The sequence below is a fragment of the Delftia sp. RIT313 genome (assembly GCF_000632165.1).
Lineage (GTDB): Bacteria > Pseudomonadota > Gammaproteobacteria > Burkholderiales > Burkholderiaceae_C > Comamonas > Comamonas acidovorans.
Genome location: NZ_JFYT01000034.1, coordinates 1 through 57,007, shown reverse-complemented (window position 1 = coordinate 57,007; position 57,007 = coordinate 1). Strand labels below are relative to the sequence as shown.

Annotated in this window: 49 protein-coding genes and 2 pseudogenes (1 of these 51 cut by a window edge); 30 read left to right on the top strand and 21 right to left on the bottom strand. The window is 65.1% G+C overall.

What is annotated here, in order from left to right; all coding sequences use genetic code 11:
• The 6 genes from BW39_RS07360 to aspA form a co-directional block, all read left to right on the top strand.
• Positions 1-498: the final stretch of a biotin carboxylase gene (locus BW39_RS07360; protein ID WP_013802977.1), read on the top strand. The gene continues 960 nt to the left of window position 1, outside the view; the window shows 498 of its 1,458 coding nt (coding positions 961-1,458); the start codon falls outside the window, past its left edge; its stop codon occupies positions 496-498.
• 9 nt (positions 499-507) lie between these two features.
• On the top strand, positions 508-1,509 hold the full coding sequence (locus tag BW39_RS07355) for a C45 family autoproteolytic acyltransferase/hydolase (protein WP_043820784.1): 1,002 nt from the start codon (positions 508-510) through the stop codon (positions 1,507-1,509).
• A gap of 113 nt (positions 1,510-1,622) precedes the next feature.
• Positions 1,623-2,939: a dicarboxylate/amino acid:cation symporter gene (locus BW39_RS07350; RefSeq protein ID WP_043820822.1), complete on the top strand. Its 1,317-nt coding sequence runs from the start codon at positions 1,623-1,625 to the stop codon at positions 2,937-2,939.
• A 22-nt stretch (positions 2,940-2,961) separates the two neighbouring features.
• The gene (locus BW39_RS07345; protein ID WP_152547186.1) at positions 2,962-3,993 is read left to right on the top strand and encodes an amino acid ABC transporter substrate-binding protein; all 1,032 of its coding nucleotides are present in this window, start codon (positions 2,962-2,964) and stop codon (positions 3,991-3,993) included.
• Positions 3,994-4,119: 126 nt separating this feature from the next.
• Complete coding sequence (locus BW39_RS07340; protein WP_043820783.1) at positions 4,120-5,550, top strand: amino acid permease; 1,431 nt, start codon at positions 4,120-4,122, stop codon at positions 5,548-5,550.
• Positions 5,551-5,564: 14 nt separating this feature from the next.
• Positions 5,565-6,983, top strand: coding sequence for an aspartate ammonia-lyase (gene aspA, locus BW39_RS07335; protein ID WP_043820781.1), 1,419 nt, complete (start codon positions 5,565-5,567; stop codon positions 6,981-6,983).
• Between the two features lie 10 nt (positions 6,984-6,993).
• On the opposite strand, the gene BW39_RS07330 is transcribed toward aspA, so the two are convergent.
• Positions 6,994-8,166 (bottom strand): MFS transporter, encoded by a 1,173-nt coding sequence (locus tag BW39_RS07330; RefSeq protein ID WP_043820778.1) that lies wholly within the window; start codon positions 8,164-8,166, stop codon positions 6,994-6,996.
• Positions 8,163-9,404, bottom strand: a complete 1,242-nt coding sequence (locus BW39_RS07325) for a serine hydrolase domain-containing protein (protein WP_043820776.1) — start codon at positions 9,402-9,404, stop codon at positions 8,163-8,165. Before BW39_RS07325 ends, BW39_RS07330 begins: the two co-directional genes overlap by 4 nt.
• Before the next feature lie 117 nt (positions 9,405-9,521).
• Between BW39_RS07325 and BW39_RS07320 the strand changes: the two genes are divergently transcribed.
• Both BW39_RS07320 and BW39_RS07315 read left to right on the top strand, forming a co-directional pair.
• Positions 9,522-10,493 carry a LysR family transcriptional regulator gene (locus BW39_RS07320; protein WP_043820820.1) on the top strand — a complete coding sequence of 324 codons (972 nt, stop codon included), beginning with the start codon at positions 9,522-9,524 and terminating at the stop codon, positions 10,491-10,493.
• A gap of 334 nt (positions 10,494-10,827) precedes the next feature.
• Entirely contained in the window at positions 10,828-13,797 is a 2,970-nt protein-coding gene (locus BW39_RS07315) for a diguanylate cyclase (RefSeq protein ID WP_081816145.1), read from the top strand.
• Positions 13,798-13,864: 67 nt separating this feature from the next.
• On the opposite strand, the gene BW39_RS07310 is transcribed toward BW39_RS07315, so the two are convergent.
• The 7 genes from BW39_RS07310 to BW39_RS07280 all read right to left on the bottom strand — a co-directional run bounded on the left by BW39_RS07310 (position 13,865) and on the right by BW39_RS07280 (position 20,123).
• On the bottom strand, positions 13,865-14,542 hold the full coding sequence (locus BW39_RS07310) for a DUF1028 domain-containing protein (protein ID WP_043820772.1): 678 nt from the start codon (positions 14,540-14,542) through the stop codon (positions 13,865-13,867).
• A gap of 53 nt (positions 14,543-14,595) precedes the next feature.
• Positions 14,596-15,030, bottom strand: coding sequence for a RidA family protein (locus tag BW39_RS07305; RefSeq protein ID WP_012204875.1), 435 nt, complete (start codon positions 15,028-15,030; stop codon positions 14,596-14,598).
• A gap of 67 nt (positions 15,031-15,097) precedes the next feature.
• Positions 15,098-16,402, bottom strand: coding sequence for a flavin-containing monooxygenase (locus BW39_RS07300; protein WP_043820770.1), 1,305 nt, complete (start codon positions 16,400-16,402; stop codon positions 15,098-15,100).
• Between the two features lie 114 nt (positions 16,403-16,516).
• The gene (locus BW39_RS07295) at positions 16,517-17,215 is read right to left on the bottom strand and encodes an ABC transporter ATP-binding protein (protein WP_016448200.1); all 699 of its coding nucleotides are present in this window, start codon (positions 17,213-17,215) and stop codon (positions 16,517-16,519) included.
• Complete coding sequence (locus BW39_RS07290; RefSeq protein ID WP_016448201.1) at positions 17,208-18,035, bottom strand: ABC transporter ATP-binding protein; 828 nt, start codon at positions 18,033-18,035, stop codon at positions 17,208-17,210. The genes BW39_RS07295 and BW39_RS07290 overlap by 8 nt, the downstream gene beginning before the upstream one ends.
• Entirely contained in the window at positions 18,025-19,206 is a 1,182-nt protein-coding gene (locus BW39_RS07285; protein ID WP_012204871.1) for a branched-chain amino acid ABC transporter permease, read from the bottom strand. Before BW39_RS07285 ends, BW39_RS07290 begins: the two co-directional genes overlap by 11 nt.
• Positions 19,206-20,123 carry a branched-chain amino acid ABC transporter permease gene (locus BW39_RS07280; RefSeq protein ID WP_013802992.1) on the bottom strand — a complete coding sequence of 306 codons (918 nt, stop codon included), beginning with the start codon at positions 20,121-20,123 and terminating at the stop codon, positions 19,206-19,208. Before BW39_RS07280 ends, BW39_RS07285 begins: the two co-directional genes overlap by 1 nt.
• Positions 20,124-20,412: 289 nt before the next feature.
• Here BW39_RS07280 and BW39_RS07275 point away from each other — a divergent pair, with 289 nt between their 5' ends.
• From BW39_RS07275 to BW39_RS07265, 3 genes are all read left to right on the top strand, one after another.
• Positions 20,413-21,561 carry a branched-chain amino acid ABC transporter substrate-binding protein gene (locus BW39_RS07275; protein ID WP_043820769.1) on the top strand — a complete coding sequence of 383 codons (1,149 nt, stop codon included), beginning with the start codon at positions 20,413-20,415 and terminating at the stop codon, positions 21,559-21,561.
• The gene (locus BW39_RS07270; protein WP_043820819.1) at positions 21,561-23,075 is read left to right on the top strand and encodes a 4-hydroxyphenylacetate 3-hydroxylase family protein; all 1,515 of its coding nucleotides are present in this window, start codon (positions 21,561-21,563) and stop codon (positions 23,073-23,075) included. Before BW39_RS07275 ends, BW39_RS07270 begins: the two co-directional genes overlap by 1 nt.
• 133 nt (positions 23,076-23,208) lie before the next feature.
• Positions 23,209-24,159, top strand: coding sequence for a LysR family transcriptional regulator (locus BW39_RS07265; RefSeq protein ID WP_043820818.1), 951 nt, complete (start codon positions 23,209-23,211; stop codon positions 24,157-24,159).
• Between the two features lie 29 nt (positions 24,160-24,188).
• Here BW39_RS07265 and BW39_RS07260 read toward each other — a convergent pair whose 3' ends face one another.
• Positions 24,189-24,749: a dihydrofolate reductase family protein gene (locus BW39_RS07260; protein ID WP_043820768.1), complete on the bottom strand. Its 561-nt coding sequence runs from the start codon at positions 24,747-24,749 to the stop codon at positions 24,189-24,191.
• A 220-nt stretch (positions 24,750-24,969) separates the two neighbouring features.
• On the opposite strand from BW39_RS07260, the gene BW39_RS07255 reads away from it, so the two are divergent.
• Genes BW39_RS07255 through BW39_RS07245 form a run of 3 tightly spaced genes read left to right on the top strand, consistent with a single transcriptional unit; the run spans position 24,970 to position 27,445 of the window.
• Positions 24,970-26,076, top strand: coding sequence for an alkene reductase (locus BW39_RS07255; protein WP_043820765.1), 1,107 nt, complete (start codon positions 24,970-24,972; stop codon positions 26,074-26,076).
• 46 nt (positions 26,077-26,122) lie between these two features.
• Positions 26,123-27,142 (top strand): zinc-binding alcohol dehydrogenase family protein, encoded by a 1,020-nt coding sequence (locus BW39_RS07250; protein WP_043820763.1) that lies wholly within the window; start codon positions 26,123-26,125, stop codon positions 27,140-27,142.
• A 3-nt stretch (positions 27,143-27,145) separates the two neighbouring features.
• On the top strand, positions 27,146-27,445 hold the full coding sequence (locus BW39_RS07245; RefSeq protein ID WP_043820762.1) for a putative quinol monooxygenase: 300 nt from the start codon (positions 27,146-27,148) through the stop codon (positions 27,443-27,445).
• Between the two features lie 55 nt (positions 27,446-27,500).
• Here BW39_RS07245 and BW39_RS07240 read toward each other — a convergent pair whose 3' ends face one another.
• Positions 27,501-28,451 (bottom strand): LysR family transcriptional regulator, encoded by a 951-nt coding sequence (locus BW39_RS07240; protein WP_043820760.1) that lies wholly within the window; start codon positions 28,449-28,451, stop codon positions 27,501-27,503.
• A 99-nt stretch (positions 28,452-28,550) separates the two neighbouring features.
• Here BW39_RS07240 and BW39_RS07235 point away from each other — a divergent pair, with 99 nt between their 5' ends.
• Entirely contained in the window at positions 28,551-29,531 is a 981-nt protein-coding gene (locus BW39_RS07235) for a Bug family tripartite tricarboxylate transporter substrate binding protein (protein WP_043820759.1), read from the top strand.
• A gap of 12 nt (positions 29,532-29,543) precedes the next feature.
• Complete coding sequence (locus BW39_RS07230) at positions 29,544-29,936, top strand: 5-carboxymethyl-2-hydroxymuconate Delta-isomerase (RefSeq protein ID WP_043820757.1); 393 nt, start codon at positions 29,544-29,546, stop codon at positions 29,934-29,936.
• A gap of 74 nt (positions 29,937-30,010) precedes the next feature.
• Here the strand turns inward: BW39_RS07230 and BW39_RS07225 are convergent, their stop codons facing one another.
• Positions 30,011-31,297: a M16 family metallopeptidase gene (locus BW39_RS07225; RefSeq protein WP_043820816.1), complete on the bottom strand. Its 1,287-nt coding sequence runs from the start codon at positions 31,295-31,297 to the stop codon at positions 30,011-30,013.
• Positions 31,298-31,742: 445 nt separating this feature from the next.
• On the opposite strand from BW39_RS07225, the gene BW39_RS07220 reads away from it, so the two are divergent.
• Positions 31,743-32,633, top strand: coding sequence for a hypothetical protein (locus BW39_RS07220; RefSeq protein WP_200871503.1), 891 nt, complete (start codon positions 31,743-31,745; stop codon positions 32,631-32,633).
• Positions 32,634-32,996: 363 nt separating this feature from the next.
• Here the strand turns inward: BW39_RS07220 and BW39_RS07215 are convergent, their stop codons facing one another.
• Positions 32,997-34,703: a hypothetical protein gene (locus tag BW39_RS07215; RefSeq protein ID WP_043820754.1), complete on the bottom strand. Its 1,707-nt coding sequence runs from the start codon at positions 34,701-34,703 to the stop codon at positions 32,997-32,999.
• A 136-nt stretch (positions 34,704-34,839) separates the two neighbouring features.
• Here BW39_RS07215 and BW39_RS07210 point away from each other — a divergent pair, with 136 nt between their 5' ends.
• Positions 34,840-35,448 carry a type IV toxin-antitoxin system AbiEi family antitoxin domain-containing protein gene (locus BW39_RS07210; protein WP_043820753.1) on the top strand — a complete coding sequence of 203 codons (609 nt, stop codon included), beginning with the start codon at positions 34,840-34,842 and terminating at the stop codon, positions 35,446-35,448.
• A 61-nt stretch (positions 35,449-35,509) separates the two neighbouring features.
• Positions 35,510-37,141: a DNA cytosine methyltransferase gene (locus BW39_RS07205; RefSeq protein WP_052155287.1), complete on the top strand. Its 1,632-nt coding sequence runs from the start codon at positions 35,510-35,512 to the stop codon at positions 37,139-37,141.
• Here the strand turns inward: BW39_RS07205 and BW39_RS07200 are convergent, their stop codons facing one another.
• Positions 37,142-37,576 (bottom strand): very short patch repair endonuclease, encoded by a 435-nt coding sequence (locus tag BW39_RS07200; protein WP_043820751.1) that lies wholly within the window; start codon positions 37,574-37,576, stop codon positions 37,142-37,144.
• Positions 37,577-37,796: 220 nt separating this feature from the next.
• Between BW39_RS07200 and BW39_RS07195 the strand changes: the two genes are divergently transcribed.
• The 6 genes and pseudogenes from BW39_RS07195 to BW39_RS07180 all read left to right on the top strand — a co-directional run.
• On the top strand, positions 37,797-39,341 hold the full coding sequence (locus tag BW39_RS07195) for an ATP-binding protein (protein WP_052155286.1): 1,545 nt from the start codon (positions 37,797-37,799) through the stop codon (positions 39,339-39,341).
• Positions 39,341-42,277 (top strand): Z1 domain-containing protein, encoded by a 2,937-nt coding sequence (locus BW39_RS07190; protein ID WP_081816143.1) that lies wholly within the window; start codon positions 39,341-39,343, stop codon positions 42,275-42,277. The genes BW39_RS07195 and BW39_RS07190 overlap by 1 nt, the downstream gene beginning before the upstream one ends.
• A complete protein-coding gene (locus BW39_RS07185) occupies positions 42,270-43,304 on the top strand; it encodes a PD-(D/E)XK motif protein (protein WP_081816142.1) in 1,035 nt (344 codons plus the stop codon). Before BW39_RS07190 ends, BW39_RS07185 begins: the two co-directional genes overlap by 8 nt.
• Positions 43,301-45,346 (top strand): AIPR family protein, encoded by a 2,046-nt coding sequence (locus BW39_RS30130; protein WP_081816141.1) that lies wholly within the window; start codon positions 43,301-43,303, stop codon positions 45,344-45,346. The genes BW39_RS07185 and BW39_RS30130 overlap by 4 nt, the downstream gene beginning before the upstream one ends.
• A 54-nt stretch (positions 45,347-45,400) precedes the next feature.
• Positions 45,401-45,650, top strand: a pseudogene (locus BW39_RS30125) (transposase); the annotation flags it as partial.
• Positions 45,651-45,961: 311 nt separating this feature from the next.
• A pseudogene (locus BW39_RS07180) lies at positions 45,962-46,771 on the top strand (integrase core domain-containing protein); the annotation flags it as partial.
• Positions 46,772-46,885: 114 nt separating this feature from the next.
• Here the strand turns inward: BW39_RS07180 and guaA are convergent.
• The 4 genes from guaA to BW39_RS07160 form a co-directional block, all read right to left on the bottom strand.
• Entirely contained in the window at positions 46,886-48,502 is a 1,617-nt protein-coding gene (gene guaA, locus BW39_RS07175; protein WP_043820812.1) for a glutamine-hydrolyzing GMP synthase, read from the bottom strand.
• Positions 48,503-48,533: 31 nt separating this feature from the next.
• A complete protein-coding gene (locus tag BW39_RS07170; RefSeq protein WP_012204856.1) occupies positions 48,534-48,968 on the bottom strand; it encodes a type II toxin-antitoxin system VapC family toxin in 435 nt (144 codons plus the stop codon).
• On the bottom strand, positions 48,965-49,243 hold the full coding sequence (locus tag BW39_RS07165; RefSeq protein WP_012204855.1) for a type II toxin-antitoxin system Phd/YefM family antitoxin: 279 nt from the start codon (positions 49,241-49,243) through the stop codon (positions 48,965-48,967). The genes BW39_RS07170 and BW39_RS07165 overlap by 4 nt, the downstream gene beginning before the upstream one ends.
• Before the next feature lie 140 nt (positions 49,244-49,383).
• Positions 49,384-50,313, bottom strand: a complete 930-nt coding sequence (locus BW39_RS07160; RefSeq protein ID WP_043820744.1) for a LysR family transcriptional regulator — start codon at positions 50,311-50,313, stop codon at positions 49,384-49,386.
• Between the two features lie 93 nt (positions 50,314-50,406).
• On the opposite strand from BW39_RS07160, the gene ilvD reads away from it, so the two are divergent.
• Positions 50,407-52,101 carry a dihydroxy-acid dehydratase gene (gene ilvD / locus BW39_RS07155; RefSeq protein WP_043820742.1) on the top strand — a complete coding sequence of 565 codons (1,695 nt, stop codon included), beginning with the start codon at positions 50,407-50,409 and terminating at the stop codon, positions 52,099-52,101.
• A gap of 99 nt (positions 52,102-52,200) precedes the next feature.
• On the opposite strand, the gene guaB is transcribed toward ilvD, so the two are convergent.
• Entirely contained in the window at positions 52,201-53,676 is a 1,476-nt protein-coding gene (guaB, locus tag BW39_RS07150) for an IMP dehydrogenase (protein WP_013803023.1), read from the bottom strand.
• 136 nt (positions 53,677-53,812) lie between these two features.
• Here guaB and BW39_RS07145 point away from each other — a divergent pair, with 136 nt between their 5' ends.
• Positions 53,813-54,379: a DUF4124 domain-containing protein gene (locus BW39_RS07145; protein WP_043820740.1), complete on the top strand. Its 567-nt coding sequence runs from the start codon at positions 53,813-53,815 to the stop codon at positions 54,377-54,379.
• A 13-nt stretch (positions 54,380-54,392) separates the two neighbouring features.
• On the opposite strand, the gene BW39_RS07140 is transcribed toward BW39_RS07145, so the two are convergent.
• Together BW39_RS07140 and BW39_RS07135 are read right to left on the bottom strand one after the other, a co-directional pair.
• The gene (locus tag BW39_RS07140; RefSeq protein ID WP_043820738.1) at positions 54,393-54,737 is read right to left on the bottom strand and encodes an RnfH family protein; all 345 of its coding nucleotides are present in this window, start codon (positions 54,735-54,737) and stop codon (positions 54,393-54,395) included.
• Complete coding sequence (locus BW39_RS07135; protein WP_034398355.1) at positions 54,730-55,182, bottom strand: type II toxin-antitoxin system RatA family toxin; 453 nt, start codon at positions 55,180-55,182, stop codon at positions 54,730-54,732. The genes BW39_RS07140 and BW39_RS07135 overlap by 8 nt, the downstream gene beginning before the upstream one ends.
• Positions 55,183-55,350: 168 nt before the next feature.
• Here BW39_RS07135 and smpB point away from each other — a divergent pair, with 168 nt between their 5' ends.
• The 3 genes from smpB (at position 55,351) to BW39_RS07120 (ending at position 56,956) form a co-directional block, all read left to right on the top strand.
• Positions 55,351-55,824: an SsrA-binding protein SmpB gene (gene smpB, locus BW39_RS07130; protein ID WP_013803027.1), complete on the top strand. Its 474-nt coding sequence runs from the start codon at positions 55,351-55,353 to the stop codon at positions 55,822-55,824.
• 109 nt (positions 55,825-55,933) lie between these two features.
• A complete protein-coding gene (locus BW39_RS07125; protein ID WP_012204847.1) occupies positions 55,934-56,350 on the top strand; it encodes a COG4315 family predicted lipoprotein in 417 nt (138 codons plus the stop codon).
• Positions 56,351-56,380: 30 nt separating this feature from the next.
• Positions 56,381-56,956, top strand: coding sequence for an RNA polymerase sigma factor (locus BW39_RS07120; protein ID WP_043820737.1), 576 nt, complete (start codon positions 56,381-56,383; stop codon positions 56,954-56,956).
• The last annotated feature ends 51 nt before the right edge of the window (positions 56,957-57,007 follow it).

Below are 57,007 nucleotides of genomic sequence, written 5' to 3'. Positions count from 1 at the left end.
CATGCCGCCTTCGCCTACGCCGATGCGCCGCTGTTCCTGTTCCACCTGCTCGAATTCTCGGGCGTGCCGTTCGACCTGAACGTCAAGGAGATCAACGAGCGCTGGGCCCAGCCGCATTTCATCGACTCCTGGTCTCAGGTGGTGCTCAAGTTCAACGAGGACCGCATCGACCAGGTCACGCATGCTCCGGCCACCGGCATCTACCGCATGGGCGAGGACGGCAGCGTGGCCTACCAGCGCTTCGACTACAACCGCAAGGCCATAGACACCGAGCGCGAGGCCTTCTTCCTGCGCATCACCGGCCCCGGCGACTACCGCTACGAGGGCGCCGACCTGGGCATCCTGATCACGCGCGGCCGCTCGATGGACGACAACTTCAAGCTCAACATCCGGGCGCGCGACTGGATACGCGGCATCAAGAACTACTACGCGGGCAAGCCCATCCTGGCCACCCAGCCCGGCGCAGCGCCGGCGCCGGGCTCGTTCAAGATCCTCTGAAGGCCTCCCATGCCCCTGCCTACCCGCATCCGCTTCCAGGCCATCGCCGAAGACCTGCCCGGCCGGAAATGGCAGGCCCTGTGCGAGCAGGCCTGGCCCTACTACCGCGCCTGGTTCCTGCGCCAGGGCGCCGTGGCACGCGCCGGCTTCCTGGAGTGCCGCCGCGCCCTGCGCCAGCACATGCCGGAGCTGGTGCCCACCTGGGAGCGGCTGGTGGAGCTGGCCGGCGGCGGCGACATCGAGGCGCGCTTCCTGTCGCTGTGGTGCCCGCCGCCCTACATCACCGGCTGCTCCCAGGCCGTCTGGCTCGATGCGGCCGGCCAGCAGGAACCCATGCTGCTGCGCAACTACGACTTCGCGCCCGCGCTGCTGGAGGGCCACTGGCTGGCCACGCGCTGGAGCGGGCAGCGCGTGGCAGCCATGGGCGACTGCCTGTGGGGCGCGCTGGACGGCATGAACGAGTCGGGCCTGGCCGCCTCGCTGTCCTTCGGCGGCCGCACGGCCCATGGCGACGGCTTCGGCATTCCGCTGGTGCTGCGCTATGTGCTGGAGATCGCTCGCGACACCGCATCGGCCGTTGCCATCCTGCAGCGCGTGCCCGTGCACATGTGCTACAGCGTCACGCTGCTGGACGCCCAGGGCGAATGGGCCACGGTGTTCCTGAACCCCGACCGCCCCGTGGAAGTGACCCGGCGCCGGGCCGTGACCAACTTCCAGCACACGGTGGAATGGCCCGAGCATGCACGCGCCACCAGCGCCTGCGAGCGGCTGGCCGCCCTGCAGCAGCAGATCGATGCCGGCACGCCGGCCCGTGACGCCCAGGCCGCGCTGCTGCGCGAGCCCCTGTACCAGCCCGCCTGGCGGCGCGGCTACGGCACGCTGTACACGGCGGCCTACGCCCCTCGGTCGGGACGGCTCGAACTGTCCTGGCCCGGCCAGGCCTGGCCGCAGACCCTGGCGGCCTTCGAAGAGGGCCACCGGGAGATCGCCTACCTGAGCCAGGGCCCCTGAGCGCCCCGCCCGGCATCCCGCGCCTGCATTCAGCGCTTGCATCCGACGCCCGGGACAAGGTGCCACGCACCGCCGTCCAGGCATTCCCCACAGGTTCCGAAGGAGACATGGAAATGACAAGAAGACTTCCGCCCGCCATCTGGATTCTGGTTGCCATGGTGCTGGGCATCGTGATCGGCTACATGGTGTTCATCAACTTCCCCGACAAGAAGGCGGCCGCGCAGATCGCGGGCTACATCTCCATCATGTCGGACGTGTTCCTGCGGCTGATCAAGATGCTGATCGGCCCGCTGGTGTTCTCCACGCTGGTGGTGGGCATCGCGCACATGGGCGACGCGGCCTCGGTGGGCCGGGTGTTCCTCAAGGCCATGGGCTGGTTCGTCACCGCCTCGCTGGTGTCGCTGGTCATGGGCCTGGTCCTGGCCAACCTGCTGCAGCCGGGGCACAACCTGGGGCTGCCGCTGCCGGACATCGGCGCTTCGGCCAACCTCGCCACCGCCAAGTTCACGCTCAAGGACTTCGTCAGCCACCTGGTGCCCAAGTCCTTTGCCGAGGCCATGGCCAACAACGAGATCCTGCAGATCGTGGTGTTCTCCATGTTCTTCGGCGTGGCCCTGGCCGCGCTCGGTGAAAAGGGCAGGACGCTGGTGGCCGCCATCGACGAGCTGTCCCACGTCATGCTCAAGATCACCGGCTATGTGATGAAGCTCGCGCCGCTGGCCGTGCTGGCGGCCATGGCGGCCACCGTGTCGGTCAACGGCCTGGAGATCCTGCTGAAGTTCGCCGTCTTCATGGGGGACTTCTACCTGGGCCTGTTTCTGCTGTGGGGCGTGCTGGTGATCGCCGGTTTCCTGTTCCTGGGCCCGCGCATCTTCAGGCTGCTGGTGCTGATCAAGGAGGCCTTCATGCTCTCGTTCGCCACCGCCAGCTCCGAGGCCGCCTACCCCAAGATCCTGGACGCGCTGGACCGCTTCGGCGTCAAGCGCAAGATCTCCAGCTTCGTGATGCCCATGGGCTACTCGTTCAACCTCGACGGCTCCATGATGTACTGCACCTTCGCCGTGCTGTTCATCGCCCAGGCCTACGACATCCACCTGTCGCTGGGCACGCAGATCACCATGCTGCTGATCCTGATGCTGACCTCCAAGGGCATGGCCGGCGTGCCGCGCGCCTCACTGGTGGTGATCGCCGCCACGCTCAACCAGTTCAACATCCCCGAGGCCGGCCTGCTGCTCATCCTGGGCGTGGACACCTTCCTGGACATGGGCCGATCGGCCACCAACGCCGTGGGCAACTCCATCGCCACCGCCGTCGTCGCCAAGTGGGAGGGCGACCTGCTGCCCGAGACCGAAGCCGCCGCCAACGCCGCACGGCTGGATTCGGAGGTCAAGGCCACGCTGGCCCATCCCGCCTCCCCGGTCCATTCCTGACAACCCGCACAAGGAACACGCCATGAAACCCGAACCCAGATCACGGCCCGGGCAGCCATGGGCGCTGCCGGGGCCGGCGCGGGTGGCAGCGGCAGCGGGCGTGGCGGCCCTTGCGCTGCTGGCCGCCACGGCCGGCGCCCAGGAAGCCGACACGCCAGAGCGCACCGCCGCCAGCCGCGCGCCCACCACCCTCAGCGGCACGCTGGCCAAGGTGCGCGCCAGCGGCTCCATTGCGCTGGGCTACCGCCAGGCCTCGGTGCCGTTTTCCTACCTGAACGCGCGCAACGAGCCCATCGGCTACTCCATCGAGCTGTGCAAGGCGCTGGTGACCAGCATCGAGGATGCGGTCAACAGGAGCCTGGCCATCCGCTGGGTGCCCGTCACGGCCGACAACCGCGTGGACGCCGTGGCCAGCGGCCAGGTGGACCTGGAATGCGGCTCCACCACCAGCAATCTGGAGCGCCAAAAGCGCGTGGCCTTCTCGCCCATCATGTTCGTGGCCGGCACCAAGGTCATGGTCCGGCAGGACACGCAGATCCGCTCCTTGCGCGACCTGGCCAGCAAGAAGGTGGCGGTGACGGCCGGCACCACCAATGAAAAAGCCATGCGCGACCTGGACCGCAAGTTCCACCTGGGCATGCAGCTGCAGGTGGTGCCCGACCACTCCCAGGGCTTTGCCCAGGTGGCCGGCGGCCAGTCCGACGCCTTCGCCACCGACGACGTTCTGCTGTACGGCCTGATCGCGGAGAACGCCGGCAAGGCGGAGGGCAACGGCGGCACGGGCGCGAGCACGGGCGCGAGCCCGGGCGCCAGGTTCCAGGTGGTGGGCGACTACCTCTCCTACGACCCCTACGCCATCATGTTCCGCAAGGACGACCCCCAGCTGGCCCAGGTGGTGAGGAGCAGCTTCCAGGCGCTGGCCGAGGACGGCGAGATCGAGCGCCAGTACAGGCGCTGGTTCCTGCGCCGCCTGCCTTCGGGCACCAGCCTGGACCTGCCGATGAGCGCCCAGCTGCAGACCCTCATCGAGACCCTGGCCGCCCAACCCCGTTGAGGCGGTTGCTTCCTGCACCTGCACCCATTGCGCGCCGGATGGCGCCTCGCCCGGCCTTGCTCTGCGCAAGGCACGCAGCACGCGGGTCGCGCCCACTTTGCAACAGCAAATACAAGGAGACAGGAAATGAGTCAGCAACTTGAAGGTGGGCTGAAGCCGCGGCACCTCACCATGCTATCCATTGCGGGGGTGATCGGCGGTGCGCTGTTCGTCGGCTCCGGCAAGGTGATTGCCAGTGCCGGCCCCGCGGCCATCCTGGCGTACATGGGCGGGGGCATCCTGGTGGTGCTGGTCATGCGCATGCTGGGCGAGATGGCCGTGGCGCAGCCTGACAGCGGCTCGTTCTCCACCTACGCAGACCGCGCCATCGGGCGCTGGGCCGGCTTCACGATCGGCTGGCTGTACTGGTGCTTCTGGACACTGCTGATGGGCTGGGAGGCCTATGTGGCCGGGGCCATCCTCAACGCCTGGATGCCGGCCGTTCCCATCTGGGGCTACATGCTGGTGGTGGTCTTCGGCCTGATGGCCGTCAACTTCCTGCCGGTGCACAACTATGGCGAGTTCGAGTTCTGGTTCGCTCTGATCAAGGTCGTGGCCATTGTGCTGTTCATCGCCATCGGAGCGCTGGCCATCGCCAGGCTCTGGCCTGCGGGCGATGTCGCAGGCATGGCGTACCTGACCAGCAAGGGCTTCATGCCCAACGGCCCCGGCGCCGTGGTGGTGGCGCTGCTGGGCGCGATGTTCGCCTTCATCGGTGCCGAGATCGTCACCGTGGCGGCGGCCGAATCCCAGGACCCGGGCAAGGAAATCGTGCGGACCACCCGGTCCGTGGTCTGGCGCATTTCGCTGTTCTACGTGGGCTCCATCTTCATCGTGGTCTGCCTGATTCCGTACGACACCCCGGGCCTGATCCTCTCCACCGAGGGCACCTATGCCGTCGCGCTCAAGCACCTGGGCATTCCCTTCGCCGGCCAGATCGTCAACTTCGTGGTGCTGACTTCCGTGTGCAGTTGCTTCAACTCGGCGCTCTACACCTCCAGCCGCATGCTGTTCTCGCTGGCGCGCCGCGGCGACGCCCCCAAAATGTTCACGACCCTGGGCCGCAGCACCAGCGCGCCCTACATGGCCGTCATCGCCTCCAGCGCCCTGGCCCTGCTGACGGTCGCCCTCACCGCCACCGGCCAGATGGACGTGTTCGATGTGCTCATGGCCGCGACCGGCTCCATCGCGCTGCTGGTGTACCTGTGCATCGCCGTGTCGCAGTTGCACATGCGCCGCAAGCTCGAAGCCAGCGGCACGCCCATCCGCCTGAAGATGTGGTGCTTCCCGGCGCTGACCTACGCCACCATCTTCTTCATCGTCGCCTCCATGGTGGTCATGGTGGCCGAGGGCACCTACCGCAAGGAAGTGCTCTACACCAGCGTGCTGGGCGGTGCATTGGTCGCCCTGGGCATGCTGGCGCAAAAGCTCCACTGGGGCCGCCCGAAACCCGGCCGCGTGGAACAGGAGCAGGCCGTTCAGGAAGGCCTGGGTCCGTTGATCGTCAAGTCCGAATAACTGGAGACACAAGCATGAGCACCGATCCATCCGTCCGCATCGAACACGACCTGCTGGGGGACCGCGAGGTTCCCGCCGACGCCTACTACGGCGTGCACACCCTGCGCGCCCGGGAGAACTTCGGCATCACTGGCACGCCCATCTCCATCTACCCCGAACTGATCCGCGCCCTGGCCAGCATCAAGCAGGCGGCGGCCCTGACCAACCATGAGCTGGGCCTGCTGGACCAGCGGCGCTGCGATGCCATCGTGAGCGCCTGCCAGGAGCTGCAGAGCGGGCGGCTGCACGAGCAGTTCGTGGTGGACGTGATCCAGGGCGGCGCCGGCACCTCGACCAACATGAACGCCAACGAGGTCATCGCCAACCGCGCGCTGGAGCTGCTGGGCCACCACAAGGGCGAGTACCGGTACCTGCATCCCAACGAGCAGGTGAACATCGGCCAGAGCACCAACGACGTCTACCCCACCGCGCTCAAGATCGCCACCTGGTTCGGCATCCACGGGCTGATCGACGCCATGGACACGCTGCGCCTGGCCTTCGCGCAAAAGGCCGAGGAGTTCCGGGATGTGCTGAAAATGGGCCGCACCCAGCTGCAGGATGCCGTGCCCATGACGCTGGGCCAGGAATTCAGCACCTATGCCGTGATGATCGAGGAGGACCAGGCGCGGCTGCGCGAGGCCGTGCTGCTGATCTGCGAGATCAACATGGGCGCCACCGCCATAGGCACGGGCATCACCGCCCATCCCGACTACGCGCCCCTGGTGCTCAAGCACCTGCAGGAGATCACCGGCATTGCGCTGCAGACCGCGCCCAACCTGATCGAGGCCACCCAGGACTGCGGCTCCTTCGTGCAGTTGTCGGGCGTGCTCAAGCGCGTGGCCGTCAAGCTGTCCAAGACCTGCAACGACCTGCGGCTGCTGTCCAGCGGCCCGCGTGCAGGCCTGGGCGAGATCAACCTGCCGGCCATGCAGGCGGGATCGAGCATCATGCCGGGCAAGGTCAACCCCGTGATCCCCGAGGTGGTGAACCAGATCGCCTTCGAGGTCATCGGCAACGACATCACCGTCAGCTTCGCGGCCGAGGCCGGGCAGCTGCAGCTCAATGCCTTCGAGCCCATCATCGCCCACAGCATCTTCAAAAGCGTGAGCCACCTGCGCAACGGCTGCCTGACGCTGGCCGAGCGCTGCGTGCAGGGCATCACCGCCAACCGCGAACACCTGCGCGCGGCGGTGGAGAACTCCATCGGCATCGTGACCGCGCTCAACCCCTACATCGGCTACGCCAATGCCACTTCCGTGGCCCAGCAAGCCCATGCCAGCGGCGGCAGCGTCTACGACATCGTGCTGGCCCGGGGCCTGCTGAGCAAAACGCAGCTGGACACCATCCTGCGGCCCGAGATCCTCACGCGGCCCTCGGCACTGAAACTCGGATGACCGGTCTGCCCTACCTGCACACCGCAGGAAACCCATGCCGCCTGGCCGCCCACACCACGGCCAGCGATGCGCCCAGCAGCGCCAGCAGCACGGGCGTGAAGGCGCCCACGCCCATGCGCGCCAGCAGCAGGCCGCCCACGATGCCGCCCCCGGCAATCGCCATGTTCCAGGCCGTGACCAGCATGGACTGCGCCACGTCGGCGGCCTCGCCCGCCGTGTGGGCAATGGCGGTCTGCAGCAGCGTGGCGGCGCCGCCAAAGGCCAGGCCCCAGACGGCCACCGCCGCATACACCAGGGCCGGCGCATCTGCGGCCACGCCCAGCATCAGCGTGGACAAGGCGAACAGCGCAATGCTGGCCAGCGTGAGCGCACGCAGGTGGCGGTCGATCAGCACGCCGGTGATCCAGATGCCCAGCACGGAGGTGGCGCCGAACACCAGCAGCACCAGGTCCGTGCGCGCGGCCATGCCCGCCACCGCCAGGAAGGGCGCGATGTAGGTGTAGAGAATGTTGTGCGCCAGCACGAAGGCCAGCACCACGAACAGCACGGGGCGCATGCCCGCCAGGGTGAACACGCGCCGCAGCGGCAGGTGGCGGCCTGCCGCCTGCCCCGCGAAGTCGGGCAGGCGGGCGCGCACCCAGACCATGAGCGCCAGCGCCAGCACGCTCATGAGGCCGAAGCACAGCCGCCAGCCCACCAGTTGGCCCAGCACGGTGCCGGCCGGCACGCCCAGCGACAGCGCCAGCGGCGTGCCCACCATGGCAATGGCGATGGCGCGGCCCTTGAGATGGCCGGGCACCATGCGTGCCGCGTAGCCGGCCAGCAGCGCCCAAAGCAGCCCGGCCGAGACCCCCGCCAGAAAGCGCGCCACCAGGGTCAGCGCAAAGTGCGTGGACAAGGCCGTGACCGTGTTGGCGACGACAAAGCCCGCGATCGCCGCCAGCAGCAGGGGGCGGCGGCGCATGCCCTGCGTGGCGGCCGTCAGCGGTATGGCGGCCACCAGGGAACCTATGGCGTAGAGGGTGACGGTCTGGCCCACCCAGGCCTCGGTCACGGCCAGGCCCTGGGCCATCTGCGGCAGCAGGCCCGCCGGCAGCGCCTCGGTCAATATGGTGATGAAGGCCGCCATGGCCAGTGCCAGCAGGGAGGCAACGGGCAGGCGGTCCTGGCGTGTTCCGGTCATTGCGGCTCTCCCGAAGCCCCGTGGACCTCACAAACCCCGTAGACCGCGTCGCGCAAATCGTTGACGAAGCGCCCCGACATGCCCTCGTACAAGGTGTTGGTGAAGGCCACGACGCTGAGTTCCTGCGCCCGGTCCACGAACCAGGAATGCCCATAGGCCCCGCCCCAGCGCCAGGTGCCCACCGACTCCGGCGATGCCGCCTGCGCCGCATCGCGCAGCACGGAAAAGCCCAGGCCAAAGCCGAAGCCCGGCGCATTGGGCAAGGCCAGCCCGTCGGTCTGGTCCCGCGCCATCTCGGCGACCAGGGCGTCGGGCAGCAGGGTGTTGCCGCCCTGGCGCAGGGCTTCCAGCAGCCGCAGAAAATCGCCTGCCGTCCCCGCCATGCCGGCGCCGCCGGAGGCAAAGGCCTGGGCGTCAAAGATGCGCGAAGGGCTGAAGGCAATGCCGATGCTCCCCTCGAAGGGCGACACTGTCTCGCCCTCGGCCAGCGGATGGGGCTGCGGCACATCGCTGACATAGGCCGTGGCCACGCGCTGCGCGGCCAGCGCATCGGTGACGGCAAAGCCGGTATCGGTCATGCCCAGCGGCCCGGTCACCAGCTCGCGCACGGCCTGGTCCAGCGGCCTGCCGTGCACCTGTTCAATGAGGGCGCCCAGCACATCGGTGGCCAGCGAGTAGCCCCAGGCCGTGCCCGGCGCGTACAGAAGCGGCACGCCGGCGATGCGCTCCAGGTTCTCTGCCAGGCCGATGGCCTGCCGGTCCATGCCGTCCGATACGCCAGCGCGCGCATAGGGGCCCTGTGCATCGGCCTCGAAGAAGCGGTAGCCCAGCCCCGCCGTGTGGCTGAGAAGCTGGCGTACGGTGATGCGGGCGGGCCCGCCATCGGCCAGCCGGGGGCGGAACCGGGGCAGCCAGCGCTCCACACCCTCGTCCAGCGCCAGCAGTCCCCGCGCCACCAGCACCAGCGCGGCAGCCGAGACGATGGGCTTGCTGGCCGAGGCCAGGCGAAACACCGCATCCACGGCCATGGGCAGCCCGCGCTCGCGGTCGGCCCAGCCCGCGGCCTGGCGGTGGACCAGCGCGCCGCCACGCGCCACCAGCACCACGGCGCCGACCAGGCGCTGCGCCTCAAGCGCCTGCCGGACCACGGCCTGGATGCGGTCGGACAGGGGCGAGTTCAACGGGGCTGCAGGCAGCGCAGCGGGTTCAGCAGATGCCGCAGAAAGAGCAATCGTCATGGGAATTCCCGGGATCAATGAACAGGGTCCTGACGATAGAAAGCCCGCGATTAAAGAAAAAGTGGGGTAGATTTCCGGTTTGCGCGGAACTGGATGTCCGCAATGAAGGAGCGGCGTTTGGACAGCCTGAACGGTTTCGTGGTGTTCGTGCAGGTCGCCGAGACCCGCAGTTTCGTGGCGGCCGGCCGGCTGCTGGGCGTATCGGCATCGGCCATCGGCAAGAGCGTGGCAAGGCTGGAGGACCGGCTGGGCGTGCGCCTGTTCCACCGCAGCACGCGCAGCATCACGCTGACGGCCGAGGGCGCGCTGTTCCTGGAACGCAGCCGGCGCATCCTGGCCGAGATCGAGGCCGCGCAGCTGGAGCTGTCGCAGGCCAGCACCGCGCCGCGCGGCCGGCTGCGGGTCAGCCTGCCCCTGGTCAGTTCGCTGGTGCTGCCGGTGCTGGGCGAGTTCATGCGCGCCTATCCCGAGATCGAACTGGACCTGGACTTCACCGACCAGCTGGTGGATGTGATCGAGGACGGCTTCGACGCCGTGGTGCGCACGGGCGCACCCGCCGACTCACGCCTGTCCGCGCGCCGGCTGGGCGACTTCCGCTACCTGCTGGTGGCCTCGCCCGACTACCTGGCGCAGCGCGGCACGCCCCGGGTGCCCGAGGATCTGCTGGAGCACAGCTGCCTGCACTACCGCTACCCCCACAGCGGCAAGCTGGAGCCCTGGGTGCTGCGGCGCGCAGCGGGCGCGCCCGAACTGCAGCTGCCCACCTCCATGATCTGCAACAACATCGAAACCCGGCTGTGCTTTGCGCTGCAGGGCCTGGGCATCGCCTACCTGCCGGAGTTCTCCATCCGCGAGCAGCTGGCCGACGGCCGGCTGCAACCCGTGCTGGCGGACTGCATGGAGCACACCAATGTCTTCCACGTGCTGTGGCCCGCCAGCAAGCACCCCTCGCCCAAGCTGCGGGCGCTGGTGGACTTCCTGTGCGCGCGGGTGTTTCCGCAGGCGCAATCCGGGCAGGCCCCGGACGCTGCCAGGACCGCGGCGCCCAAGACACCCAAGACACCCCAGACATCCGGGACGCGCAGATAGGCTGCGCGCCGGCTGCTGCAGCCTGCAGGCCCCTGCCCTGCCTTGCTGGCTATCGCGCGGGCCCCTATCTGAGTTAGCATGCTTATAGAGCGACGTATTCACAGAGTCATATCGGTTGCTCTGGCCCACCGGCAGGCAGGACCTGCGTCTCGAGCGCTGTGGCGTGCGGGGCGCTGTATCGGTGGGCCATTGCGGTTGACAGCTGGCGTTGCAGATCTCTTTTCTTGTCTCGCTGCGTTGCATGTCTTCTCGTTCCACCGCTATCCATCGTCCCGCCCTTTCCTCGCGCTCGCACGCAAGAACATCGTTGGCCGTCATTGCAGGCGTCTGCTTGATGGCGCTCGCAGCGGGGCTGTACTGGGCCGCGTTGCTGGCCAGCCACCAGTACATGCAGCGCTACACACAGGATCAGGCATGGCTGCGCGTCTCGCAGATGTCCCAGGCGGTTTCCGCGCAGGCCGGGACCATGCTGTCGGGCCTGAACTATTCCCTGCGGGACCTGGCCCAGGACTACGAGTCGGGTGACTCCGAGGCGTTCGGGCGGGCCGTCGCCAGCGTCCAGGAGGCCTATCCGCCCGGCACCATCGTCCAGGTGGCCGTGGCCGATGCGAACGGCCAGGTGGTGTATTCGAGCCTGGCAGCCTCGGAGCCGCCTGCGCAGAGCGTGTCCATTTTCGACCGCGAACATTTCCAGGCGCATCTGAAGGGCCTGACGCAGGGAACCTTCATTGGCCGTCCGGTACAGGGACGGGTTTCCGGGCAATGGGGTATCCAGCTGAGCCGCGCCCTGCACCACCGTGGCGCGTTTGCGGGCGTGCTGGTGGTGTCGCTGTCGCCGCAGTACCTGTCGCGGCAGCTGCAGGCCATCTTCGACAGCCCGCGCGACGTGATCTTGCTGCTGCGCGAGGACGGCACCTATCTTGCACGCTCGCAGAACCAGGATCGGGTGCTCGGGCGCCAGCTGCCCGCGAAGCGGGTGGCGCTGTTTGCCCCCGACGCCACGCATGGCACCTACGAGGCGCTGGCGAGCACCGACGGAATACAGCGCATGTATGCCTGGAGCCGCGTGAGCGGCTTTCCGATACTGGTGAGCACGGGGCTGGACCACGAGGCCGTGTTCGGCCCGCTCAACGAGACCATACGGCAGAGCCTGTGGCGCAACGGCATAGGCACGCTGCTGATTTTTCTGGGCGGGATGCTGACGGCCTGGCTGGCGTTCCAGCGCTGGCGGGAGGAGGACCAGCGGGTCCAGTCCGAAGAGCGCTTTCATCTCCTGTCCGAGGAAGTGCCGGGCGGCCTGTTCCAGTACAGCTGGGACCCTGCCGGCCACTACGCTCTGTCGTTTGCCAACCCCGGCTTTTATGCCATGCACTGCATCGATGCGGATACGGCAGACACTGCCTTGCAGGACCTGGCACAGCGGGTTCATCCGGAAGATATCTCCGCGCTCAGGCGGTCCATCGACGAAGCGATGCGCAGCCATGGGGACTGGGCCTGCAAGTACCGCGTACAGTCCGCCGATGGCTCCGTGCGCTGGCTGCAGGGCCATGCACGCCCGCAACGCACCGAAGACGCAACCGTGCTCTGGCATGGCTACATCCTCGATGTCACCCAGGACGAAAGCCTGCGCAAGGCGCTTCACGAGAGCGAGGAGCGTCTGCGGCTGACCATCGGCGCCGTGCGTGACGGACTTTGGCAGTGGGACCGCGAACAGGACCAGGTGCTGTGGGATGCCCGCTGCTACCAGATGCTGGGCATGCCGGATCAGGCACTCGGTTCGTTCACCGTGGCCGGCTTCATGCATCTGCTGCACCCACTGGACCAGCCTCGCGTCCAGGAACGGCTCAGGCGCCACCTCGAACACGGCGACCCATTCCGTGTCGAGATGCGCATAAGGCAGGCCGATGGCTCCTGGCGATGGATCGAATCGCGCGGGGAAGTCACCCTGCGCGATGCCGACAACAAGGCACTGCGCATGCTCGGAATGCACACCGATATCCAGGAACGGGTGGAGCAGACCCACATGGTGGGCGCCCTGCTGGAGCGCGGAAGCGCCCTGGTGCTTGTCGCCAGCCATCGCCGCAGCATCGTCTACGCCAATGCCCGGGCAGCCGAGTGCTTCGGCCTTGCGGCGGGCGCACTGGAGCCGCAGTGCTCATTCCAGCAACTGCATCCGTCCAGCGACAGCTTCCACAGCTTCGCATCGCTGTACGAGCGCCTGAGCCTGAAGGGCACGGTGCGTACCGAGTGGGCACTGAAGGTCAAGGGCGGCCACATGCGCTGGTTCGACATGCAGGGCGCACTGCTGGACCCCGAAGACCCCCAGGGCAACGTGATCTGGACACTGTTCGACGTAGATGCCCGCCATCAGGCGGAGAGCGCATTGCACGAGGTCCAGCAGCGGCTGGAGGCCATCATCGAGAAATTTCCGGCGGGCATCCTGGTGACCGACGATGCGGGGCAGTGCATCAGGGCCAGCAACGCAATGCTGGTGGACCTGTTCGAGCTGCCGCTGTCCGCCGCGGACCTTGTGGGAAAAAGCCTGCAGACATTGCGGTCCTATTTGCCCCCGGCCATGGCAAGGGCCTTGCAACCTGCACCGCAACCGGGGGCAGGCGCCCTGTCGCAACGAACGATCTTTGCCCTGTCCAACGGCCGCCATATAGAAACGGAGCTGCTGCCGCTTCGCAGGCAGGAGCGGCTGCTTGGCTACTGCTGGGTATTCCACGACGTGACGGACTACAAGAGGCGCGAAACGCAGCTCGAAGCCCTGGCATTGACCGATGCGCTCACGGGTGCCAGCAACCGGCGGGCCTTCATCACGCGCATGGAGTCGGAGCTGGAGCACCTGCGCCTGGGACTGAGCCATCCGTCGGCACTGATCATGCTGGATATCGACCATTTCAAGCGCGTCAACGACAGCTTCGGCCATGGCGTGGGCGACGAGGTGCTCAGGCATCTGGTGATCGCCGTGTCCAAGGAGCTGCGCCAGGGCGACATGCTGGGCCGCCTGGGCGGCGAGGAATTCGCCGTCCTGCTGACGGACGTGGACGCCCCGACCGCACTGCGGCGCGCGGAGAACCTGCGTGAGGCCGTGGCGGCGCTGGCCGTGTCCGTACAGGGCCAGGACAGCCCGATCCGCTTCACCGTGAGCCTGGGCGTATGCCTCATGGACGAGGGCGAGGCATCGGTCGAGCGCTGCCTGGAGCGGGCCGACGCCGCCATGTACTTCTCCAAGCGCAATGGCCGCAATCGCACCACGTGCTGGACGCCCGATACCCCCGTGATTTCGGACGCCAAGTGAGCGCCATGCCAGTGCCGCGACACGCCCGTGCGCCCGGGCAAGGCGATGTGTCAGCTACCCGGCCGCCTCACTCATCGCCGGGCACCCCGTAGCTGGGCGCGGCCGTGGGATCGATGGCGCGCGTCTGGTAGTCCTGCATCTGCGGCGCGTAGGCGGCCCAGAGGCCTTGCAGCGCGCCGATGGGATCGTGCTCCGACCAGTCCACGCGCAGGTCCGCCATGGGCCAGCTGTGCTCGCCCGCCACCTTGAGCGCGGCCGAATGCACGGGCCCGGCCTCGCCGCCTGCGGCCATGGCGGCCTGCATGGCGGCCAGCAGGCGCTCGGCCAGCGGCAGGTCGGCGCTGCGCTCGAAGGCCGGCACCATGGCCTCGATGGTGCGTTCGCTGGCCAGCAGGTTGCCGGCCGCCACGCACTGCCGCCCCACGGCGCTGGTGAAGATGCCCAGGGCCTGGCTGCCGCTGAAGACGCCGATGCGGCCCTGTGCGTCCACCACGGTGACCTGGCGGTACTGGGGCCAGCTGCCGTCGTCCAGCGCCTGGCGCAGCGCGGCCTGGGGGTCGGCGCCCTGCTCCAGCAGGTCCAGCACGCGCGGGCCCAGGGCGGGCAGCGTGATGTTCTGCGTGGACACCACGCCCACGCCCGCGCGCACCCAGGGGCAGCGCGCGCCCACCGCAATGCTGGACGAGCTGATGGCCACGCCCAGCTGCCCGGTGCGCTCGCAGCGCCCCACAATCGAAAAAGTCATGGTTTCTTCCTCCTGCCGATACGGCTGTACCAGGTGCTTGCTGGGGTTGACGCTCAGGCGCTGGCCGGCGGCTGCCAGTCATCGGGGATGACCGCGATCACATCGATCTCCATCAGCCACTGCGGCTGCCCCAGGGCCGAGATGCACAGCCCCGTGGAGATGGGAAACACGCCCTTGAGCCACTTGCCCACTTCCCGGTAGACGGGCTCGCGGTAGCGCGGGTCGATGATGTAGGTGGTGGTCTTGACGATGTGCGACAGGTCGCTGCCCGCTTCCTCCAGCAGCTGCTTGACGTTCTTCATGGCCTGCTCGGCCTGCTTTTGCGGATCGCCCAGGCCGACCAGATTGCCCTCGAAATCGGTGCCGATCTGGCCGCGCACATAGACGGTGTTGCCGGCGCGCACGGCCTGGCACAGGTCGTTGTCCAGCGATTGGTTGGGATAGGTGTCCTTGGTGTTGAACATGCGGATGCGGGTATGGGTGGGCATGGTCTGGCTCCTGCAGGGGGTGGATGGGAAGGTGTCTCAGAGCGCGCTACCTGCTACCTGCTACCTGCTACCTGCTACCGGCTGCGGGCAGCGGGCAGCGGGCAGCGGCGTCGTAGTCGCTGTAGCGGCGCTGCTTGGCGATGTGGTCGGCCACGAACTTGGCGTCATGCCACACGCCCCAGATGAAGGACGAGCCACGGCGCGACAGCCAGGGCAGGCCCAGGAAGTAGATGCCGGGCTCGTGGCCCACGCCGCGGTGGTGGCGCGGCTTGCCACCGGGCTCGAAGCTGTCCACCTGCAGCCAGCTGAAGTCCACCCTGTAGCCCGTGGCCCAGATGATGGAGGTGATGCCTGCGGCGGCCAGGTCGAGTTCGCGCAGGGGCTGGCGCACGCACTCCGGATCGGGCAGGCGCCTGCGCGCCTCGGGCTCCTCGGGCAGGTCCAGGCCGTTGCGGCGGATGTAGTCGTCGGCCGCATCGAGCATGGCCAGGTAGTTGGCGTCGCCGTTGGCGATGTTCTCGGCCAGGTCGTCCCTGAAGCGCACCCGGCCATCGGCGAAGGACTCGGTCAGCCCCACCAGGGTGATGCCCTGGTGGCCCAGCGCGCGAAAGTCCACGGTATGGCCGCCGCGCGCGCCGCTGACGGCAATGGTCACATGCTCGCGGCCGGGCTTGGCAATGGCCGCATCCCATTCGCCCAGCACGCCCAGCCACCAGCAGAAATCACGGCCGCGGTAGGCGCGCGGCGGCCGGTCATGGGCGCCTACCGAGAGAAACACCTTGCGGCCCGCGCGCTGCAGTTCATCGGCGATCTGCACGCCCGAGGAGCCTGCGCCCACCACCAGCACGGCGCCTTCGGGCAGCTGCGCGGGGCGGTGGTAGTGCGCGGAATGGATCTGCAGCAGGCCGCCATCGGCGGGCGCAGCCGGCGCAGCCGGCGCTATCGGCGGGATCACCGGCACCTGGAACGGCCCCGTGGCCGCGATCACGTTGCGGGCCTCGATCACGCCCTCGGACGTTTCCACCGTGAAGCCAGGCCGGCCCTGGTTGCGCGTGACCCGCCTGACCTCCACGCCGGTGCGCACGGGCGCCTTGATCTGGCGGACATAGTCCTCGAAGTAGTCGGCCACCTCGTCCTTGCCGGGAAAGCCGTCGCGGTCGCCCTTGAACTCCAGGCCCGGAAAGCGGTCATGCCAGGCCGGCCCGTTGGCCACCAGCGAGTCCCAGCGCCCCGTGCGCCAGGCCTGGGCGATGCGCTGGCGCTCCAGCACCAGGTGCTCTACGCCGAGCTGGCTCAGGTGTTCGCTGGCCGCGATGCCGGCCTGCCCGGCACCGACCACGAGCGTGTTGATGGTTTGGATTTCAGCTGTCATGGTGTGGGTCTCTCAGGAAAAAAGGCGCAGGCCGTCCCGCATCGGCGCGGTGCCGACTGCCTTGGTGTGGTCCGCAACAAAAAAGGGAAGAAGGTGAAGGCCGCCCGTGCGGCGCTACAGGTACAGGTGCTTCACCACATCGTTGGCCAGCAGCTCGCTGGCCGTGCCCGAGGCCACCAGCTGGCCCTTGAGCAGCAGATAGCCGGTGTGGGCAATGGACAGCGCCGCCTCGGCGTTCTGCTCGATGAGCAGCACGGTGATGCCTTGGCTGTGGATGCGCTGCACCGTCTCGAAGTACTCCTCGATGAGCTTGGGCGACAGCCCCAGCGTGGGCTCGTCCATCACCACCAGGCGCGGCTCGCCCATGAGCACGCGGCCCAGCGCCACCATGGCCTGCTCGCCGCCGGACAGGGTTCCCGCTGCCTGCGACAGGCGCTCGCCCACCCGGGGGAACAGGGCCACCACGCGCTCCAGCGCCTGGGCAAAGCCCTGCTGCGGGCGCAGCGCGTCGTGGCCGATCTTCAGGTTCTCCTGCACGGTCAGCTCGGCAAACAGGCGCCGCCCTTCGGGCACGAAGCCCACGCCCAGGCCGGCCAGGTCCTCGGTGCGCATGCGCGCCAGCGGCTGGCCCATGACGCGGATGGCGCCGTGGTGCACGGGCAGCAGGCCTGCAATCGCCTTGAAGGTGGTGGTCTTGCCCGCGCCGTTGGGGCCCAGCAGGCAGACGATGCTGTGCTCGGGCACCTGCAGCGAGACCTGGTTGAGCATGTTCACCACGCCATAGCGCGTGCTGATGGAGTCCAGTTCAAGCATGGCTGGCCTTTCTGCCCAGATAGGCTTCCTGCACGCGCGGCAGCCGGCGCACCGCCTCGAAGCTGTCGTCGCCGATCTTGCGTCCGTAGTCCAGCACCATCACGCGGTGCGGCAAGGTGGCGATGAGCCGCATGTCGTGCTCGATGATGATGAAGCCCAGCGCCGGATTGCCTTCGCGCAGGCGCTGGATGTCGGCGATCAGCGCATCGGTGTCGCGGTCGTCCATGCCGCTGGAGGGCTCGTCCAGCAGCACGATGCGGGGCTCGGCGGCCAGGGCGCGCGCAATCTCCAGGCGGCGGCGGTCGGCCTGCGGCAGGCTGCTGGCCAGCACGTTGCGGCGCTGGTGCAGGTCGCTGGACACGCTTTGCAGCAGCGCGCAGGCGCGCTCGGCGCAGCGCTTCATCTCGGCGCGCGATACGGCCGGGCGCAGCAGCGCGGTGAGCACGCCGCAGCGGGTGCGCGCGTGCATGCCGATGATCACGTTGTCCAGCACGCTCAGCGAGCCGAACAGCCGGCTGGTCTGGAAGGTGCGCGCAATGCCGGCGCCCGCGATGTCGTGCGCGGCCATGCCCTTGAGCGAGCGGCCTTGCAGCAGCACCTCGCCCTCGGTGGGCTGGTAGATGCCGGTCAGCAGGTTCAGCAAGGTGGACTTGCCCGCGCCGTTGGGCCCGATGATGCCCAGCACCTCGCCCGCCGCCAGGTGGATGTCCACGCCCTGCACCGCCGTCAGGCCGCCGAAGCGCATGGTCAGGCCACGCCCCTCAAGGACCAGCGGACCTGCGGGCGCGGCATGGTGGGTGGGATGGGAATCAATGCTCATGGTTGCGCACCCGTTGGGGGAAGATGCCGCGCGGGCGGATGATGAGGAAGGCGATCACCACCAGGCCGTAGAACAGGATGCGGTAGTCGGAAAACGCCCGCAGCTTCTCCGGCAGCATGGTCAGCAGGAAGGCGCCGACGATCACGCCCAGCGTGTTGTCCATGCCGCCTGCGATCACCAGCGTCATGATGGTCACGGACACCAGGAAGGTGAAGTTGTCCGGCGAGATGAAGCTCACATAGAACGCATACACCGTGCCCGCGAAGCCCGCCAGGAAGGCGTCCACCGCAAAGGCCTTGACCTTGAACCAGGTGACGTTGATGCCGCAGGCGCGCGCGGCGATCTCGTCGTCGCGCAGGGCATTCCAGGCCAGGCCCACGCGCGAGCTGTGCAGGCGCTGCGCCGAGACGATGGCCAGCCCCAGCAGGGCGACGGCCACGTAGTAGAAGTTGGCCTGGCCAGGCAGGCTGTGGCCCCACAGCGTGATGGGGTCGTTGAACGAATGCCCGAACAATGTGGGCGAAGGAATGCCCACCAGGCCGTTGGCGCCGCCCGTCCACTCCAGGTTCATCAGCAGCTGGTGCACGACGATGCCGAAGGCGATCGTCACCAGCGCCTGGTAGCTGTCGCGGGTGCGCATGGACGGCAGGCCCAGCAAAAAGCCGAAGACCGTGGCCACGGCGGCGGCCACCAGCAGGCAGATCCAGAAGCTCACGCCGAAGTGGATGGCCAGCAGGGCCGACGCATAGGCGCCGATGCCGTAGGACGCGCCGGTGGCGAAGTTCGGTATGTTGGCGCTGCCCAGCTGGAAGTTCAGCGCCAGCGCCAGCACCGCGTACAGGCAGGCGATGATCATCAGGTGCATGGCGTAGCTGTCACCGCCCAGCACCCACGGAAACACCAGCGCCAGCACCACGCCCGTGCCCACGGCCAGCGGCCTGCACTGGCCGAAGGCGGCCACGATGCGGTCCTCCACCAGCGGGCGCTTCTGCACCGCGACCAGGGCCACGGCAAAGCAGGCCAGCAACGCCAGCACCGTGATCCAGCTTTCGGCCAGCAGGAACTGGCGCAGCAGCACGGCGCCCGCCAGGGCCACGCCCAGCACGATGGCGGCCGAGCCCGCACTCCGTGGAGCCGCCCGCGGCGGCGCCTGTATCGTCGTTGTCTGCATCACACCTTCTCCATTTTCTGAACGCCGAACAGGCCGGCGGGGCGAAAGATCAGCACCAGGATCACCAGGGCGAACACGAACACCAGCCGGTACGAGGTGCCGTTGGGCACATAGCCCTGCACGATGGTCTCGATGGCCGCAATCAGCAGGCTGCCGACAATGGCGCCCCCGAGCCGCCCCAGGCCGCCGACCACCGCGGCGGAAAAGCCGATCAGCCCCGCCTGCACGCCGAAGTCAAAGCGCACCACGCCCGCATAGCTGGCCAGGAAGATGCCGCCCACCGCGCCGGTGGCCGAGGCAATGAAGAAGGTGTTGCGAAACACCGGCCCCGGCGCAATGGAGAACAGCCGCGCGGTTTCGCGGTCCTGCGACACGGCGCGTATGCGCATGCCCATGGGCGTGTGGTGCAGCACATAGAGCAGCACGCCCACCAGCGCCACCGCCACCAGCACCGAGACCACGCTGATCAGGGGCAGCGGCCCGAACGGGGTGGGAACGGCCCCCTGCGCAATCGCCGGGAACGCGTGCGGATTGCTGCCCTGCGGGTACAGGTGGCGGATCAGCTCGCGGATCACGATGCCCAGAGCCACCGTGGCCACCAGCGGCATCATGGCCGGCGCATTGCGAAAGCGGCTGATCACCAGCCGGTCCAGGGCGACGCCCAGCCCTCCCACCGCCGCAATGGCCACCAGGCAGGCCAGGCCCAGCACCAGCCAGGTGGCCGAGCCGCCCAGCGCGGCGGCCAGGGCCTGCACGGCCGCCAGGGCGATGAAGGGGGCGACCATGGCCACGTCGCCATGGGAAAAATGAATCACCTGCAGCACGCCAAACAACAGGCTGAAACCCAGGGCAAGCAGGCTGTAGATGCAGCCCAGGGTCAGCCAGTTGATGAGTTGCTGGAACAGCGCGTCATGCATCGATAGGGTTCCTCTTGTGTCGGGTTCGGCCGGGTTGGCGGGGCTTCGCTTGTCTCCATGTCACGCAGCCATTGAAGCAAGAAACCGCGCAAAACCTGCGTCGCTTTTGCCGAGGCGCTGCTTCGGAAAACGCGATCCAGTCCCGGGCAGGTGCGGCGATACATTGATCCGGCGGCGTTGCCAGACAGCGCCGGCCAGCCCGCCATGCACCGTGGCGCCCCGCCGCCCCGGCCCCCGCCCGGGTCGCCATGGCTGCCCTTCGTCTTCACCTGAACAGGACCGATCGACCATGCAAGCCTTCACGACAACCACCGCCCGCCTGCCATCGCGCCGGCGCCTTGCCGCATCCGCCCTGGCGCTGGCCGCCGCCACGCTGGCCTGCGGCGCGGCCTGGTCCCAGTCCACCGTGAAGCTGGGCTTCATCGGCCCCGTCAGCGGCGGCAACGCACAGCAGGGCCTGGGCGCGAAGAACGGCTTCCTGCTGGCCATCGACCAGTGGAATGCCACGGCCGGCGTGCCGTTCAAGGTGGAGGGCGTGGTGCTGGACGATGCCTCCGACCCGCAGACCGGCGTGTCCGCCGCGCTCAAGCTGGTCAACGACCGCGACGTGGTGGGCGCCATCGGCCACTGGAACAGCCCCGTGGCCCTGGCCACGCTGCCGGTGTTCAACCGCGTGCAGATGCCCTTCATCGTCTGGGGTGCCATCGGCCCCAAGATCACCGACCAGAACTTCGCCAACACCACGCGCGTGACACCCACCCTGGTCAACGAGAACAAGCCACTGGCCGCCTGGGCCGCTACGGGCCTGGGCGCAAGAAAGATCGCCATCATTGCCGACACCAGCGACTACGGGCGCGCCAACCTGGCCTCGTTCGGCAGCTTCTACAAGGCAGAAAAAGGCAGCGTGGTGGCCGAGGAAAGCTACCCCGTGGGCACCACGGATTTCCGCTCCATCCTCACCAAGATCAAGAGCCTGAACCCCGACGCGGTCTACTTCGGCGGCGTGATCACCGAGGCCGGCATCGTGCGCAAGCAGATGGCCGAGCTGGGCATGAAGCAGCCCATGCTGGGCATCAGCGGCATCTTCGATCCGCAGCTGATCCAGATCGCCGGCCCGGCCGCGGACGGCACCATCGTCGGCACGCCCAAATCGCAGACCAACCCCCGGCTGGACGCCATGAGCCGCGCCTATGCCGCCAAGGGCTATGCCGACTCCGAGAGCCCGTACACCAAGTACGCCTACGACGCCACCGGCATCCTTTTGCAATCGCTCAAGACGGCAGGCACCAAGGACCGGCAGGCCGTGGCCAAGGCCATCCGCGCCATACGCTACGACGGCGTGACCGGTACCGTGACCTTCGACGCCAACGGCCAGACGCAGGTGCCCGTGGAGTTGCAGCTGCACGAGGTCAAAGACGGCAAGTGGGCCAGCCGCTGATGATCAGGACAGGCAGCCAGTACCGCGACTCCATCCGCGATGGCCGGCGGGTCTGGATGAACGGCGAGCGCGTCAAGGACGTGACCACCCACCCCATGTTCAAGCCGCTGGTGGACATCCGCGCGCGCATGTACGACCTGCAGCACGAGGCCGCGCTGCGCGACGCGCTCACCTACGACGAAGGCGACGGCGAGCGCCACCCCATCGCCCACAAGCTGCCGCTGACGCGCCAGGACTGGTGGGACAAGCGCCGCGCCACCGACCTGCTGCTGGAGGACATGGGCGGCGTGGTCATGCGCGTGGGCGACGAGAGCGTGGGCGAGATGTGGTCGCTGTTCGATGGCCAGGACGTGCTCAACGAGCTGGACCCGCGCTTTTCCGCCAACATCCGCACCCACATCCGCCGCGTGGTGCAGGGCGACCTGTTCCACGTATCGGCCAACACCGACCCCAAGGGCGACCGCTCGCGCCTGCCGCAGGACCAGGACCCCGACGTGCTGCTGCATGTGGTGAAGGAGACCGATGCAGGCGTCATCGTGCGCGGCGCCAAGTACGAGACCGCTGCCGCCTATGCCAACCAGGCCTTCACCAAGCCGGGGCTGGCGCTCTGGGGCGACGCGGCGCAGTCCGAATACGCCATAGGCTTCATCTGCGACCTGGGCGCGCCCGGCCTGCGCTTCATCTGCCGCCCGGGCCTGGCCGCCCGCGCATCGGCCCAGGACCATCCGTTGAGCCATCGCTTCGACGAAGTGGATGCCATCGTGGTCTTCGACGACGTGCTGGTTCCCTGGGAGAACGTGCTGTTCTACCGCCACACCCGGGCCGCCCATTTCCTGCGCGAGACGCTGCACCGCTATTCGGCCTTCACCTTCCTGCAGCGCAGCCTGAAGCTGGCCGACATGCTGATAGGCACGGCCCTGCACAACGCGCGCCAGACCGGCGTGGAGAAGCTGCAGGCCGTGCAGGACAGACTGGCCGGCCTGGCCTGCTACCGCGAAGGCATCAACGCCCACCTCACGGCCGCCATCGCGCTGGCCGAGCGCAGCCCGGCCGGGCTGATGATGCCCAACCAGTCGCTGCTGTTCACCGGAAGGTCGCTGGCCACCGGCCAGCTGCACCACATGATGAACACCGTGCGCGAGCTGTGCGGCGGCCAGGTCTGCCTGACGCCGGACCACGCCAGCTTCGAGAACGAGGAAACCGGCCCCTGGCTGCGCAAGTTCTACACCCTCGGCCCGCAATGGCAGGCCGACGACCGCCGCAGGCTGCTGGCCTATGCGCGCGACCTGCTCGACTCGGACCACGCCGGCCACCGGCTCAGCTTCCAGCTGTTTGCGCAATGCCCGCCCTACGCCCAGACGGCGGCCGTGTACCGGCATTTCAACTGGGATGCGCCGCTGGACTTCGTGGGCAAGTCCGCCGGCCTGACGGACCGCGTGAAGGCCACGCAGGCGCCGGCCCAGGGCGACGGTGCGGTGGCGCAATGGTTTCGCAGTCACAACGCCAGCGACTGAAGGCTGCCGGGTCCCGACCGCCGCACAATGCAGGCGCCTTGCGGGAAGGGCCTCTTGCAGCGCGGTCCGCCGCTTGGTCAACTACGCGGCGGATCACCCTGGCCGCCCTCCCCCTCTCCACCTCTTGCACACCGTGCTGACACGACTGACCTTCAGACAATTGGAATACTGCGTGGCAGCGGGCGAGTTCGGCAGCATTGCCGAGGCCGCCAACCGCATCCACGTCTCGCCCTCGTCCATCTCATCGGCCATCACCCAGGTGGAGGCCGAGCTGCAGGTGCCGCTGTTCGTGCGCCACCATGCGCAAGGCCTGTCCGTCACGCCCGCAGGCGCCGAGGTCCTGCGGGAGATCCGCGGCCTGCTTGACCAGGCCATGGCCTTGTACGACGTGGCCAGCAGCGCGCAAAGCCAGGTGCGCGGCCCCGTGCGCGTGGGCTGCTTCACCACGCTGGCGGCCATGGTCGCCCCCGAGCTGTGCCAGGGATTCGCGCGCGCCCACCCCAAGGCCACGGTCACCCAGATCGAGGACCACCAGGAAGGCCTGATCCACAAGCTGCGCACCGCGCAGATCGATGTCGCCATCACCTACGACCTGCTGGTGGCCGAATCGGACATCTGCTTCGAGCCGCTGGCCCAGCTGCCGCCCATGGTCATCGTCAGCGAACTCAACCCACTGGCCAACCACCGCTACACCACGCTGGAGGCGCTGGCCCAGCTGCCCATGGTCCTGCTGGACCTGCCCCTGAGCCGTGAATACTTCATGTCGCTGTTCCGCGAAGCCGGCGTCTCGCCCCTGATCGCGGCCCGCAGCGCCAGCCCCGACGTGGTGCGCTCCCTGGTCGCCAACGACGTGGGCTACTCCCTGGTCAACGTGCGCCCGCGCAACTCCCACGCGCTGGACGGCAAGAAGATCGTCAACCTGCACCTGAACGGCAACCACCGCCCCATGAAACTGGGCCTGGCCTGGGCCCGCGAACAAAAGCCCCGCCACGTGGTGGAAGCCTTCATGCACCGCTGCCGCAGCTTCATCTCCAATGAATACATTCCGGGGATGACGGCGCCTGGGCGCGGGGAGGAGAACTGAGCGGCGCGCAGACCGAATCAGGGAGCCTGTCAGCTCGTGCTCTTGCGCACCTCGTAATGCAGCACCGCCATGCCCTCGCCAATCTGCCGCACGGACAACAAACGCAGCACCGGATGCAGCACCCGGCGCGGAAACAGCGGCTTGCCCCGGCCCAGCGTGGCCGAGCCCACGCTCAGGATCATCTCGTCCAGCAGGCCCGCGTCGTAGAACTGGCCTGCCAGGTCCCCTCCTCCCATGATCCAGAGGTTGCGCCCACCGGCCGCAGCCTGCATCTGCGCATGCACGGCACGCACATCACCGCTGACAAACCGGATATCGGCACCCGGGATACCAGGCAGCGTGCGGCTGGAAAACACCCAGGCAGGCTGCGTATAGGGCCACGCCGCCCCGGTCTCCTGCGCCACCGTCTCCGCGTGGCGCAGCATCCATTCGTAGGTGGCCGACCCCATGGCCAGCGCGCCCACGCCGGCAATGAACTCCGGGTAGCCCGTGGCCTGCATGTCGCCCAGCGGGAACAGCCAGTCCAGGGAATCGTCCTCGGTGGCCAGGAATCCGTCGAGTGAGGTGGCGGCGAAGTACTGGGTTTTCATGGGGGAGATGGTAGCCAGGCAGGCGGGGCAAGGCCATCCGCCCGGGTGTTGTGCGGGCCGGGCCCTGACCTCATCGTCAAATTTCTTTTGAAACCGCCTTCAGTCCTGCGGGTCTTTTTCAATTGAAACACCCAGGTCAACATCGCTCCATGCCCAGACGACTTGCGAACCGGATTTCCGCCACCGCCCCAACACCTGTACAGCTCCGCCAAAGAACCGCATGACCACCGCCTCCACGCCCCTGTTTAGCCCCCTGCAGCTCGGACCACTCAGCCTGCCCAACCGCATGGTGATGGCCCCCATGACGCGCAGCCGCACCAGCCAGCCAGGCGACGTGCCCAATGCATTGATGGCCACCTACTACGCACAACGCGCCAGCGCCGGCCTGATCGTCTCGGAAGCCACCCAGATCTCCCGCCAGGGCCAAGGCTACAGCTTCACCCCCGGCATCCATTCAGAGGCGCAGGTGGACGGTTGGCGCCGCGTCACGGACGCGGTGCACGCCGCCGGCGGGCGCATGGTGCTGCAGCTGTGGCACGTTGGCCGCATGTCGCATGCCAGCTTTCACGCCGATGGCCTGCCGGTCGCGCCTTCGGCGCTGTCGCCCCAAGCGCAGGTCTGGGTGGTCGGCGACGACGGTGTCGGCCGCATGGTCGACTGCCCCGTACCGCGCGCACTGAGCGCACAGGACATCCAGGACGTGATCGGCGACTTCCGCAGGGGCGCGGCCAATGCGATGCGTGCCGGTTTCGATGGCGTGGAAATCCACGGCGGCAACGGCTACCTGATCGATCAGTTCCTGCGCACCACCTCCAACCACCGCACCGACGCCTACGGCAGCGGCATCGCCCGGCGCACGCGCTTCGCCGAAGAGGTCGCGGCCGCCGTGGCGGGCGAGGTCGGGGCCGAGCGCACCGGCATCCGCCTGGCGCCCTTCATCACACAGCGCAACATGAACTGCCCGCAGATCATTGAGACCATCCTGCATCTGGCCAGCAGGCTCGACGAGATCGGCCTGGCCTACATCCACCTGTCGGAAGCCGATTGGGACGATGCGCCCGAGATTCCGCACGACTTCCGCCACGCGCTGCGCCGCGCCTACCAGGGCAAGGTGATCGTTGCGGGCAAGTACGACGCGGAGCGCGCCCAAGCCATCCTGCACGAGGGCCTGGCAGACCTCGTCGCCTTCGGCCGCCCCTTCATTGCCAACCCGGACCTGCCGGCGCGCTACGCCGCCCAGGCGCCGCTGGCCGCATTCGATCCGCAGGCCCTGTTTGGCGGCGACGCGCGCGGCTACTCGGACTACGCAGCCCTCGCCACTGCCTGAAACCCTCCTTGCTCTCCCCTCTTCCTCAACCTTTGAAAGCACGACCATGAAAGCCGTTGGATACCAGAAACCCCAGGCCATCAGCCAACCCGAATCGCTGATCGACATCACCCTGCCCGATCCCGTGGCCACCGGCCGCGACCTGCTGGTCGAAGTCAGGGCCGTGTCCGTCAATCCGGTGGACACCAAGGTGCGCGCCAGCGGCGCGCCCGCCGAGGGGCAAACGCACAAGGTGCTGGGCTGGGATGCCAGCGGCATCGTCAAGGCCGTGGGCCCCGAAGTCACGCTGTTCAAGCCGGGCGACCGCGTCTGGTACGCCGGCTCCATTGCGCGCCCTGGCACGAACAGCGAACTGCACCTGGTGGACGAGCGCATCGTGGGCCACGCGCCCAAGTCGCTGGACTTCGCACAGGCTGCGGCCCTGCCCCTGACCGCCATCACCGCGTGGGAGATGCTGTTCGACCGCCTGGGCATCGCGCCGGGCAAGCACCCCAGCCACAAGACACTGCTCATCATCGGCGCCTCCGGCGGCGTGGGCTCCATCCTCACGCAGCTGGCCACGCGGCTGACCAGCCTTACCGTCATCGGCACCGCATCGCGGCCCGAGACGCAGGCCTGGGTCAAGGAGCTCGGCGCCCACCACGTGATCGATCACAGCCAGCCGATTGCCGACGAACTCAAGCGCATCGGCTTTCCCACGGTGGACCACATCGTGAGCCTCACGCAGACCGACCTGCACTTCGCCCAGATCGTCGAGGCGATCGCGCCCCAGGGAAAATTCGGCCTGATCGACGATCCCGCGTCGCTGGACATCACCAAGCTCAAGCGCAAGTCGGTGTCGGTGCACTGGGAATTGATGTTCACCCGCGCCCTGTTCAGCACCGACGACATGATCGGCCAGCACCGCCTGCTCAACGAGGTTGCCGCACTGGTCGATGCCGGCCTGATCCGCACCACGCTGGCCGAGCGCTTCGGCAGCATCAACGCAGACAACCTCAAGCGCGCCCATGCCCTGATCGAGTCGGGCAAGGCGCGCGGCAAGGTGGTGCTGGAGAACTGGGGCTGAGCCATGAAGACAGAGACCATTTTCAACCTGGCCATCCTTGAAGCGAAGGCCGGCCAGCAAGACCAGCTTCGCGACGCCCTGCGCGCGCTGGTGCCATTCACCCGGCAAGAGGCCGGATGCCTGGACTACACGCTGTTCGAGCTGGCGGACAAACCCGGCACCTTCTACATGCGGGAGTCATTCAGGGACCAGGCAGCGCTGGATGCGCACTTCCGCATGCCGTACTTCAAGGCGTTCGAGAAACGCTTCGACGAACTGCTGGCACGCCCCCTGCAACTGGTGGGCCTGAAGGAAGTTCCCTGACGGGCGGTACGGGTCCGGGCGGTACACATCCGGGCGGTACGGACCCGGCCGACGTCTAGCGCGCGGCTGCAACGCGCCGCCCCCACGCTGGCGGCAGCGTGGGGGTTGCCGCCGAAAGCTCGTCCCATACGTACTGGGCGGCAAAGCCGTGGTGACGGCTGCGTGAGCGCACCAGGCAGGCTTGCCGGCCCAGATTTCTCTCGGCCAACGGGACTGCGTCCTGCACGTCCAGGCTCATTGCCGCGGCACCGTTGAGCAGCGCGACCATGCCGTTTTCACGGGCGGCATGCACCAGGTCCTCCAGCGTATCGGACTCCAGATGCACGCCCGGCTTCAGCCCCTGCGCCGCAAAGGCGTTGTCGAGCTGGCGCCGCATTGCGTATTCGCTTGGCAGCAAGGCCAGGGGGTGGTTCGCGACCTCGCTGAGCTCCAGCAGGCGTCGCCGCCGGCGGGGCTTCAATCCGACGGCCACCACCGGCTCGTCGAAGCAGGCCAGGATCTCCAGATCGGCATGCGGCTCCGGGTCGAAGCTGACGGCGAGATCGAAATCGCCACGCAACACGCCCTCCACCAAGGCCTGTGCGGTGCGCCTGCGCAGTGCGATCGCCAGCTGCGGCCACTGCGCCTGGGCCCTGCGCACGACGGGCAGTACCCAGCATCCCGCGTATGACTGCACCAGGCCGATGCGCACCAGGCCCGCCACGGTGCTCGCACGCGCCTGCACATCGCGCAGCGCCGCCTGCAGCTCACTGAGGCAGGCCGACACCCGGCGGTCGAGCTCATGTCCGGAGGCCGTGGCAACGGCGCGCCCGCTCGCACGGTCGAACAGATGCACGTCCAGGGTCGATTCCAGCAAGGCGATCTGCTCCGACAGCGCCGCCTGCGAGATCGAGGCATCGCGCGATGCCGCACTGAAGCTGTGCGCCCGCATCGCCGACACGAAGTAGCGCAACTGGCGCAATGAGACGAGATCGAGGGGGTCGCGGCTGCGTGCGGACATGGCCATCGGATTATCCGATAGGCGCGGCCAGAAAATGCGAATTGCGAAGAAACAAGGGCCTGCCGACACTACGGCCACGAGACAACTCTGGTCACGAGAGCACCGATGAAACGACGCAACTTCCTTCAGTACGCCAGCACGGCGACGGCCATTTCAGCCTTGGGCGCAAGCCCCTCGGCGCGCGCACAGGCATTCCCTTCCAAGCCCATCCGCATCATCTGCCCCTATCCGGCAGGTGCGACCACCGATGCCGTCTCCCGCCTGATGGCGAACGCCTTGCAGACGGACAGCGGCAGCACGGTGATCGTCGACAACCGCAGCGGTGCGGGCGGCAACATCGGCACGGAGGCGGCAGCACGCGCCGAGGCCGACGGCTACACGCTGCTGCTGGGCGCACTCGGCCCCATGGCCGCGAACCCGGCGCTGTACTCCAGGCTCAACTTCGATCCGGCCAAGGACTTCACACCGCTGGCATTGGCCGCCTCGGTGCCCTTGATCTGGGCCGTGCATCCCTCCTTCTCGGCGACCACGGCCAAGGAGGCGCTCGAATGGCTGCGCAAGAACCCGGGCAAGTTCTCCTACGCATCCGCCGGCAACGGCACGCCGCAGCACCTGGCGGGAGAACTCGTCAAGCGCCAGACCGGCACCTCGATCCTGCACATTCCCTACCGGGGCTCCGCGCCTGCACTCAACGACGTGCTGGGCGGCACGGTGCAGATGGTGTTCGAAGCCACGCCGGCCATCCTGCAGCATGTGCAAAGCGGGCGCCTCAAGGCGCTGGCGGTGACCTCCGCCAGGCGCATTCCCGCGCTGCCCGGCGTGCCCACGCTCAAGGAATCGGGCGTGGACGCCGAGATCAGCGGCTGGTACGGCTTCCTCGCGCCCGCTGCGACCCCGGCCGACCGCAAGGCCTGGCTGGTCAAGCACATGGGCGCGGCGCTGGCGACCAAGGCCACGCAGGACAGGCTGGCCGAACTCGGCTCGGTGCCCATCGACAACTCGCCCCAGGCATTCGCACGCCTGCTGGACAGCGAGCGGGCACGCTGGCAGACGCTGATCCGCGAAGTCGGCATCAAGCTCGACTGAAGGCGCCGCCCCATGCCGCACATCGCCATCGAGGTATCGCCATCCTTGCTCCCGTCGATCCAGTGGGAGCCGGTCCTGCACGCCATGCACCTTGCGCTGGCCGAGCGCGGATGGGCGCGGCTCGCGGACCTGAAGTCGCGCGTGGCCCCCATCGCCGTCGGACTGTGCGGCGAGGACCCCCACGCGCAGCAACTCATCGCCACCCTGACGCTGACCAACCCGCGCCCGCCACAGATGTGCTCGGCCATGGCCGAGGTCGTGCTCGGGCATCTCTCGCGCGCCGTCGACGCGCACCCGGAGTCAGCGGCGTGGGTGCAGTGCTGCGTGTTCCTGCAGGAGCACCCGAAGTCGCACTACCTCAAGCGGCAATGGAACGCGCCGCCGCCCGTTTCCCCAACTCCATGACAACGGGAAAAGCGCCATGTGTTGCGGCTGGCGCTTGGCCGCTGGCCGCTGGCCTCTGATCGCGCGCTGCCGGCTCAGGCCGCCAGGCCTGCAGCCAGTTGCCGCACGGTCCGGGCACTGGCGCCCTTGCCGGTGATGGCCACCGCCGGAGGATGGGCCAGCATGCGCTCGAAGACCTTGCGCACTTCCTCGGCACCGATGCCGTCGATCATCGCCAGCGTTTCGGCCACGGATGTCACGCTGCCATGGGCAAAGAGGTCCTCGACAGCCCGCTCCATGGTGGCGTAGGTCCGCTCGCCGGCGCGCACCCGCGAGACCGCCAGCTGGTTCTTGGCCCGTTCCAGATGCACGAGGTCGATGCCGGCCGCCTGGGCGCGCAGCAGGCCGCCTGTCGCTGCCACCAGCGCTTCGAGCTTGTCCGGCGTCGTGACGGCATGCACGATGAAATTGGCCCAGACGTCACCGCCCTCCATCGCCGCATAGGCCGTATAGGCCAGTCCGAGCCGTTCGCGCACGGTATCGACCAGGGGCGACGACATCCCCTCGCCCAGCAGATGGGCCGCCAGCGAGGCCACGAGACGCGCACGCTGCGGGTGCTCGCCCTGCAACTGCTCGAACACCAGGGGATAGGCCAGGTTCACGAACACCTGGGACACCTGCGTGAAGCGTTGCGCCAGGGCCTGCCCCACATACTTTGCGGGCTGAGGGGGCAACGCCACAGCCGGATTGGCGGAAGCAGGCATGCCAGCGAACAGCTGCGCCGCCTGCTCCAGCCAGGCCGGCACATCGAAGTTTCCGGCCGCGACGACGACGGTCTTTTCTCCCACGTAATGGGTTTGCACATGGCGCACCAGATCCTGCCGGGTGAAGCCTTCGATATTGGCCACCGTGCCGATCACCGGCATGCCCATGGGGTCGTCGCCCCAGATGGCGCGGTCCAGCAGGTCCCCGGCGCTGTCTTCCGGGTCCTCTTCGTACTCGATGGCCTCCTGCCGGATCACCTGCAGCTCCCTTTGCAATTCATGCTCGGGAAACACGCTGTTCAGCACGATGTCCGCAATCATTCCCAGCAAGGCCTGCGCATGCCAGCCCAGGCCGGTCATGAAATAGCCGGTGATGTCCTTCCCGGTGAAGGCGTTGACCTCCGCGCCCAGCCGCTCCGCATCCAGGTTGATCTCCTGCACGGAACGCGTGTGCGTGCCCTTGAACGCCATGTGTTCCAGCACATGGCTGATGCCGTTGCTGGTGGAGGTCTCGTCGCGGGAGCCCACGCGCAGGAACACACCCACGCTGACGCTCTGCAGGTGCGGCATGGGCAGCGCCAGCAGCCGGACCCCATTCGCAAGAGTGCGCAGGGCCATGGCAGGCCGCTCCAGTTCGGTTGCCGCCAGGGGCTTTTTTTGAATCATGGGCTATTGTCGTCGCGCTCCAGAGGATGCGCAGGGCTGTATCCGCACAGCAGAACCTGCACAGGCCAGGCCGCTGATGCAAAGGCCTCGGCGGTGTTCTCATACAATGCCTGCGTGGCTATGGGACACCTTCCTTCTCCATTTGATTACCTAGAGGTCCCGCTCTCCACACCGCGCCTGCATCCTGCAGGCGTTTTCACATCAGGCACCGACACGGCGCTACGGCCCGCGCAATGCAAAGGCGGCCCGGGGAGAACACCAGCATGAATCAGGAGCTGTTCCTGCGGCGCTGGGGCAAGGTCCACGTCCCGGCGGGCACGGGGGCGCCACGCGCGCCTAGGTAGCCTCGGCGGTCCAGGAGATCGCCGCCTTGCGGTGCGTGCTGTCACAGCCCCTCATGAAGCACCTGGGCCAGCTGTCGGCCCAGGTGCTCGCGCGCTGGCTGCGCGATGTGCTTGCCGTGCTGCGGCGCCAGATGGGCGCCCATGTGCGGCACCGGCCGCTGTATCCCTATTTTCCGGGCCAAGTGCTGGCGGCCTCCAAGGCGCAGCTGTACCTGACGGCCGTCATACACTACCTCACGCTCAGGCGCCTGCCCCCGCAGCGCAATGCCCGCCCTGCGTTGCTGGAGGGCGAGTTCATACACCGGGTGATCGAGCTGGGCAGCATGCAGGAGTTCGAATCGCTGCTCGAACCCCAGGTCTCGTCGCGCACCTCGCTGTCGGAAGCGGACGCCGCCGATGTCGTCTGGTTCGTCCGGCAATACCGGGGCGATGTATTCCGCCTGCTGCCCGAAGCCATTGCCTTGCGGAAAAACCGGGCGCTAGTGGGTGGTGCGCTGCTGCTGCATGTGGACCGCTGCGCGCAACGGGACACTTTCCTGCAGCGCCACATCGAAACGGCGACGGACGTGCTCCGGCTGGCCGCTGCGCTCAGCGGCGGGGACATATCGCTGGCAACGGCATCGGAGCGCTTCACGGCCATGAAACGCGCCACGCGGCGCCTGCTGCTGGGCCTGCTCGATCGCGCCCCCAACGCCACGGAGGACGTGATGCGGCATGCCGAGCGCTGGAAGCGCCTGGCCGAAGTGCTGTACCCCGGAGACTTCGCCGACAAATACCCGCAGGCCCTGCCCGCCCTCACGGCCGCGCGCCGCAATGATGCGCCCGCCTCGTTCGGCTCGCGCGTCGGGACACTGCTGGCCCGGCGCCAGATCGCCGCGCTCAGGATGTACACGGCAATGCGCGGATGCCGCACAACCTCGGTCTGTAAGGCGACGGTTCGATGAGCGATCAAGCCACCGCATCAGCTTCTCGGAAAACGCAGAGCGAACCGCTGGTGCGCCACCGTCGCCCCCTCCATTGCCGCCAAGCCGTGCGGCCACGCGCTCTGCCTCCCGCTCCTGTGCCTGCACGGCCTTGACATCCTCCGGCCGCAGCAGGCCGCGATGCACCACGACACCGCCCTGGTGGTCCACCGCCACCCCAGCCAGCGCTACTGCCCGCAGTTGCCTTGCCACTGAGGCATCAGCGATGGGAGCCAAAGGGTCGAGACGCCCATGGCGGCTCGACGCGGAGCACGTACAGCGCGGTCCGATCACTTCGGAGATGCACAGTCCATTGCGGGCAACCAAGCTGGCCCCCGTTGTCGCTCATCCCCCGTAGGCGTGACCAGTGGATACATGTATCTGAAGAACGACCTCAAGTCCTGGAAATTCGAACCTGACATCCTCCGTCGTCAGCGATTCGAAGCCCCGCTGACGACGCATCACCTGCCCAGGTATCAGCATCAATGGGTCTGTTGCCACCTCGTCATCGGCCATCGCATGCCGCATCTCGGGCCAGCCGAGCCAGCATGCCCGATCATCCTGGTCATCCCCGCCCGCGAATCGCGCCGCATACCGCGCCAGCACGAAGAGAACCGGAGGTCGCGCAGAAGCTGGCTCGTCGACGCCCAACTGCGCCAGGACATCGCGCGACGATCTACCACCAACCCAACCGGCAACCCTCGCCGTCCACTCGTTGGCCTTGGCCAGATTTCTCCGACGGCTTTCCCTTTCCGCGAGGGAGAAGCCGAAGATGTCATGCCACTTCAGCTGCAGGAGCGCCACCGTGCCACACTGCCGATCCACCACGATGGCGTCGATGTCGGTGAGCAGCGATCCGTTCTCCCGCACGAGCCGGAACCCTCGCGCGGGAACGAGATATCGAGGCTCAGGGAAGAGCTGCGCCAGATCTGCCCTGAACACACCCTCGCGCCGGTCCACGGCATGATCCCAGTCAGCACGGTAGAACTGCCGCAGATGGCGAAACAGCGCGAAGTAGGGATTGGTCAATGCCCCGAACAGCGGCAGCAGCACGAAGTCCCTGCCCAGCTCCACATGAAAGGGCGTTGGTGTCTCGAAAGCACCATCCCAGTCGTCTAGGTGGTCGGCCCCGAGCATGAGAGCTCGCATGGTCGCCGGAATCCTGGCGGCAGGCACTCCAGCCTCTTCCCATACCTGTCCGACGGACTCTTTCCTTGCGAAGAGGGTCAGAACATTCCCAAGATCGATGGATGGATTCTTCCTCTTGAGCAGCCTTGCGAAGTTCACGTGTGCAAGAACTCTGCCCAGCGCCTGATCACATGCGTGCCGCCACTCCCCGAAAGTCCGGTCTCCGATGACCGCGTCATCGGGCAATGCCTCCGCCTCGAGAAAATGGCGTCCGAATCGCCGGGCTTCCTCGCGATAGATCTCCACGAGATTCCAATCGTTGTCGTACCGGATGAACCAACCATTCGAGGTATCGACGTATCGGGCCATCCTCGCATGGATACGTGCCCACTCCGCTTCGGTTCGCCCTTGCTCCATGATCGCATCGTCCTTGTCCCTCAGAGCCTGCATCGCTGCCTGGAGCGCAAGCTCCGGAGCACTCGATGCGGTTTCCAGCCTGAATCGCCCGGGACCCAGCGACTGCGAGGTCGCGAGACCGTAGCGCTCCAGCTCGGCCATCCGCCGCAGGAAGGTCAACTCGCCGCACTCACGAAGATAGGAATGGGCGAACTGCTGCGCGGGGATCCGACTGGGTCCCCATGGCAAACCCCCGGGTATATCCCCGACGGCCGAAAGGAAAGGCCTGAGACCTGCGGCAGCGCCCAGCAGCACCATGGCAGAGGCTATCGTCGATTGCCAGCTGCTCCTGTCCATCGCGGCGTCGAGGCCCAGGAGCGGCGCAACGGCAACGAAGTCCAGCACCCTTACAAGGGACGTCAGTCCTTCCTGCTCATGGCCCTTCCAGGCCTCAATCGCCCTCTCATGCAACGCGCCAAGACTGTTGCTCAGTGCCTGCTGAAGCTCCCTCGATGACGGCTCCGTCATGCTGGCGCCCCTTCGATCTGAAGCCAGGGCTCGGAGCAACACACAAACACGAACGACTGCAGCCCGTTTTGGCTGCGATGTTTATTCGATTGTGAAATAATGACTAAATAATGCAACATCATTGCCCGTGAGTCGAATGTCCAGCCAGACGCAGGAGGAACAGGTGCTGGCCCTGGCCGCCAGTATGTCTCTACTGCGCGCCAGGGATGTCGCTGCCCTGTCTCTTCCGACCATCATTCTGAGCCGCTTGGTGAGGGATGGCCGGCTGAAGCGTGTGGGCCGCGGCGTTTATTCCCTTCCCGATCGACCATTGAGCGAACACACCTCGCTTGCGGAGGCCGCCCTCAGGGTTCCCAGAGGTGTCATCTGCCTGCTTTCGGCACTGCGCGTTCACGGCCTGGGAACCCAGGCACCACATCAGGTTTGGCTGGCAATTCCCCAGAACTCGCCGACACCTCGCGTCGAACACCCTTCCCTGCGCCCGGTCCGCATGTCGGGCCCTGCGCTGAGCGAGGGTGTGCAGTCCATGCGAATCGATGGGCTGGATGTGCCAGTCTTCAATGTGGCCAAGACCATCGCGGACTGCTTCAAATACCGCAACAAGATCGGTATCGATGTGGCACTCGAGGCGCTGCGCGATGGGTGGGAACGGCGCAAGGTGTCCATGGACGAGCTGTCGCACTATGCGGACATCGACCGGGTGTCCAACGTGATGCGCCCCTACCTTGAAAGCGTCGCCGCATGACCTGCATCGCCCATTCACGACTCGACTGGCCATCGACCACTCAAAAATCTTCAGGTCTCCAATGCCGATACCAATAATTGATCTCTTTGCAGGCCCGGGGGGGCTCGGAGAGGGGTTCTCCTCACTCCGGGATCACAAGCGCGAACCCGTCTTCGAGATCGGTCTTTCGATCGAGAAGGATCCAATCGCCCACAGGACCCTGACCCTGCGCGCCGTGTTCCGGCAACTGCGCGGAACGAAGCACATACAGCACTACTACTCATACATTCGCAACGAGATCGACGAACCGACGTTCAGGAAGATACCGGCCGTTGCCGAGGCCTTCACCCACGCGGAAAGAGAAGCACGTTGCCTGGAGCTGGGCAAAGCCGACGAGGCAAGCATCGACACCGAGATCCGGGCAGCCCTGGGAGGCAAGGACACATGGGTGCTCATCGGAGGCCCGCCATGCCAAGCCTATTCGTTGGCCGGCAGAGCAAGGCGAGCCAACGACAAGACTTTCAAGGACGACGTCAAGCATTTCCTCTACAGGGAATACCTGCGGATCATCAAGGTACACCGGCCGACGATCTTTGTCATGGAGAACGTCAAGGGGCTGCTGTCCTCGCAGCATTCCGGAAGCCCGATGTTCGAGCGAATCTTGGCTGACCTCTGTGCTCCTGCGCCGGACCTCGAGTATGAAATTCGCTCCTTCGTCAAGAAGGGCAACAGCGACACGCTCGAACCCATCGACTTCGTGATCCAGGCCGAGCGGTATGGCATTCCTCAGAGCCGGCATCGTGTGATCCTGCTGGGTATCCGCAAGGACGCGGGAGCATCGCGCCATGACCTGCTGGGTATCACGGCTGCCGTGTCCGTGAGGCAGGCCATCGAAGACCTCCCCAAGCTCCGCAGCAGGCTATCGAAGGGAGACTCCATCGAAGCTTGGCGCGAGGCGGTCCTTGCCGGTCCGTCCTACGTCGCAGGCTGGGGAAGGCCAAGCGAGCAGCCCATCACCGAACTCATGCGTACTTCGGCCCAAGCTGCCACATGGAACAGCGTCGGCAAGCCGTTTGCACAGAAACCCGGTCGAAAGCCGCTGCTTGGGAAGCAGACGGAGCTGCAGCGGTGGGTGCATGACAGAAGTCTGGATGGCTTCTGCCAACACGAGGCTCGTTCACACATGGACTCCGACCTGGCGCGATATCTGTTCGCCGCCTGCTTCGCCCAGTCCGAGAAGTACTCGCCTCGCCTGGACATATTTCCGCCGAAGCTGCTCCCGAAGCACAACAACGTGACGAAGGAGCGGGAGGCGACCGAGCCCATTCCATTCAAGGACCGTTTCCGAGTGCAGTGCGCCTGGGATCCTGCAACGACCATCGTGTCGCACATCGCGAAGGATGGCCATTACTACATCCACTACGACCCGACCCAGTGCCGAAGCCTCACGGTCAGGGAGGCGGCCAGACTCCAGACGTTCCCGGACAACTACTTCTTTGCGGGCAACCGCACGGAACAGTACACGCAGGTAGGCAACGCCGTGCCGCCCCTGCTCGCCCACAAGCTGGCGAAGATCGTCAGAGGTGTCCTGGCGGGTTTGAACCGCGACTCACGACGAAAGACGAGAAATTCAACCGGTTACAACAGATCGATTCCGGACGGCCCCATTCCAGTCAGGCGACAGACCGAGCTGGATCTGGTTCAGACGAACTGATCAGTCGACGGCAAGCTCATCCCTTTCGCCTTGAAGCCAGCCTTCCACGGTCGCGACCACATCCTCCAGCGATCTCTTCAAGGCGCATTCCCAGACGATGGCGACACGCCAACCCTCTTGGCGAAGCAGGGCAATGTCACGCACGTCGCGGCTGACATTTCCCTCGAACTTGAGGCGCCAGAATTCGGCGTTCGACCTAGGCGTCGTTGTGTATCGGCAGCCTTCATGCCGGTGCCAGAAACATCCGTGCACGAACAGAACGGCGCGATATCGCGGGAAAACCATATCGGGAGATCCCGGCAGATCACGCCGGTGAAGACGGTACCTGAAGCCCGCAGCGAACAGAGCATGCCGAAGTTTCAGCTCAGGCTCGGTGTTCTTCCCGCGGATACCGGCCATCATCCGGCTGCGCTCTGGCGTGGTGGGGAGCTTCATATGGACATGATAGTCGTGGCTGGTATGTGAATATGTAGCCATCGGAGCAAGCCACTTCCAAGATAACTTGACTTTGACGCCAAACAGCCAGCAGCAGCATCTTCAGTTGCCGGCACCTGCCTGTCCGATATCCAGTATGCTTGAGTGACAATCACTTACGATAGGTGCACAGAGGTTATTCGCGGCACCTTCGTTACAAAGTTCAAGGGGGAGATTCAGCTTGTTGAATCAGGAAGACGAGATTGCGCCAATCGCTGGAGACATGGGCGATCATCCCGATAGGGCGGCCCCCAACCCTGCAGCGCTGATAGAGGCGATGAGATCGCTGGGCTATACGCTCGAAACTGCGATCGCAGACCTCGTTGACAACAGCATCTCGCACAACGCCACACATATCTGCATACAGTTCGACTGGGCTGGAAAGAACTCGACCATCTCCATCAGCGACAACGGGTGCGGGATGCAGGAGGGTCAGCTGGTGGAAGCAATGCGCGCAGGCGCCCGAAATCCCCGCGCGGAAAGAGCATCCAACGACCTCGGGCGGTTTGGCCTCGGACTAAAAACGGCATCGTTCTCTCAAGCAGGTCGCATGAGCGTCATCTCGCGCGCCCCAGGATACCCAGAAGCGGCGCGAGTTTGGGATCTACCCTACATGGAAGCTGTGAACGACTGGATTCTTCAGCACGAGATCACAGGCGACGCTCGTCGACACGCCAAATGGTCAATGCAGCAGCCATCCGGCACGTGTGTGGTCTGGGAAAACCTGGATCGGCTTGTTGGCGAAGTCTCAACCGACAACTTGACCGCACACAAGGCCTTCATGGAGGCAGCAGACCGTGTTACGTCGCATCTTTCAATGGTCTTCGGAGAGTTTTTGGTTGGTTCCGGTTCGGTGAGGATGGAAGTTGGAAACGTCATCCTCGATCGATGGGATCCGTTCATGCGCGATCACACCGCGACACAAATCCTTCCCAGCGAACGGCTGAGCATCGGCGGCCATAGCGTCCAGGTACGCCCATACGTCTTGCCTCATTACTCCAAACTCACGAAAGCAGAGTTTGACAAGGCATCGGGACAGCGTGGCTGGACAGCACATCAGGGCTTCTACATATATCGGAACAACAGGCTGATCTCTGCGGGCGGATGGCTCTCACTGGGTCTCACACGAGACGAACATCTGAAGCTCGCACGCATCCGTATCGACCTCGACAACGAGTTTGATTTCGAATGGAACCTGGATGTCCGGAAATCGGTGGCTAGCCCTCCCGTGGAACTCAGGCAGGGTCTTCGACGAATTGCGCGGTTGACACGCGAACGCGCCCAAGAGGTTTATCGCCATCGAGGCCGTCAGATCGTGGCAAACACGCCCCAAGACCACTCAAGCGTCTGGGAGGTGAAGGTAATGCGCGGGCGAACGCTGTTTCGCATCAATCGTGATCATGATGTTGTTCGAGCGCTAGCGGGGACAGGGGAAAACGGCCGCGCCGTAGAAGCACTGCTCAAGCTGATGGAGCAGACACTTCCGCTCGCCTCCATCTACATCAGGCATGCCGAGGCCCCGGAAGAGCAACCAACACCATTCGACGATACAAAAGACAAGCAGATTCGAGAAATGCTCGACGACCTATACATGGGCCTCGTTGCTTCGGGGAAAACCCATCAGCAGGCAGTTGCCAGCCTTTCCGGCCTTTCCTCGATCAGGGACCGCACTCATCTGATCGCAGCGCTTGACACATCTCCTCCCACACAGAAGGAACTGGATTGATGATTTCTGCAACCGCACCCAACAACTCCACTGCCCAAGAAGAGGCCCGGAAGCAAGCACGCATCGGACTGATGCGCTTTCCAAATCCGAGCATCGAGGAGATTCGGAACCGTTGCGAAAAGGCAAAGCGCTGGACAGAAGAGGAATATGGCGAAGGCACTGTCGATGTCGATGCCTTGATCCATTACTTTGCGTCAAACTCCAATGTTTTTGTGGCCCCTATGCAATCTCTATCAGACTCGCGAGGGCACGTCGAATGGCTGCCTCTCAGGCGAGGGGAGATTCACTGGAAATTTTGGGAGAGATACGAAAACTTCCTTCAGATGATCGAGGAATTGCCAGAGCCCGTGGTGCGATCGGTAGACATCCGCACAGAAGGCATTCTCGAATTGCTCGAAGATCCGCGACGCGCTGGCAAATGGGACCGCCGCGGGTTGGTAGTTGGCAGCGTTCAATCTGGCAAGACGGGCAACTTTCTCGGGTTGGCCTGCAAGGTACTGGATGCTGGCTACAAGCTAGTCATCATCCTCGCAGGCATTCACAACAGCCTTCGAGCGCAGACCCAGATTCGCATGGAGGAAGGACTCCTTGGCTACAACACGGATTCGAGTCTGTTCTTTGCAGAAGCAAGCATGAAGGTCGGAGTCGGGGCGCTTGCCTTTCCCGACCTACCGGTCAACTCGATGACCGCTCGGGCTGAAGATGGGGACTTCAAGGCAGGCAACCTCGGCACCGTCATGCATCTGGGCGAGACGCCATTCATCGTCGTCGTGAAAAAGCACACGTCGATTCTCGGAAATCTGATTTCTTGGCTCACCAAGAAAAATGGAGTTGACACTCCTGACGGAGGAAAGATCGTTCGCGAAATTCCGATGTTGGTGATCGATGACGAGGCGGATCATTCGTCGATCAACACAAAGAAAAGCGAACAGATCTCGGCAGGAGGAGTTTCCACCAAAGAAGTCGATCCAACCGCAATCAATCGGCGTATCCGAGAGCTGCTGAATGCGTTCGAGAAAAGCGCATATGTTGGCTACACCGCAACGCCATTCGCCAACATATTTGTTGACCCCAAAGCCACGCATGGAAAGCTTGGAGATGATCTTTTTCCGCGCAGCTTCATAGTCTCGCTACCACCGCCCGACAACTACATCAGCGTAGAAAAGGTTTTTGGCAGGGATGGAGATCCAGAATCAGGTCTGGACGAGCGAGACGCCCTTCCATTGACTCGAAAGGTCACGGACTTTGAAAAATTCTTTCCTCCCAAGGCCCAGCCCAGCTTCACCCCCAACGAACTTCCCGACTCTCTGAAAGAGGCCATCCGTGCATTCCTGCTGGCCTGTACAGCGCGTTCGGCAAGAGGCCAACATGTGAAGCACAACTCGATGCTGATCCACGTTGCTCGCTTCGTGGATGCACAGGGGCGGATCGCTGAGCTTGTGAAGAACGAACTGCTTTTTCTTCAACGCCGGATTGCACATGAAAGCGAGGACGCATCGCTTTCCCTGCGCGCAGAGCTCCGGGCACTTTGGGAAAGCGATTTCGAGCCGACGACCAAGGCCGTTGCCGACGCCGCCTGTCCAACGATGTCATGGAAGGATATCGAAGGCTGGCTGCACCCAGCAGTTGCAAAAATCCGGGTGCTGGAAATCAACGGATCGTCCGCAGATCTGCTCGACTACGAAAGAAATCGTGCCGTTGGCGTCAGCGTCATTGCAGTGGGCGGAGACAAGCTGTCGCGTGGATTGACCCTCGAAGGACTGTCGGTGTCGTATTACATGCGGGCCTCCAAAATGTACGACTCATTGCTGCAGATGGGACGATGGTTTGGCTACAGGCCCGGCTATCTGGACCTTTGCCGCATCTACACATCCTCGGATCTTATCGACTGGTACCGCCATATCGCATTGGCGGAGGCGGAACTGCGCAGAGAGTTCGAGCGTATGACATCTTTGAAAGCGACCCCCGAAGAATATGGACTGCGAGTTCGCACCCATCCTGGTGGCATGCTCGTCACGGCGCTCAACAAGTCACGCGCCAGCAAGAAGCTTCAGGTGTCATACGAAGGGACACTGACCCAATGCGTCACCCTTGCCACCGGAAAAGAAATACGAAGCGGGAACGACCAAGCCGTCAACGAACTGATCGGTCGGCTGCCTGCACCAGCTCCACGCAAGAAAGGCTCTCCCACCCATGTCTGGCGAAACGTGGACGCGGAGACGATCTGCATTTTTCTTGAGGGATTTTCGTCCCCCATGGGCACCAATGGCTTCGATGCAAAGCGAATCGCACAGTTCGTTCGACGTCAGCTGAAGCAAGGTGAGCTCACCGATTGGACAGTTGCACTTCTGGGCGCCAACGGGGGAGAGCCCTGCAAAATTGGTGGCCTCGAAGTCAGTTTGGTCGAGCGGATGAACGTGGCCTCTGGGGACGCCAATACCTCTAGACATTACGAACTCCCTAACAGTAACGTGCTCAACCCTCCCGATCAGGGCATTGACTTGGAGGGCGCCACCCTGGATGGCAATTGGATTCAGCACCTGCTGGGAAAACGCGCATTCCGCGAAGAGAACGCGATCGAGCGCAACCTCATACAAAATGCAAAGGGCCGGGTTGCACTTGAAGTGGCCATGGACATCAGCATGCTCAGATACGAAGCAGCGAAACAGGCCAAGCGCACTCGCCCGAACCAGCAGCCTCCAAGCCGCCCTGTGGGAGCCGTGATCCGTGATCTTCGACGGACCAGTCATGCACTGCTTCTGCTCTACCCTCTTGATGCAGCCAATGCAGGAATCAGCGCGGAACCGAAGTTCATCATTACGTGTGCGTTGAGCTTTCCAACAAGCGCAACGGCAGTGCCCATCGAATACCAAGTCAACGAGGTATATCGCCAACTACACCTGAACGACGTCGAGGAGCCGCAGACAGATGAGTAATCCGCTGGAACAGCTTTGGCGCGAGCTCGAGTCCATCTCGCATCGCAAGTCCAACGGCTGGGTCAGAAGGCTCGGCAATCCCGGTGCAAAGGTTTCGGCGCACGTGGCTGTCGCATGCCCAAGTGGCGCCAGGTCATTGATGATCGACATTCCGACTGCAGCCCTAGGCAAGCTGCAGGACCTTCCCGCGACAGGTGGGCTAGTCGTTCATCTCGCCCCCCCTCTCGAGGGCGTAGCAGCTGGCCAGCGGACCCTGGCGGTTGAGCTCGAAGATGCACAGTTTGCCGACATATTCACAGTCTTCAGCATCGACCTTATCGACGGAATCTCGAGTTGTGCAACAGCTGGCGACGCCATCGTCCTTCTCTTCCGACGCTTGGAGCGCTGGCAGGATTTTCTGGCAGCGGCCGCGGACGGCATCAGCCAGAGTGCAGTGATCGGCCTGTTCGGAGAACTCTGGGTGTTGCGCGACGTTCTTGTTCCGATAGGCGGTGTCGGCATGCTTGAGTCGTGGACGGGAGCTCAACGAGCCCCTCAGGATTTCATCATTCCATCCGTGTGCGCAGTAGAGGTGAAAACATCGCTTTCGGGCCCGTTGACACATGTCCGCATTCACGGAGAACGACAGTTGGACGACGTGGGCTTGACGTGCCTTTTCTTGCTATGCCTGAGGGTAGAGCGCGATGCAGACGCAGGAGAAAGCATAAACAAGCTGGTCTCCGATCTACGTTCCCTTGCATCGTCATCTAAAGAATTCTCCATTCTCTTGGAGAGACTGCTTGGACAGGCTGGTTGGATGGAGCGTCATGCGCATCGCTATGAGCACCTGCGACTTCGCATAGCTCATCGGAGGGCATTTCGCGTCAGTAATGGATTCCCGCGCCTTATTCAAGACTCGCTCCGCCCCGGACTCAGCGAGGTCGACTACATACTCGAACTCAAAGCCTGTACGGATTTTGAGTGCGCGGACAACGTATTTGCAGAAACTCTTTCCAAGTTGAAGCTGAACAGCCTGTCGACATCATGACGCTTAGCGAGTATTTTCAATCGTTGCACAACGAGGTTCAGCGGGATGCCGGCATCGAAGGCGAAGAGTCTTTCTTGGCCATGGCCTTCACGCGCCGCCTGCTCGAACTTTTGGCGGAAGCGGGGGAAATCTCCGACGCCGATGTCTGTAGTTACGCACCGCCTGGAATGCGTGTGGACGGCTATGCAGCCGATGAAACCGAAGACACGCTGGACCTATTCGTTGCCCTGCGAACCGATAATCCTATACCTGTCAGGCTTGAAAAGCAAAAGGTTGATGCCGCCTTCAGGCAGCTGGTGAACTTCTATAAAAAATCAGTTGCAGGGCTATATACACGAATGGCCGAGGTCGAGCCAGCATTCGGCTTGTCCCAAATAATCCACCGCCAGCACCAGCAGACCGAGGGCTTCAGCCGTGTAAGACTATTTTTGGTCACGGATGGAATCGTCAATACGGATCGCCTTCCCGATGCTCCAGAGATGGGAGAAGCCGATGTCACTCTGCATGTGTGGGATATTGAACGTCTATTCCGTTGGTATAGCTCTGGACGCGACAGGGAGCGGATTGCCGTCGATTTGACGGAGCCCGATCTTCCACCCGTCTATTGCCTCGAATTCGATCAGCCTAGTGCTGATTACGTCAGCTACCTCGCCATCTTCCCTGCGAGGGTACTGGTATCGATATACGCAAAATACGGCCCACGCCTCCTCGAACGCAATGTTCGATCGTTCCTCCAAGTTCGTGGAGATATCAACAAGGGTATCCGATCGACTATTGTTTCCGAGCCAGACCGATTTTTTGCTTACAATAATGGACTGACCGCGACAGCCGAGAACATTGAGGTGGAACGCAGCAAGAATGGCCCACTACGGTTGACTCGACTTGTTGATCTTCAGATCGTTAATGGAGGCCAAACTACCGCATCACTATTTCGAGCGGTGCGAAAGGACAAAGCCGACATCAGTCGTATCGCGGTTCAAGTCAAGCTGAACTGCGTCAGAGCCCCAGAGTCTCTTGACACCTTGGTTGGTCAGATCTCCAAGTACGCAAATTCACAGAACAAGGTTAGCGTATCGGACTTATCCGCAAACGATCCGTTCAATCAGAAAATCGAAGAATACTCAAGGACAATTTGGGCTCCAGCATCGGGCACTGCCCAATTAGAAACCAAATGGTTCTACGAGCGAGCGCGAGCGCAATATGCTGATGAGCTCGCTCGCGCCGACACTCCTGCAAGGAAGTCACGCTTCGAACGGGAGTACCCAAAAAGTCAGTTATTCGGAAAAACGGATGTCGCGAAAAGCGAGATGGCATGGGAGCAATACCCCCACATAGTTAGCCGTGGCGCGCAGAAGTGCTTTATTGTCTTTCACGAGGAAGTCGCAAAGCGTGGCTTCAACTATCGCCCCGACGAAACTTTTTTCAAGCACATGATCGCGCGGTCGATACTATTCGATGCCATTGATGCAATTACGCAACGCAAAAAATACAGCTACAAAAGGCAAGTTGTTGCCTATGTTCTGGCATGGATTTCCAACAAAACTGCCAAACGCTTTGACTTCGACACGATATGGCGTGAGCAGTCAGCGCCAAAGTCCTTGACTTCATTTTTCGGCGAGCTTGTGGATTCTGTGCACCCAGTCATTGCGACTTCCGAGGGTGGCAAAAACGTGACGGACTGGTACAAGAGCGAAGCATGCTGGAAAGCCGTACAAAAGCTTAATCTTCCATTACCCGAAGAGCTACTGGCTCTTGCTCACCGCCCCGAAGCGACTCCCAATCTCGGGAGCCTGAGCTCATCCACAGCTCAAGAGATTGCCGAAGTCACATGGGCCATGCAAGTTCCCGCAGACACTTGGCTTGGGATTTCCGCATGGGCAAAGAAGACTGACTCATTAGCTTCTTGGCAGCGTAGCATTGCTTTCAGCTTGGGAAGGCTTGCAGGTCAGGGCAAGGCACCCTCTCCGAAACAAGCGGCTCAAGGCCGAAAGCTTCACGACGATGCTATGCGACTGGGTTATGTCGCTGAGATAGCCCCCTGATTCCCAGACCCTCTCCTATCGCTTATCTTTGATGATAGGAATAGGACTGTGCATATGACTAGGCATACGGAGTCAGTAGAAGTGGTCCCTCGCAGAGAAGGCGGCGCTGGTTCGCCGAACCTGAGAACTAGGCATGAGCGTGTCGCTGGTCGCTCGCCAGGAAGGCGTCTCTGCGGGACTGCTGTTTCAGTGGCGCAAGCTCGAACGCCAGGGTGCTTTGACAGCAGTGTCTGCCGGAGAGGGCGTTGTGCCGGCATCCGAGTTGGCGGCTGCACGCGCAGAAATCGCCAGGCTGCAGCGCGTGACGGTACCGGTTGGCGATACCGTTACATACATCAGGTCGCGGACTGAAGCCTTATAAATCTTGGACTTAGGCTTGAGATTGCGCAGTGCTGTGTCGGTTAGCATCGAGGTTTTTCTCCTGTTTCGAGACGGCTCATACCGTCAGGGGCCAGGAGACCTGCTGATGTCGGGAAAGCCGAACAAAACAAGCTTTTCCGAGGAGAACTTTACCGTCAAAGACGGTTTAGGTCTGGATAGTGAACGGGACGGTCTTAGATGTACGGTCCCAGGAAGTCATGGTGCATTCTTCAGCCTGGAACAGGAGAAAGCATTATGGCAATCCGCCTGCATGGCAGCGCCCGCACGACGCCGCGTATCCGCGCAGAGCTCCAGCTAGCGACCGGTTCCCATCGGTCCTTGGCCCACCTCTACGGCATCAACCCCAAGACCGTGACCAAGTGGCGTGCGCGCACCTCGGTGCTCGATGAGCCCATGGGTCCTCGGGGCAGAGCAAGCCAGCATCTTTCCCAAGAGCAAGAACACTTGGCGATTGCGTTGCGCAAGCAAGGGCATCTGTCGCTGGACGATCTCATGGGGCAACTCCTGGAGACAGCACCCAAGCTCAGCCGCAGCGCCTTGCATCGATGCCTGCAGCGTCACGGAATCAGCCGACAACCCGCAACGCACCTGCCACGAAGGCACGGAAAGTTTGAAGAAACGACGCTCGGCTTCGTGCACATCGACAGCGCCGAAATGAAGATCTCCAGCGGCAAACAGCCCATGTTTGTTGCCATAGACCGCGTCACAAAATTCACGCATGTCGCGTTCTTTGACAGGGCCACGAAAGCCAATGCAGCACAGTTCCTTCGGCAGGTGCTTGTGTTCCCGTACCGCATACATACCGTTCTGACGGACAACGGCATGGCCTTTACGGGACAAGAACGCTTCAGAGGCGGCGTCACCGACACATGCATCGGTCACATCTTCGAGCGCATCTGCAAGTTCAATGGCGTCGAGAAAAGGCATACCAAGCCGTACCCCCCCTGGACGAACGGCATGGTCGAGCGCATGAACCGGACCATCAAGGAATCCACGATCAAGGCGTACGAGTACGAAGGACTGGAGCAGCTACGAGAGTCAGTTCCACCGCCAACCTGCTCTGCAGGCCGGCGATAGTCACCGTAACGTATTTTCTTTTAAATCAACACGTTAAGGCAAACCACCGATAGCCAACGATAGTCCCCGAAGGACCTGATTTCACTCCCACTCGATCGTCGCCGGCGGCTTCGTCGAAACGTCGTAGGTCACGCGGTTGATGCCGCGCACTTCATTGATGATCCGGCCAGACACCTTCTTGAGCAGGCCGTAGGGCAGCTCGGCCCAGTCGGCGGTCATGAAGTCGCTGGTCTGCACGGCGCGCAGGGCCACGACGTAGTCGTAGGTGCGGCCGTCGCCCATGACGCCCACGCTCTTGACGGGCAGGAAGACGGTAAAGGCCTGGCTGGTGAGGTCGTACCAGTTCTTGCCGGTGGCATCGTCGGTCCAGTTGCGCAGTTCTTCGATGAAGATGGCGTCGGCGCGGCGCAGCAGGTCGGCGTATTCCTTCTTGACTTCACCCAGGATGCGAACGCCCAGGCCCGGGCCGGGGAAGGGGTGGCGGTAGACCATCTCGCGCGGCAGGCCCAGGGCCACGCCGAGTTCGCGCACTTCGTCCTTGAACAGGTCGCGCAGGGGCTCGAGCAGCTTCAGGCCGAGCTGCTCGGGCAGGCCGCCGACGTTGTGGTGGCTCTTGATGGTGACGGCCTTCTTGCTCTTGGCACCGCCCGACTCGATGACGTCGGGGTAGATGGTGCCCTGGGCCAGGAAGGTGGCGCCCTTGTGGCCACCGTCGCCCGCCTTGAGCTTGGCGGCCTCGGCCTTGAACACGTCCACGAACAGGCCGCCGATGATCTTGCGCTTGGCCTCGGGCTCGCTGACGCCGGCCAGCTTGCCCAGGAACAGGTCGCTGGCGTCCACGCGGATGACCTTGGCGTGCAGCTTGCCTTCGAACATTTCCATGACCATGTCGCCTTCGTTCAGGCGCAGCAGGCCGTGGTCCACGAAGACGCAGGTCAGCTGGTCGCCGATGGCGCGGTGGATCAGGGCTGCGGCCACGGACGAATCCACGCCGCCCGACAGGCCGAGGATGACTTCCTCGTCACCCACCTGCTCGCGGATTTTGGCAACGGCTTCCTCGATGTAGTCGCCCATGATCCAGTCGGCATTCGCCGCGCAGATCTCGCGCACGAAGCGGTTGAGCAGGGCAGCGCCCTGCACGGTGTGCGTGACTTCGGGGTGGAACTGGACGGCGTAGAAACGGCGCGCCTCGTCGGCCATGCCGGCGATGGGGCAGGACGGCGTGGAGGCCATGACCTTGAAACCCGGGGGCAGCTCGGTGACCTTGTCGCCGTGGCTCATCCAGACCTTGAGCATGCCGTGGCCTTCGGCCGTGGCGAAGTCCTCGATGCCCTTGAGCAGTTCGGTGTGACCATGGGCGCGCACTTCGGCGTAGCCGAATTCGCGGGTGTGCGAGCCTTCGACCTTGCCGCCCAGCTGGGTGGCCATGGTCTGCATGCCGTAGCAGATGCCCAGCACGGGAATGCCCAGCTCGAACACGGCGTCGGGGGCGCGGTCGTCCACTTCGTAGACGCTGGCGTGGCTGCCCGACAGGATCACGCCCTTGAGGCGGCCGTCGGCGGCGAATTCGCGCACCCAGTCGCTGCTGACGTCGCAGGGGTGGACTTCGCAGTAGACATGGGCTTCGCGCACGCGGCGGGCGATCAGCTGGGTGACTTGGGAGCCGAAGTCAAGAATGAGGATCTTGTCGTGTTGCATGGTCATCTCAGGCAAAGGTGATGGGAGGGGATCAGAAATCTTCAGGGGCCAGCAGCGCCAGCCCGCGCTTGCGGGCGGCGGCGGCCTGGGCCGCGTCAAAGGTGGCCAGCGGCAGGCGCAGCGACTGCGCCAGCCACAGGTAGGCCGCGTCATAGACCGGCAGGCGGGTGTCCAGCGCCACGTCGAGCACGGCCTTGTGCTGGGCGGGTGCCAGCTCGTGCAGTTCCACGCGGTGGCGGATGGCCTCGAGCACGCCCCACAGGCCTTCGACCGAGCTGTGCGGAATGCGGCCGCCGTGCACGCCCGAGGCGATCAGGTTGCCGCACTCCCACTGCCAGAGGTTGGGCGCCTGCGGGTCCACTTCGTGGCGGCGGATGCGGGTATACAGGCGCTGGGTGTGCACGCTGGCGGCATCGGGCAGCAGCCAGGCGGCGGTGACGGAGGCATCGAGCACGAAAGAGGTCATGCCTGGCTCCGGCCTGCGTGGCGCAGTCGGGTGGTGGAGTCCGGCGCCTGTGCCGACTGTGCCGGCTGGGCCGGGCGCACCGTGGCCTGCAGCGCCTGCATCTGCTCCAGCTCGCGGGCGATCTGCTCGTCGGTGATCACGGGGCGACGGCGCACCGGCAGCATGCGCACCACTTCCTTGCCGTGGCGGGTGATGCGCACTTCCTCGCCCTGCTCGACAAGTTCGATCAGGGCGGAGAAACGGGTCTTGGCTTCGTAGATGCCGACAGATTGCATGGCGGGGCTGAAAACAAAAACAGGCCTGGTGTCCGGCCTGGCCCGAATTCTATCATTCTGGCCAGAATTTCCAAAAATTCAGACCAGAACCATGCGGATATTCCAGGCATTGGCCCCGGCTGCCTGCTGGCGCGCCCCACTCAATGCTGTTCGCGCACGAAGCCGACAAACCGCGCCAGCGCGGGCGACATGGCTCCGGCAGGCCAGGCCAGGCTGGTCTCGCAGACCGGCAGGGCAACGGGTTTGCCGCCTGCACGGGCGCTGGCGAAAACCGCCTCGCGATAGACCACGCCGGGCCTGCAGAACTGCATCACGCTGGCGGGCACCCAGGCCAGGCCGATGCCACCCCAGACCAGGTTCACGATGGTCTGCATCTGTATCGCCTGCTGCGCGATGCGCGGCACATGTCCGTGCCGTCGGTACAGATCCGTCACCGCGTCATGGAGCGAGGGCATGATGCGGCGCGGAAAGATCACCAGCGGCTGCTCCAGCACTTCGTCGAGCATCAGCCGGTCCGCACCGGCAAGCGCATGCTGCTGAGGCAGGGCCAGCACCATGGCTTCCCGCCCCACGGCCAGGCGCTCCAGGCCGGCCGGCGCATGCCCGGGGGCATGCAGCATCAGCCCGGCATCGATCTGCCCGCGCTCGAAGGCTTCCATCTGCACATCGCTGGTGGCCTCGACCAGCTCCAGCGCCACACCGGGCGTGCCTGCAACGAAGTCCCGCACCCACAGCGGCAGCCGGGTGAAGCCGATGGTGGAGACAAAGGCCAGCCGCACGCGCCCCACTTCTCCCGCTGCCGCGGCCCGCGCAATCCCCGGCAGCGCTGCCGCCCGCCCCAGCAGTTCACGCACCTGCGGCACAAGCGCCTCGCCGGCGGGCGTCAGCGCGACGTGGCGGCTCGAGCGCTCGAACAGCGCCACGTCCAGGCTGCGCTCCAGCTGGGCGATGGCCTGGGTGAGCGGCGGCTGCGTCATGTGCAGGCGCGATGCGGCGCGGCCGAAGTGCAGCTCGTCCGCCACGGCCAGGAATTGCCGCCAGACGCGCAGATCAATGGGGGGCTCATTCATATGCGCAGCATATCAATCATGCCGATGAATAGGATTGGATCAGATGAATCAGTCGGCCCATACTCATCCAACCCCCACAACGAGAGACATGCCATGACCCCGCCGAACCAGATCAACCGCCGAAGCTCCCACATCACCGAAGGCAAGGCGCGCGCAGCCAACCGCTCCATGTTCTACGGCATGGGCTACAAGGAAGAGGATTTCAAGAAGCCCATGGTCGGCGTGGCCAACGGCCACAGCACGATCACGCCGTGCAACTCCGGCCTGCAAAGGCTGGCGGACGCGGCCATCGCAGGCATCGAGGAGGCCGGCGGCAACGCGCAGGTGTTCGGCACGCCGACCATCTCGGACGGCATGTCCATGGGCACGGAAGGCATGAAGTACTCGCTGGTCAGCCGCGAGGTGATCGCCGACTGCATAGAGACCTGCGTGGGCGGCCAGTGGATGGATGGCGTGCTGGTGGTCGGCGGCTGCGACAAGAACATGCCGGGCGGCATGATGGGCATGCTGCGCGCCAATGTGCCGGCCATCTATGTCTACGGCGGCACCATCCTGCCCGGCAGGTGGAAAGGCCGGGACCTGAACATCGTCAGCGTGTTCGAGGCCGTCGGCGAGAACGCCGCGGGCAAGATCAGCGACCAGGAGCTCAAGGACATCGAGCAGCACGCCATCCCCGGCACGGGCTCGTGCGGCGGCATGTACACCGCCAACACCATGTCCAGCGCGTTCGAGGCGCTGGGCATGAGCCTGCCCTACTCCTCCACCATGGCCAACCCCCATGATGAAAAGGAGAACTCGGCCAAGGAATCCGCCAGGGTGCTGATCGAGGCCATCAAGATGGACCTCAAGCCGCGCGATATCGTGACGCGCAAGTCCATCGAGAACGCGGTCTCGGTGATCATGGCGACCGGGGGCTCCACCAATGCCGTGCTGCACTTTCTTGCGATCGCCCATGCGGCCGGCGTACCCTGGTCCATCGACGACTTCGAGCGCATCCGCCAGCGGGTGCCGGTGCTGTGCGATCTCAAGCCCAGCGGCAGATACCTGGCGGTGGACCTGCACCAGGCGGGCGGCATCCCGCAGGTCATGAAGATCCTGCTGAATGCGGGCCTGCTGCACGGCGACTGCATCACCATCTCGGGCCAGACCATCGCGCAGACCCTGGCCGGCGTGCCTGACGAACCGCCCAACCCGCAGGTCATCCGCCCCCTCTCGGACGCGCTCTATCCGCAGGGCCACCTGGCCATTCTCAAGGGCAACCTGAGCCCGGAAGGTGCGGTGGCCAAGATCACGGGCCTGAAGAACCCGGTCATCACCGGCCCGGCACGCGTGTTCGACGATGAGCAATCGGCGCTTGCGGCCATCCTCGACGGCAGGATCCAGGCCGGCGACGTGATGGTGCTGCGCTACCTGGGCCCCAAGGGCGGCCCCGGCATGCCGGAAATGCTGGCCCCCACGGGCGCTCTGATCGGCGCCGGCCTGGGCGAGAGCGTGGGCCTGATCACCGATGGCCGCTTCTCCGGCGGCACCTGGGGCATGGTGGTCGGCCACGTGGCGCCGGAAGCGGCCGTGGGCGGCACCATCGCGCTGGTGCACGAGGGCGACTCGATCACCATCGACGCGCACGCATTGCAGCTGCAGCTGAACGTGCCCGAAGACGTGCTCGCCCAGCGCCGCGCGGCATGGAAGGCCCCCGCGCCCCGCTACACGCGGGGCGTGCAGGCCAAGTTCGCATTCAACGCATCGAGCGCCAGCTCGGGCGCGGTGCTGGACAACTTCGCCATCTGAGCGTCGCCATCTGAGCTTCGTGAGCGCACGAAAAAAAGAGGTCCGGGCAGTGGCTGCCCGGACCTCTTTTCCATCTCGCGCCAAGGCGCTGGATCTGGATCAGTCGGCGCGGTAGTTCGGCGCTTCCTTGGTGATCTGCACGTCATGCACGTGCGATTCACGGATGCCTGCGGCGGTGATCTCCACGAACTCGGCCGTGTTGTTCATCTCTTCGATGGTGGCGCAGCCGCAGTAGCCCATGGCAGCGCGCACGCCGCCGGCCATCTGGTAAACGATGGAAACCATGGAGCCCTTGTAGGGCACGCGGCCTTCGATGCCTTCGGGCACGAGCTTGTCGGCATTGGGATTGCCGGTGCTCGATTCCTGGAAGTAGCGGTCGGCCGAGCCCTGCTGCATGGCGCCGATGGAGCCCATGCCGCGATAGCTCTTGTACGAACGGCCCTGGTATAGGATGACTTCGCCCGGAGCCTCTTCGGTGCCGGCGAACATGCCGCCCATCATGATGGTCGAGGCGCCAGCGGCCAGGGCCTTGGCGATGTCGCCCGAGAAGCGGATGCCGCCGTCGGCGATCAGCGGCACGCCCGTGCCCTGCAGGGCCTGGGCCACGCTGTCGATGGCCATGATCTGGGGCACGCCCACACCGGCGACGATGCGCGTGGTGCAGATGGAGCCAGGGCCGATGCCGACCTTGACGGCGTCGGCGCCTGCCTCGGCCAGTGCCAGCGCAGCGGCGCCGGTGGCGATGTTGCCGCCGATGACATCGACCTGCGGGTAGTTCTGCTTGACCCAGCGCACACGGTCGATCACGCCCTTGCTGTGGCCGTGGGCCGTGTCCACCACCAGCGCATCGACGCCGGCCTTGACCAGCAGCTCCACGCGCTGCTCGGTGCCCTCGCCCACGCCCACGGCGGCGGCCACGCGCAGGCGGCCTGCGCTGTCACGCGCTGCGTTGGGGAAGGTGGTCTGCTTGGTGATGTCCTTGACGGTGATCAGGCCCTTGAGTTCAAAGGCGTCGTTCACGACCAGGATGCGCTCGAGCTTGTGCTTGTTGAGCAGGGCCTTGGCTTCCACGGGCGTGGTGCCGTCCTTTTCGTTGACGGTGATCAGGCGCTCGCGCGGCGTCATGATCTGGCTGACCTTGACGTCGTAGCGGGTCTCGAAGCGCAGGTCGCGGCTGGTGACGATGCCGACCACCTTGCCGCCGTCGCACACGGGAAAGCCGGAGATGCCGAGGTTCTCGGACAGCTGCAGCACCTGCAGCACGGTGTGCTCGGGGGTGATGACCACGGGGTCGTGCACCACGCCGGATTCGTGGCGCTTGACCTTGGACACTTCGGCAGCCTGTTGCTCTGCCGTCATGTTCTTGTGGATGACGCCGATACCGCCCTCTTGCGCAATGGCAATGGCCAGACGCGCTTCGGTCACGGTGTCCATGGCGGCGGACACAAGGGGGATGTTCAGGGAGATGTTGCGCGAAAAGCGCGTCTTGAGCGAGGTGTCCTTGGGCAGGACCTGGGAGAAAGCGGGGACCAGGAGGACGTCGTCGAAGGTCAGGGCTTTACCGAGAAGGCGCATGTGAGAGCTCCAAAAGAAGGATTGTACCCGTGCGCCGGATCACAATGTATGCTGTAGGCCATTGTTCCCCGCTATCGCTGCCCGCCATCATTTCCTGCTATTGCTACCTGCAACCGGCCCGATCACCCCAATCACCATGCATGCCACCAAGCTTGTTTTGCTAGCCGCGCTTGCCGCCTGTTCGCTATCCGCAGCCGCCCAGTGGCAATGGGTCGACGCCACAGGCCGCAAGGTCTTCAGCGACCGCGCGCCCCCCCCTGACATTCCGGCCAAGAACATCCTGCGCCAGCCTGGCGGCAGCGCGCCCGCTCCAGCAGCGGCGGCGCCCTCCACTGCACCGGCGGCTACAGATGCGGCCACGCAGCCCGCTGCAGATGCAACGGCACAGGCAGCGCCTGCCGCCGCCGCCAAGGACGCCAAGGACGCCAAGCCCGCAGGCACCGACAAGGCCCTGGAAGAGCAAAAGCGCAAGGCCGAGGCCCAGGAGGCCGCCAAGGCCAAGGCAGAAAAGGACCGCATTGCCAAGGATCGCCAGGAAAACTGTGCGCGGGCAAAACAGGCCAAGACGGCACTGTCATCGGGCGGCCTGCTGGCACACACCAATGCACAGGGCGAACGCGGCTTCATGGACGAAGCCACGCGCAACAGCGAACTCAAGCGCGCCGACGCCACCATCGCCTCGGACTGCGGACCGGTGCGCTGAACGCCTCCCTCCGTCAGTAACCGGCCTTGGCCCCGGGCCTTTGGCGCTGGAACAGGCCCGTGGCGCGGGCTCCCTGGCGCGCAAAGCGCTCGCGGCGCGCCACCTTGGGGTCCACGGTCAAGGGCCGGTACAGCTCCACGCGATCGCCGTCGCGCAAGCCTTGCGTCAATGGTGCGCTGCGGCCCCAAAGGCCAGCGGGCCCCTCCTGTGCAAAGCCCAGCGCCTGCCAGCCACCAGCGGCCTCGACTGCGTCGGCAATCGAGGCACCGGCCGGCAATTGCAGGGCCAGTTCAATGACTTCACCGGCACGCGGGCTGCATGCCAGCGTGATGCACAGAAACGGCCGGGGTTCAGCCATAGACCTGCTCGGCGCGCTTGACGAAGGCATCGACCATGGAGCCCGCGATGCGGTCGAACACCGGGCCGACCACGGCGGCCAGCGCCATGTTGTCAAAGCCATAGTCCAGCTGCAGCTCCACGCGGCAGGCCCGCTGCGAGCCGTCGCCCACGGGGCGGAACATCCAGTTGCCCTCCAGCCGCGAGAACGGCCCCTTGATCAGGCGGATGCTGACCTGGCGCCCGCCATCGTCGAGCACGCTGTGCGTGTTGCGCGTAACGAAGGACTTGCGCATGCCGCCGAATGCAATGCCCACCTCGGCCGTCATGCCCTGCTCGTCCTGCTCCAGCACCCTGGCCTGGTCGCACCAGGGGAGGAAGTCGGCATAGTGGGCCACGTCCGTCACCAGGGCAAACATTTCTTGGGGGCTGTACCAGATCAGGACGGACTTGTTGACTTTTTTCATGAATGGGGCGGGCTGCACGGCATGCAAAACACCGGCTGCGCGGTCATGGCGCATACGGCTGTCACAATGACGGCAAGGCGAAACTAAAATCCCGCACGGAGGCGAGACGGCAATCCAGTATTGTATGGAGAGCTTTCATCTCCAGGTTTTCGCCGCATCTATTACTCCATGGCCAAGAAACCTGAAACACAGTCGCGCATCGCCGACAACAAAAAAGCCGCGTTCAACTACTTCTTCGAGGAACGCTTCGAGGCCGGCATCGTGCTGCACGGCTGGGAAGTGAAGGCACTGCGCAGCGGCAAGGTGCAGCTGACCGACGGCTACGTCATCGTCAAGGACGGCGAGCTGTTCCTGCTCGGCTGCCAGATCAACCCGCTCAAGACCGCCTCCACCCACGTCAACCCCGACGCGGCGCGCATCAAGAAGCTGCTGCTCAAGAAGGACGACATCCTGCGCCTGATCGGCAAGGTCGAGCAAAAGGGCTTCACGCTGGTGCCCATCAACCTTCACTGGAAGAACGGCTTCGTCAAGTGCGACATCGCCCTTGCCAAGGGCAAGGCCGAGCACGACAAGCGCGACGTGATCAAGGACCGGGAAGGCAAGCGCGAGGTCGAGCGCGCCATGAAGAGCTTCAACCGCTGACGGGCATCCGCAGCTTTTTTTGCACTGCTGCGGAATAAACCGGCACGGCCCAGTGTTCATTGCAGTGTCCGGCCGCAATTTCGCGCGCCGGCAAGCACCGGAGACAGCGATGAAGAAGCTCGGCATGAAACTTGGTACCTGTGCCTTCACGGCAGCCCTGACATTGACCCTGGCAGGCTGCTATTCCGCGCCTGCGGCCAACGCCTCTGGCCAGACCCCGCCCAGCGCGGTCAGCGTGCAAAACGGCATGCTGGTCGGCGCCAACGGCATGACGCTCTACACCTTCGACAAGGACACGGCCGGCAGCGGCAAGTCCGTCTGCAACGGCCCCTGCGCGACCAACTGGCCGCCGCTGATGGGCAAGCAGGCGCCGTCCGGCGGCAACTACAGCGTGATCCAGCGCGACGATGGCAGCAGCCAGATCGCCTACAAGGGCAAGCCGCTGTACTACTGGGTAAAGGACGGCAAGGCCGGTGACACCACGGGCGACGGCGTCATGGGCGTCTGGCATACCGCACGCCCCTGATTCCAGCCGCATCCGCCTTCGGACCTGCCCATGGACCGCAGCCAGATCCTGGAGCACCTGCCCGGCCTGCGCCGCTATGCGCGGCTGCTGGCAGGCGATGCCTGGGCCGCCGACGACCTGGTGCAGGACACGCTGGAGCGTGCCTGCCGCAAATGGCTGCTGTGGCGCCCCGACGGCGATCTGCGCGCCTGGCTGTTCACGCTGATGCACAACCTCTACCTGAACCAGCGGCGCTCTGCCGCGCGCGGGCAGTGGCTGGACATAGACAGCCTGTCCGAGACCCTGGCCGCGCCCGAGGACAACAGCGACGCGGCCCTGGACCTGGAGCGCTGCCTGCAGCGCCTGCCCGCCGAGCAGCGGGCCGTGCTGCTGCTGGTCAGCGTGGAGGACATGAGCTACGCCGACACGGCGCGCGTGCTGCAGCTGCCCCTGGGCACCGTGATGTCGCGCCTGTCGCGTGCACGGTCACGGCTGCGCGAATTGATGGAGGCCCCATCGGCCCCATCAGCCACTTCGGCCTCCTCTGCAGCGCCTGCACAGTCAGCACCGACTGCCAAGGCCGCAACACCCCAAGCCGCAGCCCCCGCGCTGCGCCGGCTCAAATGACGAGGCCGCCATGACCGCATCCGCCCCCACCCCTCTTTCATCTTCCTCGCC

What these genes read in the sequence shown, in the direction of transcription:
- BW39_RS07290 (WP_016448201.1), bottom strand. Translation starts at nt 18,035, where the DNA reads ATGAGCATTGATTCCCATCCCACCCACCATGCCGCGCCCGCAGGTCCG.
- BW39_RS07125 (WP_012204847.1), top strand. Translation starts at nt 55,934, where the DNA reads ATGAAGAAGCTCGGCATGAAACTTGGTACCTGTGCCTTCACGGCAGCC.
- BW39_RS07255 (WP_043820765.1), top strand. Translation starts at nt 24,970, where the DNA reads ATGACCACCGCCTCCACGCCCCTGTTTAGCCCCCTGCAGCTCGGACCA.
- BW39_RS07215 (WP_043820754.1), bottom strand. Translation starts at nt 34,703, where the DNA reads ATGACGGAGCCGTCATCGAGGGAGCTTCAGCAGGCACTGAGCAACAGT.
- BW39_RS07200 (WP_043820751.1), bottom strand. Translation starts at nt 37,576, where the DNA reads ATGAAGCTCCCCACCACGCCAGAGCGCAGCCGGATGATGGCCGGTATC.
- BW39_RS07355 (WP_043820784.1), top strand. Translation starts at nt 508, where the DNA reads ATGCCCCTGCCTACCCGCATCCGCTTCCAGGCCATCGCCGAAGACCTG.
- ilvD (WP_043820742.1), top strand. Translation starts at nt 50,407, where the DNA reads ATGACCCCGCCGAACCAGATCAACCGCCGAAGCTCCCACATCACCGAA.
- aspA (WP_043820781.1), top strand. Translation starts at nt 5,565, where the DNA reads ATGAGCACCGATCCATCCGTCCGCATCGAACACGACCTGCTGGGGGAC.
- BW39_RS07245 (WP_043820762.1), top strand. Translation starts at nt 27,146, where the DNA reads ATGAAGACAGAGACCATTTTCAACCTGGCCATCCTTGAAGCGAAGGCC.
- BW39_RS07305 (WP_012204875.1), bottom strand. Translation starts at nt 15,030, where the DNA reads ATGCCCACCCATACCCGCATCCGCATGTTCAACACCAAGGACACCTAT.
- BW39_RS07135 (WP_034398355.1), bottom strand. Translation starts at nt 55,182, where the DNA reads ATGAAAAAAGTCAACAAGTCCGTCCTGATCTGGTACAGCCCCCAAGAA.
- BW39_RS07260 (WP_043820768.1), bottom strand. Translation starts at nt 24,749, where the DNA reads ATGAAAACCCAGTACTTCGCCGCCACCTCACTCGACGGATTCCTGGCC.
- BW39_RS07345 (WP_152547186.1), top strand. Translation starts at nt 2,962, where the DNA reads ATGAAACCCGAACCCAGATCACGGCCCGGGCAGCCATGGGCGCTGCCG.
- BW39_RS07235 (WP_043820759.1), top strand. Translation starts at nt 28,551, where the DNA reads ATGAAACGACGCAACTTCCTTCAGTACGCCAGCACGGCGACGGCCATT.
- BW39_RS07225 (WP_043820816.1), bottom strand. Translation starts at nt 31,297, where the DNA reads ATGGCCCTGCGCACTCTTGCGAATGGGGTCCGGCTGCTGGCGCTGCCC.
- BW39_RS07340 (WP_043820783.1), top strand. Translation starts at nt 4,120, where the DNA reads ATGAGTCAGCAACTTGAAGGTGGGCTGAAGCCGCGGCACCTCACCATG.
- BW39_RS07185 (WP_081816142.1), top strand. Translation starts at nt 42,270, where the DNA reads ATGAGTAATCCGCTGGAACAGCTTTGGCGCGAGCTCGAGTCCATCTCG.
- BW39_RS07165 (WP_012204855.1), bottom strand. Translation starts at nt 49,243, where the DNA reads ATGCAATCTGTCGGCATCTACGAAGCCAAGACCCGTTTCTCCGCCCTG.
- BW39_RS07250 (WP_043820763.1), top strand. Translation starts at nt 26,123, where the DNA reads ATGAAAGCCGTTGGATACCAGAAACCCCAGGCCATCAGCCAACCCGAA.
- BW39_RS07300 (WP_043820770.1), bottom strand. Translation starts at nt 16,402, where the DNA reads ATGACAGCTGAAATCCAAACCATCAACACGCTCGTGGTCGGTGCCGGG.
- guaB (WP_013803023.1), bottom strand. Translation starts at nt 53,676, where the DNA reads ATGCGCCTTCTCGGTAAAGCCCTGACCTTCGACGACGTCCTCCTGGTC.
- BW39_RS07160 (WP_043820744.1), bottom strand. Translation starts at nt 50,313, where the DNA reads ATGAATGAGCCCCCCATTGATCTGCGCGTCTGGCGGCAATTCCTGGCC.
- BW39_RS07220 (WP_200871503.1), top strand. Translation starts at nt 31,743, where the DNA reads ATGAAGCACCTGGGCCAGCTGTCGGCCCAGGTGCTCGCGCGCTGGCTG.
- BW39_RS30130 (WP_081816141.1), top strand. Translation starts at nt 43,301, where the DNA reads ATGACGCTTAGCGAGTATTTTCAATCGTTGCACAACGAGGTTCAGCGG.
- BW39_RS07145 (WP_043820740.1), top strand. Translation starts at nt 53,813, where the DNA reads ATGCATGCCACCAAGCTTGTTTTGCTAGCCGCGCTTGCCGCCTGTTCG.
- BW39_RS07330 (WP_043820778.1), bottom strand. Translation starts at nt 8,166, where the DNA reads ATGACCGGAACACGCCAGGACCGCCTGCCCGTTGCCTCCCTGCTGGCA.
- BW39_RS07315 (WP_081816145.1), top strand. Translation starts at nt 10,828, where the DNA reads ATGGCGCTCGCAGCGGGGCTGTACTGGGCCGCGTTGCTGGCCAGCCAC.
- BW39_RS07205 (WP_052155287.1), top strand. Translation starts at nt 35,510, where the DNA reads ATGCCGATACCAATAATTGATCTCTTTGCAGGCCCGGGGGGGCTCGGA.
- BW39_RS07240 (WP_043820760.1), bottom strand. Translation starts at nt 28,451, where the DNA reads ATGGCCATGTCCGCACGCAGCCGCGACCCCCTCGATCTCGTCTCATTG.
- BW39_RS07210 (WP_043820753.1), top strand. Translation starts at nt 34,840, where the DNA reads ATGTCCAGCCAGACGCAGGAGGAACAGGTGCTGGCCCTGGCCGCCAGT.
- BW39_RS07140 (WP_043820738.1), bottom strand. Translation starts at nt 54,737, where the DNA reads ATGGCTGAACCCCGGCCGTTTCTGTGCATCACGCTGGCATGCAGCCCG.
- BW39_RS07325 (WP_043820776.1), bottom strand. Translation starts at nt 9,404, where the DNA reads ATGACGATTGCTCTTTCTGCGGCATCTGCTGAACCCGCTGCGCTGCCT.
- guaA (WP_043820812.1), bottom strand. Translation starts at nt 48,502, where the DNA reads ATGCAACACGACAAGATCCTCATTCTTGACTTCGGCTCCCAAGTCACC.
- BW39_RS07295 (WP_016448200.1), bottom strand. Translation starts at nt 17,215, where the DNA reads ATGCTTGAACTGGACTCCATCAGCACGCGCTATGGCGTGGTGAACATG.
- BW39_RS07230 (WP_043820757.1), top strand. Translation starts at nt 29,544, where the DNA reads ATGCCGCACATCGCCATCGAGGTATCGCCATCCTTGCTCCCGTCGATC.
- BW39_RS07285 (WP_012204871.1), bottom strand. Translation starts at nt 19,206, where the DNA reads ATGCAGACAACGACGATACAGGCGCCGCCGCGGGCGGCTCCACGGAGT.
- BW39_RS07190 (WP_081816143.1), top strand. Translation starts at nt 39,341, where the DNA reads ATGATTTCTGCAACCGCACCCAACAACTCCACTGCCCAAGAAGAGGCC.
- BW39_RS07310 (WP_043820772.1), bottom strand. Translation starts at nt 14,542, where the DNA reads ATGACTTTTTCGATTGTGGGGCGCTGCGAGCGCACCGGGCAGCTGGGC.
- BW39_RS07170 (WP_012204856.1), bottom strand. Translation starts at nt 48,968, where the DNA reads ATGACCTCTTTCGTGCTCGATGCCTCCGTCACCGCCGCCTGGCTGCTG.
- BW39_RS07120 (WP_043820737.1), top strand. Translation starts at nt 56,381, where the DNA reads ATGGACCGCAGCCAGATCCTGGAGCACCTGCCCGGCCTGCGCCGCTAT.
- BW39_RS07350 (WP_043820822.1), top strand. Translation starts at nt 1,623, where the DNA reads ATGACAAGAAGACTTCCGCCCGCCATCTGGATTCTGGTTGCCATGGTG.
- BW39_RS07280 (WP_013802992.1), bottom strand. Translation starts at nt 20,123, where the DNA reads ATGCATGACGCGCTGTTCCAGCAACTCATCAACTGGCTGACCCTGGGC.
- BW39_RS07270 (WP_043820819.1), top strand. Translation starts at nt 21,561, where the DNA reads ATGATCAGGACAGGCAGCCAGTACCGCGACTCCATCCGCGATGGCCGG.
- smpB (WP_013803027.1), top strand. Translation starts at nt 55,351, where the DNA reads ATGGCCAAGAAACCTGAAACACAGTCGCGCATCGCCGACAACAAAAAA.
- BW39_RS07275 (WP_043820769.1), top strand. Translation starts at nt 20,413, where the DNA reads ATGCAAGCCTTCACGACAACCACCGCCCGCCTGCCATCGCGCCGGCGC.